General features: G+C 40.2%; 36 protein-coding genes (1 of these 36 running past the window's edge). 22 read left to right on the top strand and 14 right to left on the bottom strand.

Going from position 1 to position 57,671, the window contains the following annotated elements; translation table 11 throughout:
- From KO525_RS10375 to KO525_RS10360, 4 genes are all read right to left on the bottom strand, one after another.
- A protein-coding gene (locus KO525_RS10375; RefSeq protein WP_215963734.1) for a spondin domain-containing protein crosses the window boundary here: on the bottom strand, nucleotides 1-539 show its 5' portion. It extends 178 nt beyond the left edge of the window; only the first 539 of its 717 coding nucleotides appear in the window; its start codon is at nucleotides 537-539; the stop codon falls past the left edge of the window.
- Nucleotides 540-549: 10 nt separating this feature from the next.
- Complete coding sequence (locus KO525_RS10370; RefSeq protein ID WP_215963733.1) at nucleotides 550-1,251, bottom strand: spondin domain-containing protein; 702 nt, start codon at nucleotides 1,249-1,251, stop codon at nucleotides 550-552.
- A gap of 258 nt (nucleotides 1,252-1,509) precedes the next feature.
- The gene (locus KO525_RS10365) at nucleotides 1,510-2,187 is read right to left on the bottom strand and encodes a response regulator transcription factor (RefSeq protein ID WP_215963732.1); all 678 of its coding nucleotides are present in this window, start codon (nucleotides 2,185-2,187) and stop codon (nucleotides 1,510-1,512) included.
- Between the two features lie 188 nt (nucleotides 2,188-2,375).
- Nucleotides 2,376-6,914, bottom strand: coding sequence for an alpha-1,6-glucosidase domain-containing protein (locus KO525_RS10360; protein ID WP_215963731.1), 4,539 nt, complete (start codon nucleotides 6,912-6,914; stop codon nucleotides 2,376-2,378).
- A 346-nt stretch (nucleotides 6,915-7,260) separates the two neighbouring features.
- Here KO525_RS10360 and KO525_RS10355 point away from each other — a divergent pair, with 346 nt between their 5' ends.
- Together KO525_RS10355 and KO525_RS10350 are read left to right on the top strand one after the other, a co-directional pair.
- Nucleotides 7,261-10,503 carry a TonB-dependent receptor gene (locus tag KO525_RS10355; RefSeq protein WP_215963730.1) on the top strand — a complete coding sequence of 1,081 codons (3,243 nt, stop codon included), beginning with the start codon at nucleotides 7,261-7,263 and terminating at the stop codon, nucleotides 10,501-10,503.
- 330 nt (nucleotides 10,504-10,833) lie between these two features.
- Nucleotides 10,834-12,159: a sugar MFS transporter gene (locus tag KO525_RS10350; RefSeq protein ID WP_215963729.1), complete on the top strand. Its 1,326-nt coding sequence runs from the start codon at nucleotides 10,834-10,836 to the stop codon at nucleotides 12,157-12,159.
- 557 nt (nucleotides 12,160-12,716) lie between these two features.
- On the opposite strand, the gene KO525_RS10345 is transcribed toward KO525_RS10350, so the two are convergent.
- The gene (locus KO525_RS10345; RefSeq protein WP_215963728.1) at nucleotides 12,717-15,482 is read right to left on the bottom strand and encodes an alpha-amylase family glycosyl hydrolase; all 2,766 of its coding nucleotides are present in this window, start codon (nucleotides 15,480-15,482) and stop codon (nucleotides 12,717-12,719) included.
- 605 nt (nucleotides 15,483-16,087) lie between these two features.
- Here KO525_RS10345 and KO525_RS10340 point away from each other — a divergent pair.
- Nucleotides 16,088-16,354, top strand: a complete 267-nt coding sequence (locus KO525_RS10340) for a transposase (protein WP_215963727.1) — start codon at nucleotides 16,088-16,090, stop codon at nucleotides 16,352-16,354.
- A 64-nt stretch (nucleotides 16,355-16,418) separates the two neighbouring features.
- Here KO525_RS10340 and KO525_RS10335 read toward each other — a convergent pair whose 3' ends face one another.
- The 3 genes from KO525_RS10335 to KO525_RS10325 all read right to left on the bottom strand — a co-directional run bounded on the left by KO525_RS10335 (nucleotide 16,419) and on the right by KO525_RS10325 (nucleotide 21,952).
- Nucleotides 16,419-18,440: a glycoside hydrolase family 97 protein gene (locus KO525_RS10335; protein ID WP_215963726.1), complete on the bottom strand. Its 2,022-nt coding sequence runs from the start codon at nucleotides 18,438-18,440 to the stop codon at nucleotides 16,419-16,421.
- Between the two features lie 207 nt (nucleotides 18,441-18,647).
- Entirely contained in the window at nucleotides 18,648-20,546 is a 1,899-nt protein-coding gene (locus KO525_RS10330) for a glycoside hydrolase family 13 protein (RefSeq protein ID WP_215963725.1), read from the bottom strand.
- A gap of 92 nt (nucleotides 20,547-20,638) precedes the next feature.
- Nucleotides 20,639-21,952: a HAMP domain-containing sensor histidine kinase gene (locus KO525_RS10325; RefSeq protein WP_215963724.1), complete on the bottom strand. Its 1,314-nt coding sequence runs from the start codon at nucleotides 21,950-21,952 to the stop codon at nucleotides 20,639-20,641.
- A gap of 530 nt (nucleotides 21,953-22,482) precedes the next feature.
- Between KO525_RS10325 and KO525_RS10320 the strand changes: the two genes are divergently transcribed.
- Both KO525_RS10320 and KO525_RS10315 read left to right on the top strand, forming a co-directional pair.
- Nucleotides 22,483-23,043, top strand: a complete 561-nt coding sequence (locus KO525_RS10320) for a hypothetical protein (protein WP_215963723.1) — start codon at nucleotides 22,483-22,485, stop codon at nucleotides 23,041-23,043.
- Between the two features lie 344 nt (nucleotides 23,044-23,387).
- A complete protein-coding gene (locus KO525_RS10315) occupies nucleotides 23,388-24,809 on the top strand; it encodes an alpha-amylase family glycosyl hydrolase (RefSeq protein ID WP_215963722.1) in 1,422 nt (473 codons plus the stop codon).
- Between the two features lie 233 nt (nucleotides 24,810-25,042).
- Here KO525_RS10315 and KO525_RS10310 read toward each other — a convergent pair whose 3' ends face one another.
- Nucleotides 25,043-25,270, bottom strand: a complete 228-nt coding sequence (locus KO525_RS10310) for a helix-turn-helix transcriptional regulator (protein WP_215963721.1) — start codon at nucleotides 25,268-25,270, stop codon at nucleotides 25,043-25,045.
- Nucleotides 25,270-25,692 carry a hypothetical protein gene (locus KO525_RS10305; protein WP_215963720.1) on the bottom strand — a complete coding sequence of 141 codons (423 nt, stop codon included), beginning with the start codon at nucleotides 25,690-25,692 and terminating at the stop codon, nucleotides 25,270-25,272. The genes KO525_RS10310 and KO525_RS10305 overlap by 1 nt, the downstream gene beginning before the upstream one ends.
- A gap of 372 nt (nucleotides 25,693-26,064) precedes the next feature.
- Between KO525_RS10305 and KO525_RS10300 the strand changes: the two genes are divergently transcribed.
- The 3 genes from KO525_RS10300 to KO525_RS10290 are packed head-to-tail and all read left to right on the top strand — an operon-like array spanning nucleotide 26,065 to nucleotide 28,251.
- A complete protein-coding gene (locus tag KO525_RS10300) occupies nucleotides 26,065-26,544 on the top strand; it encodes a hypothetical protein (protein WP_215963719.1) in 480 nt (159 codons plus the stop codon).
- A gap of 47 nt (nucleotides 26,545-26,591) precedes the next feature.
- Nucleotides 26,592-27,380, top strand: coding sequence for a hypothetical protein (locus tag KO525_RS10295; protein WP_215963718.1), 789 nt, complete (start codon nucleotides 26,592-26,594; stop codon nucleotides 27,378-27,380).
- A gap of 7 nt (nucleotides 27,381-27,387) precedes the next feature.
- On the top strand, nucleotides 27,388-28,251 hold the full coding sequence (locus KO525_RS10290; protein ID WP_215963717.1) for a mechanosensitive ion channel family protein: 864 nt from the start codon (nucleotides 27,388-27,390) through the stop codon (nucleotides 28,249-28,251).
- 182 nt (nucleotides 28,252-28,433) lie between these two features.
- Here KO525_RS10290 and KO525_RS10285 read toward each other — a convergent pair whose 3' ends face one another.
- Nucleotides 28,434-29,303 (bottom strand): WYL domain-containing protein, encoded by an 870-nt coding sequence (locus KO525_RS10285; protein ID WP_215963716.1) that lies wholly within the window; start codon nucleotides 29,301-29,303, stop codon nucleotides 28,434-28,436.
- Nucleotides 29,304-30,142: 839 nt separating this feature from the next.
- On the opposite strand from KO525_RS10285, the gene sbcD reads away from it, so the two are divergent.
- Nucleotides 30,143-31,399 (top strand): exonuclease subunit SbcD, encoded by a 1,257-nt coding sequence (gene sbcD / locus KO525_RS10280; RefSeq protein WP_215963715.1) that lies wholly within the window; start codon nucleotides 30,143-30,145, stop codon nucleotides 31,397-31,399.
- Nucleotides 31,396-35,079: an AAA family ATPase gene (locus KO525_RS10275; protein WP_215963714.1), complete on the top strand. Its 3,684-nt coding sequence runs from the start codon at nucleotides 31,396-31,398 to the stop codon at nucleotides 35,077-35,079. Before sbcD ends, KO525_RS10275 begins: the two co-directional genes overlap by 4 nt.
- Nucleotides 35,080-35,230: 151 nt before the next feature.
- On the opposite strand, the gene KO525_RS10270 is transcribed toward KO525_RS10275, so the two are convergent.
- A complete protein-coding gene (locus tag KO525_RS10270; protein WP_215963713.1) occupies nucleotides 35,231-36,541 on the bottom strand; it encodes a sigma-54-dependent Fis family transcriptional regulator in 1,311 nt (436 codons plus the stop codon).
- A gap of 344 nt (nucleotides 36,542-36,885) precedes the next feature.
- On the opposite strand from KO525_RS10270, the gene KO525_RS10265 reads away from it, so the two are divergent.
- From KO525_RS10265 to cydC, 5 genes are read left to right on the top strand one after another with little or no spacing between them, the layout of a single operon-like run.
- A complete protein-coding gene (locus KO525_RS10265; protein WP_215963712.1) occupies nucleotides 36,886-38,472 on the top strand; it encodes a cytochrome ubiquinol oxidase subunit I in 1,587 nt (528 codons plus the stop codon).
- Between the two features lie 10 nt (nucleotides 38,473-38,482).
- Complete coding sequence (gene cydB, locus KO525_RS10260; RefSeq protein WP_215963711.1) at nucleotides 38,483-39,637, top strand: cytochrome d ubiquinol oxidase subunit II; 1,155 nt, start codon at nucleotides 38,483-38,485, stop codon at nucleotides 39,635-39,637.
- 41 nt (nucleotides 39,638-39,678) lie between these two features.
- Nucleotides 39,679-39,807: a cytochrome bd-I oxidase subunit CydX gene (gene cydX / locus KO525_RS10255; RefSeq protein ID WP_215963710.1), complete on the top strand. Its 129-nt coding sequence runs from the start codon at nucleotides 39,679-39,681 to the stop codon at nucleotides 39,805-39,807.
- A 58-nt stretch (nucleotides 39,808-39,865) separates the two neighbouring features.
- On the top strand, nucleotides 39,866-41,605 hold the full coding sequence (cydD, locus tag KO525_RS10250; protein WP_252736840.1) for a thiol reductant ABC exporter subunit CydD: 1,740 nt from the start codon (nucleotides 39,866-39,868) through the stop codon (nucleotides 41,603-41,605).
- The gene (gene cydC / locus KO525_RS10245) at nucleotides 41,605-43,383 is read left to right on the top strand and encodes a thiol reductant ABC exporter subunit CydC (RefSeq protein ID WP_215963709.1); all 1,779 of its coding nucleotides are present in this window, start codon (nucleotides 41,605-41,607) and stop codon (nucleotides 43,381-43,383) included. Before cydD ends, cydC begins: the two co-directional genes overlap by 1 nt.
- A gap of 134 nt (nucleotides 43,384-43,517) precedes the next feature.
- On the opposite strand, the gene KO525_RS10240 is transcribed toward cydC, so the two are convergent.
- Both KO525_RS10240 and KO525_RS10235 read right to left on the bottom strand, forming a co-directional pair.
- Complete coding sequence (locus KO525_RS10240; RefSeq protein WP_215963708.1) at nucleotides 43,518-46,901, bottom strand: GH116 family glycosyl-hydrolase; 3,384 nt, start codon at nucleotides 46,899-46,901, stop codon at nucleotides 43,518-43,520.
- A 51-nt stretch (nucleotides 46,902-46,952) separates the two neighbouring features.
- Nucleotides 46,953-47,945, bottom strand: a complete 993-nt coding sequence (locus tag KO525_RS10235) for an alpha/beta hydrolase (protein ID WP_215963707.1) — start codon at nucleotides 47,943-47,945, stop codon at nucleotides 46,953-46,955.
- Between the two features lie 325 nt (nucleotides 47,946-48,270).
- Between KO525_RS10235 and KO525_RS10230 the strand changes: the two genes are divergently transcribed.
- The 7 genes from KO525_RS10230 to tatA all read left to right on the top strand — a co-directional run bounded on the left by KO525_RS10230 (nucleotide 48,271) and on the right by tatA (nucleotide 57,477).
- Nucleotides 48,271-49,779 carry a sulfatase gene (locus tag KO525_RS10230; protein WP_215963706.1) on the top strand — a complete coding sequence of 503 codons (1,509 nt, stop codon included), beginning with the start codon at nucleotides 48,271-48,273 and terminating at the stop codon, nucleotides 49,777-49,779.
- 110 nt (nucleotides 49,780-49,889) lie between these two features.
- Nucleotides 49,890-50,354, top strand: coding sequence for an arsenate reductase ArsC (locus KO525_RS10225; protein ID WP_215963705.1), 465 nt, complete (start codon nucleotides 49,890-49,892; stop codon nucleotides 50,352-50,354).
- Between the two features lie 265 nt (nucleotides 50,355-50,619).
- Entirely contained in the window at nucleotides 50,620-52,239 is a 1,620-nt protein-coding gene (locus KO525_RS10220; RefSeq protein ID WP_252736839.1) for an arylsulfatase, read from the top strand.
- Between the two features lie 269 nt (nucleotides 52,240-52,508).
- Nucleotides 52,509-53,756, top strand: coding sequence for a DUF6786 family protein (locus KO525_RS10215; protein ID WP_215963704.1), 1,248 nt, complete (start codon nucleotides 52,509-52,511; stop codon nucleotides 53,754-53,756).
- A 154-nt stretch (nucleotides 53,757-53,910) separates the two neighbouring features.
- A complete protein-coding gene (locus KO525_RS10210) occupies nucleotides 53,911-55,446 on the top strand; it encodes a sulfatase (protein ID WP_252736838.1) in 1,536 nt (511 codons plus the stop codon).
- 198 nt (nucleotides 55,447-55,644) lie between these two features.
- Nucleotides 55,645-57,141, top strand: a complete 1,497-nt coding sequence (locus tag KO525_RS10205; RefSeq protein ID WP_215963703.1) for a sulfatase — start codon at nucleotides 55,645-55,647, stop codon at nucleotides 57,139-57,141.
- 171 nt (nucleotides 57,142-57,312) lie between these two features.
- The gene (gene tatA, locus KO525_RS10200; protein WP_215963702.1) at nucleotides 57,313-57,477 is read left to right on the top strand and encodes a twin-arginine translocase TatA/TatE family subunit; all 165 of its coding nucleotides are present in this window, start codon (nucleotides 57,313-57,315) and stop codon (nucleotides 57,475-57,477) included.
- Nucleotides 57,478-57,671 lie beyond the last annotated feature (194 nt).

Below are 57,671 nucleotides of genomic sequence, written 5' to 3'. Positions count from 1 at the left end.
GTGCCTGCACTTTCGCTATTGGCTTCTGTCCCGGCATCATAGGCCCCAACCATTTTGGACCAACTGTCACCAACACCGAGATCTGCCAGCGGTATACTATTAAGACCGGTAAACGCGTCATTTGTATTCACAAGCATTGTTGCAAGTGACAAAAGAGACGTTGTGTTGTCCTCAATGGTGATCGAAACTGTTTCCGATTGACCGGGCATTAAGATACCTGCACCCGCCATAGAAGCCGTTACGACACTTTGGGTAAATAGCTCTGAGTTATCACCAGACTCAGCAAGTTTTTCTAAAGCAACCGATGCACTTTCACCAATCTGCCATAGTTGCCCATCGTCATGTAATACAATCGAGATAGGTGAAAAAGGCTGACTATAAGTTAGGTTGGTAACTGTAATTGAATACGAAACGTCAACAGGAACTGGCATTTCGACAACCATCATATCGTCGTCATCGTCACTGCTACAGGCAGATATCAGCAAGGCGCTTGATACGACTGCCGCCATGCTTATTGATTTTAATAAATTAGGTTTCATGAGGTACTCCTTATTTAACCGTAATTGTCACTTTAGCTACCGGGTTTAACCAACGATGAACTTTGTTATTCACATCTGACATGCCACCAGCAGCGTCGTCATCACCTAAATTTCCTCGGTGTATATGGACGACTTGAGTCTCTTCCATATCTGTCACGCCCGTGCCACCTGTGCCATTGTTTCCAGAAGGATCTGCGGGAATACCTAAAACACCCGGCATGCCGCCGCCATTGATAATTTCATTATTGGCTTCGGTGCCAGCGTCATAGCCATTTAGATAAACTGTATATGTGCCAGCCGTCGTTGGAATTTCCCAACTATCGAGCCCAACAAAACCATCGTTTGTTGGCAATAACATAGTAACCAAAGATAAATGGGTGTTAGTGGCGGCTGTAGATAACATGGTCATAGTTGAGGTGCCTGGCGCTAATAGACCCGCCGCTGGATTTTCAACAACATCAGCATTGATGCCCATTAACATTGAAGACAAACCTGAAATGTCGCCGCCTTCAGCCATTTTTTGCAGATCTTCACTTGCCGCCATACCTGTTTTATATAAGTACGCATCGGCACCATGTGCTGTAACAAGCAACGGGGTAAAGTGTAAACCGTGAGTTAGATTAGTGACTTTAATGTCGAGTTCGGCCGACAGTGCGTTTTGTGAAAATAAGACGGCGAGTGAAGGAAGTAAAATTCGTTGTAGTTTTTTCATGTTCTTTTCTCTTGTTAGTTTTGACCCTAACAATCATGAATCGAATTTATCCCAAAAGTATCACGACAAAATCACAATTTGATAAAGAAGATGGTGTTTTTTGGTCACAACTCAATATTTATGTCTTTACAGAACAAATATTAAGGGAATTGGAGGTTGGAGGAACTAACAATAAATACAAATAGAAGATAAACCGGCGTGCGATGGCAGGCTAAAATCTAACACTACGATAGGTTTAGCCTAATGTATTTATCGTTATTATGCTGGCCTTAACTCAAAACCAAAACCGGTAATGATGTGTAAAATAGGAGATTCAAATGGCTTGTCTAAATTTTTTCGTAATCCGTGAATATGGACTTTTAAGCTGTTGCTGTCCGGGAGTTCATCACCCCAAATCGCAAATTCGATATCGGATTTTTTAACGGGTTTTGGATATGCTCGGGCGAGTGTTTCTAAAATTATCCAACACGACGGCGGCAAGTTTAATTTTATATTGTCGCGAAATGCAATGTGGTTATCTAAATTAAGCTCTAGACCTAACTCTTTAATTTTTAATAGCTTCATGTTGCCGCTTCGGCGTTTGGCTAGAGAAAAAATACGGGCAAGAAGCTCTTTCATTTCAAAGGGTTTGGTCAGGTAATCATCGGCACCACTGTCAAATCCTGTTAACTTATCGTCAATTTCAGTCAATGCAGTTAACATCATTAGTGGAACATCGTATCCCTGTTCTCTCACTTTTGAACAAAACGTATATCCATCCATTTCAGGCATGTTTACATCACTTATGATGACATCGTATTTGTTGGTTTTCAGTAGGTTTAACGCTAGATTCCCGTCGCTACAATAATCACAAACAATGGAATTTAATTCCAAATAATGAACAATTGAGATAGCGAGATTTTTATCGTCTTCAACAAATAGGACACGTAAATTCATAAAGTAAACTCTTTGAAGTGAAATGCGATATTCACTTATTTAGCGGGTGTTGACCCTATTTTACTACAATAACGAAATATAACCGCAGTTAATGAGAGTTAACTAACATCTTTTATATTGTTAAAACCAAAAGGGCATCAACTTTTTAGTTGATGCCCTAATATAATCAGCTTGTTAACTGCATAACTTTATTCATTCACTGCTAGGGCTTGAACAGCAATTTCCCCGAGATTATTTACATCATCAATGGCGTGATAAATAATTCGTAATTGTGTCTCTTCATCTAACGCTAATGTAATGGCGTCATCCACGGTTTGCGTCGCAACAAATCCACCGTTTAAGGTAACTTGTGCGCCGCCTGAATTAGGATTGCTCCAAGATTCAGCGGCAATCTTAAAGAACTTGTCAAATGTTAAGTCTTCATTTTGAACAGCAAGTATGTCCAGTGCGTAATATCCAGCGCCATAGTATGTCATAGGTCGACTTGTATCCCATATCGAATCAAAACCTCGGACGTATAAGATTTCACCCGCATAGGTCGGCACTTCTTTACTTATCGTTACGATAGGAGCGGCAGGGTTATTTGCATTTATCACAAAGAAGTACAGGCCAATATCGTCAATTTGCAACGTTGGTGCAGGGTCGTACGAATCGGTAAGAATCGACATATTTATAGACTCATTTAACGTCGTTTGAAACTCGTTACCAATTCTGAAGTCCCATGCGGCATTAGCAAACTTGTAATAAAAGTTGCCTGTTGCTGTGATATCGACCGTACCTACATAGGTATTGTTGCCGACATAAATCATTGGATTGTCTTCAGACCAGCCATTAAAATCACCGCGAATTAACAACTCTGTTTCTCCGTAACTCGGTTGCGTCGAACCACCAGTCACAGTAAGTGTCGGCATTTTGGGGTCTAATGCATTTAAACTAAAGGTATAGCGGCCGGCCGCGGTAATATTAATAGTATTGGTTATTGCTGACTGGCCAATCACAATTCCCGTATCGAGTTCGATTATGATATCACCACCAACGTTAAATTCAGATAGATCATAATCGCCAATAGTAAAGTTGTGAGCACCTACATTAAGCGTAACTGTCAGCTCATATATACCATCACCCATGTACTCGAAAACCGGTAAATCATTACTCTCATTTGCGTCGTTATGCAGATAGATAGTGTGATTGTTGTAAGGGGTTACCGAAGGAAGTCCGACACTAGCAAAAGCGCTGTAGCCGGTACCTTGCTCAACAACCTGTGGTTTAATAAATACGGCTGTTGTTAACGCTGGAACGACCAATTGGCCACCAAAGCTAGTCGTTTGGTAAAACGCCTTTTGGGTTGCCGCGTCATGTGAACTTTGCTGAATTGAATGCAGCTCAAATTCACCCACAATGTCTAAACTTAATGTTTGTTGATTTAATCCGCCATTAATAACAACAAAAATGGCATCAACGCTAGGGTCTAAGTCAACTCGTTGCTCGTCATCATCACATAAACCTTCATAATTAAGTTTACTGACGACACAACCTTTTCCATCATCAATACTCATTGCAATTAAATTATGCAACGCGTTTTGGCCAGTATTGTGGAAGCCAACTCGGTCAATGATGTCATCGGCTGTTGTTAAGCGAAATAGTGGACTTGATTTACGGATCTGTAAAAACTCTTTAACAAGTTCCGCACTGCTATTTATATTGTCAGAATAAACCTGAATATTGCTATCCATTAACAGGGATTTGGCTTTAACTTCATCGCTTAACATAATTGGTAAAGCGACATTCCAGTTGTTGGATTGTTGTGTAAAGTCCACGCGGTTTATCCAGTCACCGCCAGTGTTACTTAGAGTTGACATTGATTTTGAGCGCAATAAATCGCTGCCCATTTGCAATGACGGTATACCTTGGCTTAACAAAGGGATTGCCATAGAGATTTGGTGGGCACGAATACGTTCGTCAGGTAAAAAATCACCCGCCAAGTTATACTGTAGCGCATCAAATAACGTTTCTGAATTAACCGTTGCAATGGTATTGACGATCTCGGCAGGGTCTTGAACTAGACTATTCGTATAAAGGTCTTTTGCCTGATTTATATTGCCCATTTTATTTTCCAATCTGTAGTTTGCAATATTACCCACCATAGAAATGCGCAATTTATCTATTTCATCGATAAACTGCGATTGATTAAATAGAACTGCACTTGTCACCGCATCCTGCATATTGGCATTAACCAATCCGACTTCTGTATTTGTAAGGGTTGTTGCATTGGCTGCAGTAAAAGTCGAAAGCGCTATATTGTTGGCAGAGCCATAAATATAGGTATTATCGTTTACGGCTTTAACTGCATTCCGAATGGCTAGCAAGCTGTCACTTGGAATCAAGTCAATAGCAGTTAAGTGGAAAGCGTCAATATTAAAATGTTTGCTATAAGTGACCAATGTATCGGCAATGAGCTTAGTCATCATGGCGTGTTCAGATGCGGTATCTTCGGCACTTGTTACATCTAAAATACGTCCTGTTTGCGGGTCGCGTCGATGATAATACCCTGGAACGACTTGGTCTAATATCGAGTCGTCCAATAAGCCTGAATCGTTGGTATGGCTAAAGTCAAAATCAAGAGAGACTTTCAACCCCATGTCATGTAAAGCCTGAACCATTTCACGTAATTCGATTATCCGAGACGAGTCAGCAGAGTTTGTGGCATAAATACCTTCTGGTGCTGTAAATAGATTGGAGTTGTAACCAAAGTCGTACGAGTCGATGTTTACTAATTCTGATAACAAGTCACGAGATTTGTCTGATGTCGAATCTAGGCCGGCTAAAATGTCGCCTAAGGTCTCTGTGCTGTTTTCGCCAATATCTAAGCATACCTCAGCGCCTGGTTTTTTACCGCATAACTTACTTACCGTATTGCCTAAGTTCACCGAAGATTCTGCTCGGTCGTCAATGTTCGCAATATTGTTAATCGGCATCAGTTGCACGTGCGTAATACCTGCATCGGCCAATGATTGAAGATGTTGCACAGGAGAGCTTGTGCTATCAGTAAAGGCTAAAAATTTACCTCGATGTGCTGGCGTTGTTGACTCATCTAAGATACTGAAGTCACGCACATGGCCCGTATAAAATACGTAGTCCTCGGGATTAACCATGTTTACAGCTGTATTTTGCGTCCAGCCGCTTGGCAATAAGTTCGCATCATCTAAGTTTACGTATTTTGAATATTCCGTATTGGTTGTCAGATTCACTGAATATGGGTCGACTACATCAAGGGATTCGAATTTACCAGTCTCTGAATGAAAAACACTAACTTCGTATTGGAATAACTTTTGGTCTACGTCGGCTGCTGAAGCTTCAAATGACCAGATCCCGGTAAGGATATCAAACGTCATTTCTTGAGATTTAAATAGCTCATAATCCCCGTCGACAAATACATCGTTATAAATATTTATAATCACACTTTGTGCCGTTGGCGCCCAAAGAGCGTTTTTAACTTTGCCGTCTTCATAAATCACGCCAAGAGTTGCTTCATTTGCGTCGTTGTTGCCTTGCGTATAAAGCGCGTCGATAATTTTTGCGGTTTGCACACCTGTTGCTGCAATCATTTCTTGGTCGGCGTTTTCAGCTACTACAGTGATTGTGCCTTGCAAAATAGTTTTGGCTAATTCAGGTGTAATGTCAGTGTCGGTGGTAAATACTGAAAAATTACTTGCTGCGGCGAGAGATGATGCAGCTTGTTCTGGTGTTAATAATGAACTGTCACCTTGTCGAGTAAATTCAATAAAATCAACTCCTCGGTAACCGTCGCCTGGGAAGAAACGAATATCGCCTGGACCGTAAAATAGTTTCACACTTTGGGTCATAGGACCAAACGAGTTTTCTAATCCACTGTCACCTAACAAAATGGTGCTTGTATCTATCCAGTGTGCATACCACTTAGGATCTACGCGGCGAACGCTTGTGGCTAATTCCCCAGGTGGCACGTAATAAGGGTTAATACTAGAGCCGGTAATTGGTGTAGAGAGCTCATTATGAATGTAATTCATATTGTCAGGATTATATAAGCTAGCGGTTGGATTATTGCCAACGTCGCCTCTTAAGTCATCAATATGGCCACGTATATCGTTGTTTATGTCGTGCACAATGTAATGAACACAGTCGGTACGACGCGGAACACCTTCTTCATTTACGTCATCAAGTGGCAGTAATTTAAATTTCCAAAATAAACCGTAATTTTCATCAAAGCCGTCAGGAAGTAGTCCGCCGGTCCATGAAGTTGTCCAATATATTTTTTCAACTTCTTGGTAATTGTTGCTGTTTCCTGGTTGTTGATAATCAGGGTCCCATGCATTACAAACGTCGTTGTTCCATGCATGAATTACCCATTTATTTTCGTTGTCAGGCGGCGAAAGTAAGGTCTGTGGGTCGACATTGGCAAATTCATCGCGCCAGTAAAATACGGTTGCCCAGTTGCCGTCTTCTGGTATCGCTTCAGCCACTTCAAGTGGTGCGAGTGGATGACGAGCCAATGGAAGGCATGAATGTGAGTCATGGTCATAAAGTGCATTTTCGCAGGCTAACTCTACCCGTTCACAACTGGTGTTAGCGTTCTCATCTAAAATTGGCTCACCAAAACTATCTGCAGCGATAGTATCTGGGAAGCGGCATGTCAGTGGGGTTTGTAAAGTGGCTTGAAATTCGCTTTTCAATCCTTCTTCATTTGACACGTCACAGCCAAATAATGATAAGAGGGTACTACTAATTACACACGTGGCGAATATTCTACTTTGTATTCGTAAATTCATGTTCATTGTTATCTCACACTCAGCGGTTTATCAGGGTAGAAATTTAAGATCCCCGACAATTTATTAGTAATAGGGTTAAGGTGTGGTTAAGACAAAAATTATTATTTGACGAGTTAATAAATGTCGCCAATTCACCTTAACCTTTCCTTAACCACTTGCTGTTTATGCTCGATTTAAATGCTTACATACCACTTTATTGGGTTCTTTTAATATCGTGGATGAATACAACAAATCAATGCAAGATAAGCGAAGTTTAGGAATTATTCACATGCACAATTTTAAGCTTAATCAACTTACGATGTCGTTAATACTCACGGGTATGAGTTTTCAAACTATATCAGTTGAAGTCGATGATAAAAGTAAAATTTCAACTATTAGTCAAACAGAAGTCGCGAGTAAAGTTGAGAGTGAAGTAAAGAGTGATGAAAACAGCGATATCGAAGTTATCCAGGTGACCGGATCGTTTCGACGCAGTATGGTTGAATCAATTAACATCAAGCGATTTTCAGATACGATAGTCGATGTCGTAACAGCAGATGACTTAGGTGCATTGCCTGACTTATCCATTGCTGATGCATTAACTCGTTTACCGGGAGTAACAGCAGTTAGAACGGGTGGTCAATCAAGTGAATTGAATATTCGTGGTTTATCTGGCAATTATGTATTCACTACTATGAACGGGCGTGAGCAGGTATCGTCAGACGGTGGCCGGTCGGTAGAGTTTTCACAGTTTCCTTCTGAATTAATAAGCAGCGCGATGGTGTACAAGTCTCAAAAAGCCTCACTAATAGAAGGCGGTGTGGCCGGTACGGTTGATTTAGGTACGTCAAATCCTTTGGATATGGAAGATGACAGCCAGTTTCATGTTAATGCTCAGTTAACTGGAAATTCACTTTCAGGTGAACATCCTGACGCTGCGTCGGTTGGGCATAGATTAAGCTTTTCATATAAAGGTAAATTTTTAGACGATACTTTAGGTGTTGCGATTGGTGGGGCTAGTTTGTTTGCACCATCAGTGTCAAACCAGTTCCTAAGTGGTGCGTATTCCTATCAAAATGTTCGTTTAGATGGCATCCCTGGTTTGACGGATTGTCTCGCGGAAGGAGAAGACATACAACCGAGCTATGAAAACGTTAATTGTATTTCGTATACCGATGGTTTTGAATTAATGACCCGTGGTGGTGAAGATACACGTAACGGGATCATGGCAGCAATCGCATGGCAACCAACCGATAACTTTACGTTAAAAGCAGATGTTTTCTATTCGAAATTTGATTCAAAATTGTGGGAACGCGGCATTTTTATTAGTGGTCTAGGGTCTATCGTATCAAATGACATTAACAATTCCGTTGATTTAATTGACCCTGTTGTTGTGGGAAATGACACTGATGGTTATTCGATAATTGGTGGTGAATATCACAGTGGTTATTACACACCGTTTGCTACATATGAGCCTGGTACGTGTGACCAGTTAACGGCTGGTACGGTGTCGGTTCCTTGTCAAAATAGTCAACGTATTGGCGGCTCTAATCCACTTAATATCAGAACATCGTCAGATAATAGCAGCCGTTACAGCGATACGATTACGGTTGGCTTAAACGCAGAGTGGTTATTTGACGACTTAACGATTGCCATAGACTTCTCTCATTCGAAAGCGTCACAAGATTTTGTCGACGCTGAAATGAATCTGATGATGTTTGACGACGCAAATGCGGTTACGCCTAAAGTTGATACGGATTTAGTTGTTAATTATCAAACAAATGGTTTAAAAATCCCTGAAGTTTCTATAACAAATGAAGCAGGTCAGTTAGTGGATTTCACCGACATCAATAAAATGATGGTGGTCAATAACGCTAAATTCCCACATTTTGAAGAAAATCAGGCAGACGCTTTTAAGCTCGACCTAGTGTACGAACTTGATTTTAGTATCATTAGCACTGTTGAAGCTGGGTTCCGAGTCTCGAACCGTCAACATAATTCATTAAGAAGCATGTGGTCTTACGGTGGCCCTGGTCATTATGAAAATGGTGTCCATAGAAACCTTATCCATCAAGACGTAATGCGTGCTGGTAATTATATTAGCTATCAAAATGGTCAAGAAGTGGCTCGTTTTCAGCCTTATAAGCTATCAGCTAATGAAGTAACGGCAGTACAGTTAAGCGGCGAATTTTCTACGCTACCAGCCTTTTTAGCATTTGACCCTGATGAAATCAGTAACAAATGGGCAGTTGATGCAAATGGCAATCCGCTATCGACAGACGGTGTTGATGTATGGGGGGTTGCTGCTTCTTGGTCTATAGGAGCTGATAGATTTATTGAAGAAGACATTCAAGCGGGCTATTTACTTGCTAATTTAGATACCGAAATTGTCGGGCATGCATTAACTGGTAATATTGGTTTGCGTGTTATTAAAACAACACAAGAAGCAACTGGTGTTGTTGAGGCGCCAAATTCTCAAACAGTTGCCTACGATGACAACGGCGACCCAATTAGAGATAACAACGGTCAAACCGTATTGGAAGTTGTTGGCACTGGAGATTTGATTGTTGACGATGTAGGTGGTGAAAGCTCTGATTACTTGTACCGTACGCTTGAGCATTCGTATACCAACATCTTACCGTCAATAAATTTAACCTTTGGCATTACTGATAATCAGTACTTTAAGTTTGCAGCGGCAAAAGTTATGGCTCGTCCACAACTGACAGAAATGGCGGTAAGTGGTGGTTATTCATATGAATATGACCGAGCTCGCGATGGTAAAAATGTCGTTAATATGGCAATGGGTACCAATCCATTTATTGAACCCTTTTTAGCAACTCAATATGACTTTACCTACGAATATTATTTTGTAGAAACAGATGGTAATGCATTTGTTGCTTTGTTTAATAAAGACATCGAGTCATTTACCGAAACTCGTACGCTACAAAACTATGACTTTGCCGGCAATGGCATTGATGTTCCAGTGTATTCAGACATTGGTCGTGCAGTTGAACCTGGTGACATGATCATGACGGTAAACAACGACCAAGGAGGTTACATTCGTGGAGTTGAACTTGGTTATACGCAGGTTTATTCAATGTTACCAGGTGCGTGGTCTGGTTTTGGTTTTTCTGGAAGCTTTTCGTATACCGAAAGTGAGATCACTCGTAATCTAGATGTGGGCACAGGTCGTGAAGATGTGGGCGTACCACTAGAAGGATTATCTCCTAGAGTTTATTCAGCGACCTTGTTTTATGACTATGAGGGTTTTGATACTCGCATTAGTACCCGCTACCGCTCTGAATATTTGGGCAGAGTGAGCGGTACATCGGGCAATATCGCTTATGTTACTGAAGAAACCATTATTGATTGGCAGGCGTCTTACGATATTACCGACAAGTTTAATGTACTCGTATCGGTGAATAACTTAACGGATGAAGCTAACCGCTCTTATTATGGAGACAGGTCTAAGACCGGTAATATTCAATACTTTGGCCGTAACTACTTTATGGGCATTGATTACACTTTTTAATTTGTTAAAGGCAGCATTACAGCTGCCTTTTTATTGTCTTTTATTTAGAGGGGTTATGGCCGTAAACTATAATTTAATGATTAAAATCAAAAACCTCTACTTCGGTAACCGCTTATTAACTTCAGGTCCCATATAGTGATTTCAGACTAATCCCCCCTTGTTGGCAACAAATTTATGCATGTAGTTTGTGAATAAAACGACCAATAAGGATTCATTTAGTCATTTCAATTTAAGATTAGGCAATGGCGTTTAGCGCCGTAAATAAAGGGGTCGAAGCCTTTGTTTTACACTTGGTCTTAAACAATACTAATCACTAAGAAGGAACAATTTATGGCAGTACCAGAACAGGCAATATTGAATGAATCAGCAGGTAAAGGGCAGTTAATAGAAGGGCAAACTTTTAGTTTGGGAAACGCTCAAAATTCAGCCAATTCACTGGAGGATAAAAACTACAAATTTGCGCTAAGGTCATTGATCGCGTTGTTTTTTATGTGGGGTTTTATTACTTGCCTCAACGATATCTTAATTCCCTATCTAAAGGGGTTATTCGCCTTAAATTATACACAAGTCATGTTGGTTCAATTTTGCTTTTTTGGGGCCTATTTTATTTCATCGATACCTGCGGGCAAGCTTGTTAGTAAAATTGGCTTTCAAAAGGGCATCGTCACAGGATTACTAATAGCCTGTTTAGGATGTTTACTATTTTATCCGGCAGCCAGTTATTCGTCTTATAACTTCTTTTTGGGGGCGCTTTTTGTTCTCGCGACGGGAGTTACACTATTGCAAGTTTCCGCTAATCCATTTGTTAGTGTGTTAGGTGCAGAAAAAACGGCCTCGTCTCGACTAACACTTTCGCAGGCGTTTAATTCATTGGGTACCACGCTTGCACCATTTTTTGGCAGTTGGCTAATTTTGTCGTCGATAACAGAAAATGACATATTGGCTATACAAATACCTTATTTGCTTTTGGCCGGCGTTCTGTTTTGTTTAGCCGTTATATTTTCCTTCATTAATTTACCTAAATTAGGCGCAAACAACGTTGATGGCGACCAAAAACAAAGTGAAGGTTCGGCGTGGCAGTTCCCCAAGCTCACCTTAGGAGCAGTCGGAATATTTGTTTATGTCGGTGCTGAGGTTGGGATCGGCAGTTTTCTCATTAGTTTCTTGTCGATGGATTCTATTGCGGGTTTAGAAGAGTCCCAAGCTGCTAATTATATAGCCTATTATTTTGGCGGCGCGATGGTCGGCCGATTTATCGGTGCTGCAGTAATGCAGAAAATATCAGCTGCAAAATTATTGTCATTTAACGCAATGTGCGCAGTGCTTTTGTTGTTGTGCGTTATGTTCTCTACGGGGTATTTAGCCATGTGGGCAATATTATTGGTTGGTTTATGCAACTCAATAATGTTCCCCACCATCTTCAGCTTGGCAATTACTGGATTAAAAAAGCACACCAGTCAAGGGTCTGGCATTTTGTGCTTAGCCATCGTTGGCGGCGCGATTTTACCGTTGATTCAGGGGAGTATCGCCGATGCGATTGGTTTACAATATGCGTTTGTCGTACCTGTTCTTTGTTTTGTTTATATTGCATTTTACGGTATTTATTGCGCAACACCATCGGATAAATTGGCAGCCAATGCCGTTATTCCTAAGTAATAATTAGATTTGTGGAGACGAGTTAACCTAAATCGTCTCCTTGTTAAGAATGCCGTCCATTTATCTATCGAACGCGGTTATTAGACCTGCTGAACTGTTATTACATCATTTATCAGACGTTTTAACTGCTTTTTACTTCCCCAAACACCTGTTTCAATGTTATTTAAGGCGAGGAAAAGCCGCTTTGTTTACCTCTCCAAATCTACATCAGTCACTACGTCAACCGATTTCCACGAGTTATCTAGTTTTAAATGTGTACATGAATAAACGAGCTGTAATGCCAGTCAACTTCATATGTGTGCTTGTCTCCGATGTGCTGAACATTGGAAAATATGCAGTGATGCCTACTTGGCTGAATTGTGTCCTGAATTCAGTTATGATCTGGTTTTTAAAGGGGGATAGCAGTGATTAATAATGTGGTAAAACTGTTTTATGTGCTACTGGTTAGATTAATAATCATCCAAATTATTAGACATTAAAAACCTCAAATATGGGGGTTTGAGGTTTTTAACATTAACTTCTAATGTAGTGTTTTATTTATCTTACTTTCTAAAACGCTAATCCGAAGGGGGAAGTGGTAAAGATAATACCGTAACTTCACCTTCGTTTGTGGTGTCGTCAATTGCATGATAAATAATACGCAATTTAGTCTGCTCAGTTAAACCTAAGCTCATTGCATCGTCAACTTCTTGTACTACCACAAAGTCGCCGTTTAATACAATTTGTGCGCCGCCTGCATTGGGATTGCTCCAGGCTTCTGAGGCTATTTTAAAGTACTTGCTGAAACTCAAGTCGGCATTTTGATTTGCGATAATATCAAAAGCGTAATAACCAGCCCCAAAGTAAGTCATGGGTCTAGATGTGTCCCAAATATCATCAAAGCCACGGATGTAAAGTGGAACACCAGCGTAAGTTGTAATATCTTTGCTTATGGTTAATACCGGTGCGTTTGGATCTTGGGTATTTAACGTAAAGACATAAAGTCCTATGTCGTCAATTTGCAGTGTTTGCGCTGGGTCATAATCATCCGTAAGAATTGACAAAACTAAAGGTTGGTCAAGTGGTGCTATGCCTTCGGCGCCAATTCGGAAGTTCCATTCAGCATTAGCAAATTTGAAATAGAAACTGCCAGTAGCACTGATATTTGCGGCACCTATGTAGGTTTTATTCCCAACATAAATCATAGGATCATAAGCTGACCAACCATTAAAATCGCTGCGAATATACAATTGAGTATCTCCGTAGGCTGGACCCGCTTCAGCATAATCTTGAGTAAGTAATACATACTCAAACGCACTTAAGACAAAATTGGTATCTAAAACCACAGTTTGACCAGTTAACGCATTGACATAATCTCCCTGTAAACCTTCTGGAATAATGAAGGTGTTTTCTGTTTTTAGGACATTGGTTAACATTACCAGCCGTTTGTCGCCATGTGTTTTTTGCACAGCGACAACTGTGTCATCTGGATAGGACTTTTCAATCCCTAACTTGGTAATTGTTGAATCAGAATAATAAGAAAGTAACTGTTGATACTCGGCTAATACGCCTGCGTTTTTGGTCCAATCAATGATGTCATCGCCATAGAAACTGATGTTTTTTTCTTCACCAACTTCTTGGCCACTGTAAATTAATGGCACGTCACCGTAAAATAAATGCAATGCAAATTGTGCAAGTGCACCTTGTTGTGCAAGTTCGGTAAATGCTGTGCAATCTTCTTCTATTTGAACGCAAGCGATTTGAATTGGATTTTCTTCCCACGCAGATAGGTCATGATTTGTTGAGTATCGTAGTAAATGTGTACCCGCTTGCATGTTGTAGGTTGAGTTTTGTAATTCTTGACGAGCGGTTACTAGCGTCGCATCTGCAGTTTCAATGGCGTCTTTAACACTGGTGTTCGATTCCCACGAATAGGTTAAATCAAACCCTAAGTTTAAATGGTTAACAGTGCCTTCAGCCAACATAATGGCGTTGGGGTTAACGTCTCTGATTTGGCTGATGGCGGCTTGCCAGAAATCATCTGGAACCCCCTCAGCGTAATCACATCGGAATCCATCTACGCCAATGTTAATCCAGTAAATCATACTGTCGATCATTGCAGCACGCATTTGCGAGTTGTCAAAATTCAGATCTGCAACGTCATACCATGCAAATTCTTGAGGTTGTACAACGACATTGTCTATTTGGGTATACCAGTCTTTGTTTAATAACCAAGGATGATTCCACGATGTATGATTTGCCACCCAATCTAAAATAACGGACACGCCACGTTTGTGTGCTTCATTTATCAATAACCGTAAATCGTTAATATCGCCAAGATTTTCTTCAATAGTAAGGTAGTCAGAAATCCCATAAGGGCTTAGGCTGTATTCTCTATCAGGTAATAAATAGTTTACGTTAAAAGTCGTTTCGGTTGTGCCACCACGAGGATGAAGAGGCATTAACCATAGGGTATCAACGTTTAAAGAGGTTATGTGATCAAGTTGCGCTGTGACCTTTTGCAACGCGTTGTCGCGGCCAAGTACGCTGAAATTCATTTCATAGAAAATCCGGTCCTGGGTTGCTTTAGATTGTTCCGCCGTCAACGGTGTTACTTCACATTCAAAGTTGCTTTCAAGTGTTGGTTTACCATCTTCACATGACACGGTTGGCCCTGTGGCGACAAATTCCAACCAGTTTAAGTCAACGCCCGCTTCGTCGATAAAGACCTTCAGCGTGTGCTCACCGGCTGAAATTAGAGTTTTAGTCACGCGGCGCGTACTCCAACTTTTATCATCACCAATAACATGATTAATTGTGTCTAAGCCTATTGGTTGGTCATTGAGATAAATACTGTATTGACCTGCACCTGTTGAGGAGGCAACACGGCTGTTTAATTGATAATAGCCCTCTGGTAAAGTGACTTTATAACTTAGCCATTCAGCAATTTGGGTGTCTCTAATTGCATATCCGGCGTCTGTATCACCCGCAGTAAAAATATCCACGTTGTCATTGCGGTATTGAGCTCCGGCATTCCCATCGGTTAAATCAAGGTATTCAATATAATCTTCTGCTTGAATGCGGATTGACGTTAAACAACCCTGGGCATCAACTTCTGCATTGCTTATGGTTTCGCTGCACATATCTAACTTGTCTGCGATACCATCTAGATCAGTATCAATAAATCGGTCGTCGTCATTTGCCACAATGGGAGGTGTGATTGGTAATGGCGTACTTGCTGTTGTTTCTTGTTGATTGGTGGCGTCATCACTTGAGTCAGAGTCGCTAGAGCAACCGCAGAGCAGCGAGAAAACACTAAGCCCAATTATTATTTTTATATTCATGAACAAACCCTTAATTATTATTTTTTTCAAATTTTGTTTTTAATTTGAGTTACCGCTTATAAAGAGAAATGAACAGATACAGACTAGTGATTGTTATCCAAGAGGATAGTTCCATGAATAATAATTGTCCGTATAACATCAAGCACAATTCATAAAAGATGGTGCAATAATATGTTGGGCGGGGTTAATTTTTGGTTAAGAACTCCTGTAAATAATTTATCTCATTCGTGTTTAAATATAATCTATTAATATTAATTCGTTAGGGTGTGACTGGTCTCATTATAGCGTTTGTTGTCCTTTGATATTCTTTTAAATAGTAATATCTATTTATTATAAACTTAAACTTAAACTTAAACTTAACCTTATTCTAACCTTGCATAGTTTAAGATTAATAAACACGGCTATACGGATTACATTGTGTTTCGGTAACTTAGAATGCCGTTCAGTGGAATGATTGCATTAAGGCATTTTTAAAGATGTGTTTAGAAATAACGTAATTTAGCTGAATACAATTTTCAACACCCCTTAAAAAGGACAATTCGTAAAAGAGATTGCCCTTAATAAGTTATCGGTAATAGATACAAAGCGTAGACAGAGTTGCAGTTATGCCCAAAAATTATAGTGACGAATTTAAACTCCAATGTGTAAAAACGATTATCGAAAATCAGATGACCATCCAAGCCGCATCAGAAAAATTTAAGGCGGGAAAAAGAAACTTGGTAAAATGGCTTCATTTGTATGAACAGGGTATGTTGTTGCCAGATAAGGCAAGATTAGATGCGCAAAAACTAAAACAATTGGAAAGAGAGAACAAACGTCTAATCCGCGAAAACAGCAAACTTAATGAAAAGTTAAAGCTACTTTCAGCATAAGACTATCGAGGAACGATAAGCCTTACAAGATTAACTTAACTTGTAAGGCTTGAAACTGCATTGATTATTTAGCTGAAATTCGAATTGCTTGACCACCACCGGGTGCCAATATTAAAGGTAATTCATCGGTACTGGTCACTTCTATTTTCTCTATCTTGTAAGACTCTGGATTTGTTTCGAAGTGGGTGTCTGTATCGTCACGATAAATTTCCGCAATAAACGTTTGGCTTTTTGGCAAAAAATCCAATGTTAATCGTAATGTGCGGGCGGTGTTATTGGTGCCGCTGCCGATAAACCATTCGTTACCTGTTTGACGCACAACCGTAATGTATTCACCTATTTTTGCATCAACAACAAACGAGCTCTCAAAGTCCATTTTTAAGTCTCGAATAAATGTAAATGCCGGATGATCTTCGTAGTTTTCAACGGCATCGGACGCCATTTGTAACGGGCTGTATAATATCACCATGTCGGCTAATTGCCTGGCAAGTGTGGTATGTACACGATAGTCACCCGTTTGCGGTTCGCCTGCCCAATTGTATCGTTTACCTTCAAAATGACTGTAATCGATATCAAAAATACCAGGGGTATAATCCATAGGCCCTGCTAATAAACGAGTAAAAGGCAGTGTTAATAAATACTCTGCAGAATTCCCTTCACTCCATGCATTCCATTCACCGCCTTTGGCACCTTCACGTGTCATCATATTTGGCCATGTGCGTCGAATACCTGTGTCTTTGATTGGCTCGTGGGCATTTATCATAATCTTATATTGTGCAGCGAGCTTCACAATTTTACGGTAGTGATTAACGCCATATTGGCCTTGATGATGCTCGCCGTTAATAAAGCCTTTTTCTGCAACATAGCCGGTTTTTACGGTGTTAATACCAAGATCGGTATAGATCTTAAAAATTTCTTCAACGTGGGATTCATAGGCTTCAATTCGGCCTTCCGTTTCGTTGTGGCCAATTATTTTAACGCCTTTCTCACGAGCATAATCAGCCACTTTTTGGAGGTCAAAATCATCGGCTGGTACCACATAAGCCTCACGTTTTCCCCACTGTCCCCAACCTTTGTTCCAACCTTCAAATAACACACCGCCAACATTATTTTCAACGGCAAAATCAATGTACTTTATGGCGCGTTCTGTAGTTGCTGCATGGCGTTCACCCATATTCCAAGTTCCAACGCCTAAATGGATCTCCCACCAAATGCCCATGTAAGTCATTGGCTTAATCCAGCTGGTATCCGCTAACTGATTTGGTTCGTTCAAATTTAAAATTAAGTCTGAATTAGCAAGGCCTGCGGCATTATCGCTAATTTGTATGGTGCGCCAAGGCGTATTAAAAGGAACGGTTTTGACCACTTTTTCGCCATTCGCCCAGGGCACAAGTTCGGCTTCTAATGTATTTTTAGTTTTAGAAATCAGAGTCATACTAGAGTAGTCAGTTAAAGCCGCTTCATGAATACTAATATGTAACCCATTTGGTGCTACCATAGTCAGAGGGGTATTTGCATGTTTAACTTGTGAAAGAGGCGTATGTTGATAAGGTTTTTCGTAAGAGTCATAATTGGCTTCTATCCACCATGCTTGCTGCTCCGTAGGTAATATAAATTGAGTTTTTTCGTCCATGATTACGACGTCATTCATGGAGTCTTGCTGAGGAAATTCGTAGCGGAAACCGACACCATCATTAAATGCACGAACTCTGACATTTAGTAACCGGCCACCGTCTTTCTCTTTAAACTTGACCAACAATTCGTTATGACTATCTTGGTGTTGCTTATTTTGCCCCCAAGGTGAAGTCCACTCAGTCAAAACTGAGTTTTGTTTAGTTGTTAGTACCTCAAATCGGTCGAGCGTGGGCATGTTTTTAAAAGCAAACCCAAGTGCAGACGTATCAATCACCATTCCTTTAGTTTGATGCAAAACTTGGTATCCTATTTCTCCCTTTTTGTTGACAACAAATTCTAACGTTAATGTTTTATCTGGCGAGGCAACTGAAAGCTGGCCTGACTTTGAAGGGGCGTTTTGTGAACAAGCGGCGATGACAAACACACTTAAGACGGCAAAAATATTTTTCATACTTTTCTCTGTTTAAACTTAATCCGTTTCCAAAAACAAACGGATATTATTTGGATTTACACTTAATCTATATAGTGCAGGGTTTATTAGGGAAGGAGTTTATAAAATAAAGAGTTAAGAATAGGTTAACAACATGCTCCGATAATGAGAACAGCACTTAATTTTTTTTCGCATTAAGTGCTGTTTAATAACTAGCTGGAAAGCATTTTATTTTACTTTAAAAACAGCACCAGATTTAGGTTGTACCGCAATTGTCATGTAGCCGTTGTTGGCAATCACATTATCGAGAGTAGTTAGATTACGGGCTTTACTAAACGATAAAGACGAAATGTTAACCGTTTGAGCTTCCCCTGAGTTGTTAATTATCACCCAGATAGTTTCGTCTTCAAATTGACGCTGAAACGCCAAAATACCATTTTTATCGTCCGTGACTAAAGTTTGGTAGTCGCCGACACTTAATGCCGGATGAGAGTTTCTTAGTGTTATCATTTTTTTATAATGTTCCCGTAACTCTAAATTAGCACTGACTTTATCGGGTGCTCTGTGACTTCCATCGGGGTTGGTTATTTCGTCCTGATAGTTAATGTCAGACCAAATCATTGGTTTTCTGCTATCTGGATCATTACCGCCCCACATACCAACTTCGTCTCCATAATAAATCATTGGAGCACCGACATAGGTCATTTGCAGGGTGACAAATAACTTTTGTAAATTAATTTCTTGTTCGTTAGGTTTTCGAACATTGTAGTCTCGGTTATTGCCAGCTTGAGAGAGGTTGAAATATTGAGCCCAATCTCTAAAGTTACCAATACCGCGATTAACAATATGTGAACCGATCCGATTTGAATCGTGGCTACCAAATAAATTTTGGACTGTGTAGGCAACACCTGCTGGATACAAGGTACGAAGTTCAGCCAGTTTTTGGTCAAATTCAGTCGCAGTTATTGCTATGTTTTCGGGATTAAAAAAGAATTCAGATGCGGCAAAGGCAAAGTTATAATTCATTTCGCCATCAAACTCATCACCTTGCATATAAGGTTTGACATTGTCGGGTGTATCAACAATCTCTGCGGTCAAATATGCATCTGGATTGAGGGATTTCACATGTACGCGCCAATCTTTCCAAAACTGATGTGCAATACAAAATGCAACATCGAGTCGCCAGCCGTCGATGCCATATTCGGCGCCTTTCCCCTTTGGATTCATCCAGCGTTCGGTGGCTGCGAATACGTAATCTTTAGGACCTTGTACTAGGCCGTTTTCATCTTCTTTAAATTCAGGAAGGGATTTAACGCCAAACCAACCTTCGTAATCAAATGTGGTTCCGGCTTCTTTATCGTCAAAACTATGCACAATAAACCAGTCTTTAAACGGTGATTTTTCCTGGTGTTGCATTAAATTTTTAAAAGCAAAACTGTTAACTCCCATGTGGTTAAAAACACCATCAAATATGATCTTAATGCCCATTTTATGTGCATCTGCAATAAGCTTAAGGGCTAATTCATCGGCTGATGTCCAAACCCAAGAGTCTGGGTCAAGTGGGTTTTCTTGGTCTATTAACTTTCTATCACCGATCGGATCGGGACCAAAATTGGGTGAGACATGATGGTATGAAACCGCATCGTATTTATGCAACGATGGTGAGTCAAATATTGGATTTAAATAGATGGCGTTTATACCTAAATCCTGTAGATAAGGCAATTGGTCAATGACGCCTTGTAAGTCACCGCCATAACGACGGCGCAAAAGATGTTTCCAAAGTTCTGGTTCACCATTGGTTGTTTCATACTCTTGCAGTTTGTACCAGTCACTTCCCCAGGGGTGAAGTTCCCAAGTTTTGGCCGGTTCCGCAGGATCCGCACCTTTAGCATCGATAAGTTGTGGATCGTTTGTTACGTCGCCATTTCTAAACCGTTCGGGGAAAATTTGATACCAAATGGCACTTTTCGCCCATTGAGGGACAAACTCCTTTGAAAAACGGTCGTCTTGTTGGGACGCACTGATATTCGAATTTTCGGTAGTGACTGACTTAGGCAAAAATATTGAATTACAGCCTGGAATAACAATTACTAAAAGCGGAATTATTGCAAAAGTAAATTTATTCATTGTGTTCCTTAACTAATTTAGACAGTAAAGAAATATAAATAAATTGAGGTTAAATAACGGTTAAGCTTTTGCATTTATTTTAGGGTTATCAACTATTTTTCACTGACATCGATGATTACGTTTGCCAATGACAACTCGACTGAGCGGCCCTTATCAAAGTTTTCGACGTTATAAACGAGGTCTATCTTTTCAACAATACGCTGTACAAGAACCAAACCTATACCAAAACCATCTAAATTTTTACTATTCCCAGGCGAACCCATGTTGGTATTTACAATAGAAAAACTACTACGAGCAACGGCGATATGGACAAGCCCCTCGTTGGTATTTTGAAATGCGTTTCGGATCAAGTTGTTCAAGGCTATTTGCAATAATGTTTCCTGACTAAAAATGGTCAAGTCGCCGCCAGACATAATGATCTTCACATCTTTGTTTTCGATAATATGGTTATTTAATTCAATTGCTTTGTTTAAAATTTCAACAATATTACAGTCACTAAACTCTAGCTCGTTTTCTGTTGCTTTACCTAGCCATAATAGAGCTTCGGTTTGGTACTTCATATCTTCAATCGCAATTAACATTCGGTTAAGAACTTTGCGTTCCTCCGAGGACAAGTCCTTCATTATGACTTCGAGTATTTCCATATTAACGGAGAGCACCGCAACCTGAGTGCGCAGCTCATGGCTGCTAAAGCGGGCAAACGTATGTTCTTTCTCTAAAATGTCGCTAAAAGTATTAAGACTATTACTCATGGTATGGGCAAGGAAATTAATGCCGCCAGAAGCCAATTTTGGTGGCGGTTGAAACTTCTTAGTTGTGGACAAAGTATCGGCCCAGTTAGCCAGTTGATTTACCATTTTTCCGACGTTATTTATTTGCATAAGTTGCACGATTAACAGTATAGATATTAGGGCAATAGCAAGAAATATTGCTGGTTGTAGGCCTTCACTTAGGTGTGTATTTAATCGAGCGTCATTAATGGCGTTACTGGTATAGGCATAGGCATAAAACTGAATACCATCAACGTCAACCGGATAAACTAGGGTGACATCGGATACCGAAAAAAAACCTTTAAATTTGAGAAAAATGACATTTATTTGTTCATACACCAAATCATCTTTACCAACGTCAGCCGGCAGTATTTTAGATAACTCATTAAAGTCATCAACGAGCTTCATTCGTTGCGTTCCTATTATCTCTTTATTTTCGCCGATAAAGCGGTGAGGGTTGGCGTTTATTCTAGAAATTGAACGATTGGTAAACTCGTTGAGATCTTCACTTTGATCATGAACGTATTGTTGTTGAAAATGCCAACTAGAATAAGCAAGATACAAAAATATAAACAAAATAGCCGATATCGTAACGACAAAGGTTATTTTAAATTGCCCTAACTTAAAATTGATCATTTTAAGACTGCCTATGGTGGTTAGCGTAAAACATGCCAGTGTGACAAGTTTGGTTTCTAGTAGATATATTATTTCCCTGACAAAATTTCTTAACGTCAGCAAAATCAATTAAGTAACGATTTGATAAAAAGGTGAATCGGTACCGTAAATCAATGGTATCTTTCAGCCGGATGTCCTTAATAACCCCTTCGTTTTTGTTCAACGATTGGTCAAAGATCACATGCGCTCTTAAGCTTGTGACAATAGCATATATTGTTTGAACACATTTATTGTTGGTCACACGTTGCCTTGTTTTAATCGTCTAATGACTATGTTTAGTCAATCAAAACGTTGTTTATTAATTTACTGTCTGTGTTAGTACTTAACATTTTGTATACAGCTAATCATGCCCTAACACCACTTAACGTTATAATTAATGAAACATTCGTATGCATGCTATATTCCTTAAAAAACAATTTCGCTATGATGAATTATCATTTGTACAATTTGATTTCTTAGCTGCACTTAACGTTAATTTATAAAGGTTTGATATGTCCACTTTACGATTTAACATAAAATCTTGGTTGTTGTATTTACCTTGTTGTTTTGGGCTGCTATTAGGTTGTGATAACAATTACTTAGTTGAAAAAGCGTCTGCACCACTAACAGAAGACAGTTTTTACAAACAAAGTGGTTATAAACTTGACTTCGATTTATACTTGCCCAACTCATATACCGGTTGGAATCCAACAATCTACAACAAATTTACCTATGACGCCGATAAACAATTATACGTCCTAAATAATCTCGATATTTCAAAAGCACCCATCGATAATTACGGCCAACGATTTAAAATTACTAGCAAAGATTGGCAACATGAATTTGGCTTTACCAATACCAACTCGTTTATCGAAGAGTCAAAATTTGGACTGGTCAACAATCGTCCGTCAATATTTAAAGTTAAATATTATTCAGTATTAGCGGATTCAAAAGATCTCTACTTTGAATTACCGCATAATGCCAACCCATCGGTATTAAATATCAAACTTAAAGTCACGTCAGAAGCCACTCCCCAGCAAGCATGGCTGATGGTGAGTTATGTTGAAAAGTAGATTCTTTTTAATCTATTAATTTTGTTTGTTAATGACATTGTTTAAGTCGTTAATACCACAGTAATGCAGTTGTGGTTAATTTCGGGTTAAGTTAACCCTAATTTCTACAACAAAATTTGTCGAATATTGTTACGCCTATTGCCTTTATTGCGGCAGCTTATAAATCAACACACCTACGTAATCGTATTGTCTAAGTATTCACTGACATCCTTCTTTTTTAAAATCTTAACCCTGCTTTAACCCTCATCAAATCATTCTACGAATGCTGACGCTACGACGTTTATATATAAACAAACCGATCATGCGCTGTTGGCATGAAATTTATTTTAATGAGGAATGCACGAATGAGTAAATCAACACATCTAGGCTTACGCCTGTTCGCTCCTAAAAACATTGGCAACTTGCTGAGTTCACGAGTTCGCTTTAAACGTGTATTTCTATCGATAATGGGGGTTTGGGGTTTCATTTTTAACAGTTTTGCACTGGAATATTCACAATACGCTGTTCCTTTTAATAAAGTACCGGCACCACAGGATACGGTAATTTATCAAGTGAATATGCGAGCATTTAGCCCAAGTGGTCATTTTCAGCATGTTACTAATCGACTCGACAACATTAAAGCGCTTGGTATTAATGTTATTTATTTGATGCCGATTTACCCTAATGGCAAGCTTAAGTCGGTTAATTCACCGTACAGTATTATCGATTATAAAGGCATTGCAGCAGAGTACGGGACGTTAAAAGACTTACGTAACTTAGTTGATGGTGCTCATGCTCGTGGAATGGCCGTTATTTTAGATTTTGTCCCAAATCACACTGCCTGGGACCACCCTTGGGTTCGCAGCCACAAAGACTTCCATTCACGAAATAGCAAAGGAATGCTAACAATCCCAAATGGGTGGGCCGATGTTGTGCAGCTTAATTTTGAAAATAATAATATGAAACAAGAACTGATTGATGCTATGCGTTATTGGGTTTTTAACGCCAATATTGACGGGTTTCGATTTGATTATTCTGACAGCCCAACTTTGGCTTTTTGGGAAGATGCTATTAAGAGCCTGCGCTCGATTAAATCACACAATCTATTGTTATTAGCAGAAGGCGCGCGAAGTGAAAACTACGCATTGGGATTCGATTTCAATTTTGGTTTTCATTTTTTTGACCGACTCAAAGACGTATTTAACGGCGGTGATGCACGCAAATTAGATAATGAACATGCGGACGATTACAAAGATTCAAGAGCGGATCAGCGGATTGTAAGATACACAACCAATCATGATGTTAATGGCGCAGAGGGAACACCTCAAGTTGTATTTGGTGGAGAAGCTGCTTCAATGTCTGCTTTTGTTATCGCAGCCTACATGCAGGCAACCCCAATGGTTTATAACGGTCAGGAAATTGGTTTGCCCTACGCACTAACATTTCCATTTACCAGTCAAGATATTGATTGGAAACGTAAATCTTCGTTAACGGCGGAATACACTAAAATTCTTAAAATGTTTAATGAAAGTGAAGCTTTGCGCCGAGGGTCGTTAGAAGCTTTTAGTTCAAAAGATGTTGTCGCATTCACACGTTCAACCAATTTAAAACAGGTGCTGGTTTTGGCGAATACAAAAAAACAGAGTGTTAGCTTTGACATACCTAAAACGGTATCGGGTAAAATGTGGCAAGATGGTTTTACGGGGGAAAAAACTGACTTGACTGGTAAGGTTATTTTACCTGCTTTTGCTTATCGAGTTTTTACGCGGTCAGTTACAACACGCTAAAAAGGAAAGGTCACGTTCACAATTGTGTTTATACCAATCCAAATTGCCTTAAACCACTTTAATGTGATTTAAGGCAATTGACTTAACATGAAGTCTAGTTCGCGATTTTGTAAGTTGTATTGTATGAATGTTCACACTAGTTATGTTTCAATTGATGTGGTCAATATTAACAGCTAACTGCTAGTAAATTAAAATAACAAATGAGTTAAACATGATGGCAGTTACTTCAAAATTTATTCAAAGGTTTCGTCCCATTCAAAGACTTGTTCGATGCCAACATTAAATACACGAGCGATCCTAAATGCCGTTTCCAAACTTGGGGCATACCGTCGCTGTTCTATCGCGGCAACGGTTTGTCGAGTGACTCCAACGGCTTCGCCAAGTTCTGTCTGAGTCATCTCGCTGTTAGATTCTCGTAATTCCTTAACATTGTTTGCCACTGGCAATTGCTTTGCTGCCATTAATAAAGTGCCTTTCGGTAGAATACAATTTTCATAATTTCTTCAGTGAGTTGACTCACAATTAAACTGCCAAGCACCATATAAAATAGCAAGTTGCCACTCGTTGAAAAGATAAACAAAAAGAGTGAAATAAAGATACCTATTGCCAGCACATTTGAGGCAATGCTTTTTGCCTTTGCAAAAAACTGTTGCTCACGTTCATCAACCGTGTCGATTGCTTCGGAGGGCTTTAGCGCGGCAATTATAATATGACCAACTGTTGCTAAAACGGTTAAAACAATAGTGAAAACAATCAGTACAGGAAGGTTTGGTGCGGCTAAATCTTCCGTTCCAGACATTGACACCATGATAAAAAAATAAAGTGCTGAACTTACTAATAAAGATAACGCCATTATCCAAGAGGATTTTTCGTGAAAAGACATTTGAGTTTCCTTTATGTTAAATATATTTGACATGAAAGGTAAGGTATTCTCTTTTTGATGTCAAACATTTTTAACATTAAATGTTAATAATATTTAACACAACCTCATAACTGTTTTGTCATTTTAATAATGAGTTAGGGTTAAACTGAACTGGTATTCCTAGGTTTTTAATATAATAAATACGGCGACTTATCGAAGATTGAGGCAAAAAAGTGGGCTTTAATTAAATGAATAATAACTTTTATTTACCGAATGTTTGTCTGTTCTACCGTTGTGAATAAAAGTAGGGTATAAGACATAAGTTCGCTCATACGCTATGGTTAAAACACCGTTTGCATAGTTTTAAACATTAAATTAAAGAATCTTATTACCTTGAATGATCCAAAAGTTTTATACAACGAAGACATTGCCAATATTAAAAATAGACAACCCATTATGACTTGGGCATTAGCGGTAATATTAGTCGGTATCGGGATTTATCTAACAAAAATAAATTTTGTCGATATCGAGTGGGTAACTCGCAGTGGTTGCTTGGTAACCCTGCTGGGCGTTTGGTCAAGCATCGGTGGCGTAATTCAAGAACGATTACTTGTCAGCCGATTGAATATCCAACATCGATTGGCGTTGTCTAAAGCAAAATTAAAATTGAGAAAATACAACGCGCCGAAAGAATACATAGATAAAGAGATCTTAAGTATCGAAGATGAATTTGAAGATAAACTGGATTATTTAAAAGACCATGTTCGTTTTCAACTCGGTATTTTAGAGGTCTCGTTATTAATGGCCGGAACTTTTATTTGGGGTTTTGGTGATTTACTTTTCAGGTTTTTGTTGCTGCCTTATATATTTTAAACCGCTAGCGGCAATTTAATTTACTATTTACAGATTAAGAGTGACAAATGAGTCGAGAACAATGGTGGGGTGATTTTTCATTTAATGAACTTGAGCTAAGAAGCTGGAGTATTGGCGAACGATCGTTTGTGATCCAACGCTTGGTAGACGAGTGGAAAATTTGGAATATTGAAACCCAAACCGAGCTAGATAGTGAAATTGTACTGTCTGACGGCCAACATATCGATTTGGATGGCGATAAAGTCGCCGGCAGATATTTAGAAAAACAAACTGCAACTACTTTGAGGGTAGCCCCTCGGCTTGCAGATAAGTCTGTTGTGACAAGGCCTGCATCACCTGTCACCATCCTTGCTGGTGAAAAGGTTAAACTTTTTGTTACAACACCTATTTGGTTTAGCGTTACCGCGCTACTACAGAAAGAATGTTTAATTGACGTGCCATTTTGGCGTCCATCAGATACTTGGTTTGGTGCGTCGACAATAGACGGTGATATTTGCTACGCAAAATACACATCGGCAAGAACTCGGTTAGAGGATTTAGTCATGCGTTCTCATCGAGCGACGACACCAATTACGGTGAAAAATAACCACAATAAAGCATTTACAATTAATCGACTTAACGTGCCAGTGAATTTCTTAAGTTTATACAGCGACATGGAACATAATCTATGGACGTCAGGTATTTCGATTGAAAGAAATCATGACTCTGCTCATGTGGAAGTGCACATCGAGAGTAGTGATTTGAACGAATCGAGCGAGCATATACAAATTAGCGACCCGCGAAAAGCCTCAGATCAAGGCAAGCTAATTCGTCGTATCAGTAACCTTTTTGGATAACAATTTTATGGATGTTTTTATTGAGTTTGTTGAACAGCTAAAGTCTTCTTATTTCTATACGTTGGTTCAAGCTTTATTGTTGTTGATCGTCGGCTATTTTATTTCCCGAGCGATCAGTTCTGCGGTTACAACTTTTGTGGAAGCTAGGATCACCAAACACGCACTTTTTCTGTTAAAGCGAGTTGTTTTTTATACGCTTTTGGCGCTGTTTGCTGTTTCGGCATTAAAACATATAGGCATAGATTTAAGTTTATTGATTGGCGCAGCTGGTATCTTGACCGTTGCGATTGGTTTTGCGTCACAGACCTCGGCATCCAACCTTATCAGCGGATTATTCCTGATGATTGAGCGTTCATTCTCAATAGCGGATATTATTAGGGTAGGCGATGTAACCGGGGAAGTCATTTCAATTGATTTACTGTCAGTGAAAATTCGAACCTTTGACAATCTATTTGTCCGAATTCCAAATGAAAATATGATTAAAAGCCCAGTTACGACCCTGACTAAATTTCCAATTAGGCGCGCGGATTTAAAGATTGGTATCGCTTATAAGGAAGACATTGAAACGGTTCGTGACGTATTATTTGGGCTTGCTGAAAAAAATGTCATTTGCTTAGAAGAGCCAGCACCGCTGTTTATATTAACGGGATTTGGCAGTTCTTCAGTTGATATTCAGTTTTCAGTTTGGGCAAAAAGGGAAAACTTTTTAGCCCTTAAAAACACAATGTATCAAGAGATTAAGAAGACCTTTGACGAGCAAGGAATTGAAATTCCATTCCCTCACTTAAGTCTATACGCCGGAAGTGAAACCAAGCCGTTTGATGTTGAAGTTAAATCAACACATCCAAGCTCTTCTCAAGAGAATAAATAAGGGGCATACGTTAAATCAATCTCTATATTTATCGCCTGAGTTATTTATAAGGATTGATATAAACTAATCGTTTTAACGTTTGAATGTTTCTGGGCGAAAATGAGATTAAAAAACCTGACGCAGGGAAAACCTGGCGCAGGTTAAAAATAGCGCCAAATTTCCATTAACGTTATGTTCAGTGATTAAACAAACACCCTATTTTTAATTTTATCAAAGTTTTCAACGACGATTTGCTGTGCTTTTGGATCGGCATGAACAGTGTGTGCCTCAATTCGTAGGGCTTTTAACAAATATGCAAGTAAACTAGCACGTACCGTAAGAGTTAACTTACCTTCCTCCATGCCGTAATCGTGCTCAATTACCTGTTTTTGATTTGGAGTAAGTCTTGGGTCCGGAACTAGGCTTACGTCTAACTTTGTGTTCCAGTCGATGTCAAATGCTTCGGTGTGTTCACTTGTTCCGCTTTCAAATTCTGGCGTGTTAAAAAATCGAGTTAATACAAAATCTCGATATCCTTGGTTTTTTTCACAAAACGCTCGAACGTGCCAGCGATTCGCGGCATAAATAATGGAATGGGGCGCGATAACACGGCCATCCGGTTGCGGATCATTTATCGAGCGATAATCAACTTCAATCCTTAAGTTTTGCTGACATGCTTTAACAATTGGCCTTAGGATTTCCGGGCTAATTGCTCGATTTGGCATAGGCAGTTGATGGATGTGCCCAAAGCCTAATTCGAGGCGTTCAAATCTTAAGTTAAGGTCGGAGTTTCTCTCTAATAAATGCAAGTACTCGTCTGCGCTACCTGTTGTTAATACTGCTGTAAATGACGCGCTTGGGGTGTACGCTTTTGCCGATTTGTCGTAGGTTAAATTGTTAGGAGCAATGTCTTCACGATATTTTTTTATGTCGTTTGACGCTTGTTGGCGCTTAATGCCGAAATATTTTATCAGATGATTGGTGTTAACTCGCCCCTCCCACATAGCGACAACTTCGATAAGTCTGAGTCGTAATAATAGGTCGTAGCGGTATGGCCAATTAGAGTCTTGCATATTAATCCGTTAATTTGTTTTCCGTTATTTCGTAACTCCATATTAATAATAAATGGAGGAGGAAGTACATCCCTGAAATTAATTAGTTGCGTACATGTACAAATTTAATACAGATTTTTACACTCTTCGTCCTTAACACCTTATTTTTACTTCATTAACGCCACATAGTTTTAGTGCCGTTAAGGCGTTTGTTCTGCGTTCTGCATGTGTTGCTTTAGGTCGTAATCAATATGATTGATTTTTGTACGTGTATATATTCCCAGTTATTGCTTGTCGCCATCGGCGACATGTACAGTCTATATCGTCAAAAGACAACAGGGACGATGGCATAGGGAAAATGCATCAAAAGGCTTTTAGTTAAGTACATGGAGAAGCATATGGAGAAGACACGGACATAGGAAAGGATGTTGAATTATTGCAAGGATTCAAAACGGATATGACACGGACTAAAAATGGACATGGAAATCTAATGAAAAGGATAATATGGAAATGATGAAAGTCTTGGATGACTGGGACAGGGATGTTCACTTTTTTAATATATAAACTGTGTCTACTAATAACCGTGCCTTCTAAAACAGTGCCTAGTAATAACGGTTTCCATTGGAAGCGAAGCTCGTTATCATCATGCAAACCAAGCTGGGTTTTCTAAATTTGTGGGTTAAAAATAGCACGATATCAAGGCTATAACGTCGCTGAGAAAACCAAAGAAAACCAAAGATACACAGCTGAATGCACGTTAAAGACAGCTAAAGCAAAGTTAAATCAACGTTTCCAATAAAGCCGAAAGCAATCAATAAACCGAAAGCAATAAAACCACAATCGACAAAAGGGCAACCAATATGAAAATCATTCATACTTCTGACTGGCATTTAGGCCAAGGGTTTATCGGCAAAAGTAGAGAAGCTGAGCATAAAGCATTTTTAAATTGGTTGCTAAATCAAGTCACTGAAAAGCAAATAGACGCAGTGATTGTCGCGGGGGACATCTTTGATACTGGCACTCCGCCGAGTTATGCCAGAACACTTTATAACGAGTTTATCGTGAGCATGCACAAAATAGGTTGCCAGTTGGTTGTGCTGGGCGGAAACCATGACTCAGTTGCAACGTTAAACGAAACTGAATCGTTATTAAGTTGCCTTGGCACTTATGTCATTGGTGGCGTAAAAGCCGATCTTAATGATCAGGTGATCCTACTAAACGATCATACAAAACAGCCGGGGGCCATTTTATGTGGGATCCCTTTTATCAGGCCAAAAGATGTTTTGGATTCAGTTGCTGGGCAAACGGGCAGCGAAAAGCAAAAAGCGCTTATTCAAGCGATGGCGGGTCATTTTATGGCGATTTTCGATATTGCCGAGCAACAACGAAAACAACTCGGTGGTGAGCTACCCATTATTAGCACGGGTCATTTAACAACCTTGGCCAGTTCTCGGACTGAGTCGGTAAGAGAAATTTACGTAGGCACATTAGAGTCGTTCCCATCCGATAAGTTACCCCCTGCGGATTATATTGCGCTAGGCCATATTCATAAGCCAATGTCGGTAAGTGGCAAAGAACATATCCGTTATTGTGGTTCACCAATACCGCTAAGTTTCGACGAACTCAACCATAAAAAACAAGTTATTATGGTTGAGTTTGAGGGCGCAAATGTAAAAGACATAGAACCGCTTTATATCCCGAGAAGCCAAGCCATGTATCGAATCGAAGGCTCGCTGACCTCAATAGAACATCAGTTACAGAACATTGCTGTAGAGTTGTCATCAACCGACAACACAGCCTGGGTTGAAGTTGAAGTAAGCACGGACGATTACCTTTCTGATCTACAACAAAAAATACTGGATATGTGCAGCGACGCACCAATTGAAATCATCAAAGTAAAACGTAAAAAGGCCACGACTCCGCAACTTAAAAGTGAAAAGCCCAAACAATCGTTAAGTGAGTTAACACCAAAAGACGTATTCCAAAAGCGTTTAGAGCAAGAACAACTAGAACCGGCTGACATTGCGTCACTGACCAGCACATTTGATTCCGTTGTGGCAGAAGTTCTAGCCGGTGAAAAAACCGATGTGGGTAATTCAAATGGAGTGGCGAAATGAAAATTCTATCGATCCGACTACAAAATATAAATTCCCTTAAAGGCCAATGGTTTATCGATTTAACCACACCACAATTTGTGAACAATGGGTTGTTTGCCATTACGGGGTCGACAGGTGCCGGAAAATCAACAATTTACGACGCAATCTGTTTGGCGTTATATCATGAAACCCCGCGTATAAAACCGTCACAAAGTGACAATGACTTGATGACTCGAGGTACAGCGGAATGTTTTGCCGAAGTTGAGTTTTATGTGAATAACAATCGTTATCGTGCTAATTGGTCACAACGACGCGCAAAACATAGCCCAGGTGGCAACTTACAAGGGCCAAAGGCTGAACTAGCTCTTATCGATGATAAGGGCGAAAAGGTCGTAGAGACGCATTTATCTAAGGTTAGAAAGAGTATTGAAGATATCACACGCCTCGATTTTGCCCGTTTTACTCGTTCCATGATGCTTGCTCAAGGCGGATTTGACGCCTTTTTATCGGCGAAGGAAAATGAACGTGCAACATTATTAGAGCAGTTAACGGGAACGGAGGTTTATCAACAGATCTCGCAAACTGTTTATGAACATCAAAAAGAGCACAAGGCAGCGGTTAAGTCGTTAACTGACAAACTTGAGGTGATTGATTTTATCGAGGAAGAAGAAAAACAGCGTTTAGTCGATGCGTTAAAAACGCAAAACGAACAGGTTCAGCGATTAAAGACGCAACTAAAAAACCATAATGAAGAGCAACAGTGGTTAACTCAAATATCAGATTGTCAGGTTGAAATCAAAACCGCAGTGGCAAGGCAGACTGAGTTTGAAGTCGAAAAAAACCAGGCGTTGCCTGAGTTAGAACAACTGGCAAAAGCAGCACCTGCGCAAAAGATAACCCCGCTTTATGAAAGTTGTCGTAAAGCGCAGTTAGAGCTTGATGAACAAAATACACAACTCGCCAACTTGAGTGTTAAAAAACAACAACTAGTTGAACAGTTAGAGGTGGCTGAAAATCATAACGTTACGGCGAAAAAAGATTATGAAACTCAATTCAACCAGCATAAACAACTCGAAGAACTCATTGACCAAAAGGTCATTCCGCTCGATAAAAAGATAGCGGAGAAACAAACCAATATCACCAATGAGCAAAATCAATTAGCGGATATAGAGGCGTCAATTACGATAATTGAAAAAGACATTGAAGCCACCGAACAGGATATTGAACTTGCGAACAGAAAAGTTAAAGAATTAAGCGAGTTTTTACAAGAAAATGCCCAGGATAGAGCGCTGTCGTCGGTCATTCCAGATTTAAAAACCCAGTTTTTAAATTACGGCCAAATACTCGAAAGCGCAAAATCCACTGATACAAAAGTTGCTGATTTACAATTCCAGCAAGAGCAATTACAACAACAATTAAGCCATGCCAAACAGGCTCAAAAAATTGAGTTGGATGAAATTGCCAAACAAGAGCGTCAAATTAGTGATACTAGTGCTAAATTAGATACCGCCTTAAACGGGCAGTCTGAGCAGCAATGGGCACTTGTTTATGAAAAAGTAAATGAGCAGGCCACTTTGGCGGTTTCCATAGAAAATGATGCGCAGCAGCACGATAACTTGAGCCAAAAACGTGAAACTTTAGAATTGCAAAGTAAGCAATTGCAGGAGTCTATCGCTGGGTTAAACGAGTTAAAAGCACAGTGTTTAACCAAACAAGAAAATCAAAAACTCATATTGTCGCAACTCAATAAACGGCAATTACTGGTGGCTGATATTGAAAGCTTAGATGAGATTCGTACTCGATTAATTGAAGGCGAGCCTTGCCCACTTTGCGGCGCTGAAGAACACCCGTTTGCAACACAAAACATCGACACCAAAAGCAGTCAGCTTGAAATAGAAATCCACGGCGCTGAAATTGTACTTGAGGATTATCGCAAAGACGAAGCGGTTTTAACGAGCAAAATCGTTGCCGATACGACCATTATTGAACAAAATACTAAAACCGTTACGGCAATTAATACTGAGCTTTTGGTGATTGAAAGGAGTTGGGCTGAGAGCAATAAACATATTGCTCAGGATTTATCGATTACCGATAAAAGCCATGTTGATCAATGGTTAGCCTCTATTAAAGCAGAAAAGCAAAATCTTAAATTAAAGTCAGAGAATATTGCCGAAATTAAAAGGCAATTGATGGTCGAGAAAGAAGCGCTTTTAACAAGCAATAAAGCAATAGAATTAAACAATCAACAGGTTGCCAAACTTAATCAAGATATTGCTCATATTGAGTTACGGATCAATGAAGGTCACCAACTTCTTGAGACTATCTCTGCAAACCGACAAAAAGCTGAACTAGCGTTAACGACGCAGTTAACAAGTATCGGTCGACATATGCCAGCAACAACGGCGTATACGACCTTTATGGCTGAGTTGGAAAAGGCAAATGAGCGGTTTATGGCATTTGACCGCGAGCTTGGCCAATTGGCTCAAAACGTTGAACTAAAAACGGAAAAACTACTGAGCGACAAAAACCAAATTGCCAAACACCACAGTTCAAAATCGCAATTAGAAAAGCGGATTAAACAAAGACTTGATGAACTACAAACTGAACTGGATAAACGCGCTGAGTTATTTGCCGACAAACAAGTTAATCTTGAGCGTCAACAATCAAATACGACCCTGTTTGAGTTGTTAGAAATTCAACGAAACACTGAGCAGTTTTTATCAAAAATAAAAGAGCAAGTGTCTGGAATTTCTGGTGAAATTGAATCAAAAACCAGTACGATTAAATATACTGAAAGTGAGCTTAATGACGCAAATGTGTTATTAAACCAAGCTATCGAACAAAGCCCATATTCAACCATTGATGACTATCTCGTTTGCCGAGTGACCACAGATGAATTTGAACAGTTAGTTGCCTTAAAGGAACGTTTAACAACTCAGCAAACGCAAATCACTGAAGCACTTAGCAATGCCAAAAATAAACTGAGTAACTTAACCGCTCTTGATAAAACACAATTGACGGTTAGTGAATTAGACGTATTGATTACCACGTTATCGACTGAACTTGAAGAAAAACAAAGAGCAACCGGCTCTATAGAACAAAAGTTAGAAACTGATAAAAAACAACGTGAACGTCACCAACTCGTGATTGAAGAAATTGAAATAAAGGCCAAAGAACTAAGTCATTGGGATCAACTCAACAGTTTAATTGGATCGTCTGATGGTGCCAAATTTAAAAAGTTTGCGCAGGGTTTAACGTTAGGGCATTTAGTGCATTTGGCAAATCACCATCTGTCGTCACTCGACGGACGGTACTTGCTCAAGCGTCACGAAAAAGACAACTTAGGTTTGACAATTGTCGACTCTTGGCAAGCGGACGAAGAGCGAGATATCAGAACACTGTCAGGTGGCGAGAGCTTCTTGGTCAGTCTCGCTTTGGCCCTTGGCTTATCAGACTTAGTCAGTGACAAAACCAGCATTGAATCTCTGTTCTTGGACGAAGGTTTTGGCACACTCGACCCAGATACATTAGATGTTGCCCTAAATGCGCTTGATAACCTACAAGCTGGTGGCCGCATGGTAGGTGTTATATCCCACGTCGCTGCGCTTAAAGAGCGCATACCAACCCAAATCAAAGTCATCAAAGCGGCTGGCATCGGTTACAGCAAACTCGAGAGCGAATATGCGGTGGAGGGAGCATAAAGCAATGGCGATGTAAGAATAAAATAAAGGCAAAGCATTGTCTGCATTACAATAGCGGCTGCTCTGTTATTTGGTTAGACACTGCAGTTTACCGGTATTCAAGGTTTGAAATGTAAACTGTTGAGGCTTTGTTGGCGCGTCTTCGTGTTGCTTATTCGTATTTACCCACCCTAAATTCTTGGATATTGATTTGGTGTTTATGTAGCTTTCGATACAAAGTTCTGACACTGACCTCCAAGTTATCAGCAATGGTTTTTGGGTCGTTTCCATATTGATTGAGTAGATTGATTATGTGAGTTTTTTCATTTTCTTTCAGGTTGTTAGGTTGTTTTTTAACGTTTAGCAGTGCGCTGATCTTTTGGGGCAAATGTTCGATACCGATAAGTTCATCATCACTTAATAGAGCACTTCTATGCACAATGTTTTTCAACTCTCGGACATTACCAGGGTAGTGATAACAAGAAAGTGCATTTAATGCTTCGGCTGTAAATGTTTTTGATGAAAATTCACTTTTTAATAACAGGTGTTCTGCTAATAGCCCAATATCAGACTTCCTTTCTTTTAAAGTGGGTAAGCGAATAGGGAAAGCATCAATTCGATAGTATAGATCTTCCCTAAACTCGCCTTTTTCGACCATTTTTTCTATATTTTTATGGCTTGCACAAATCAATCTAAAATTTGCTTTTTGTTTTTCAACACTGCCGACTCGTCGGTAGTAACCTGTTTCAAGTAAACGTAATAATTTCACTTGAAGATTATGTGGAATATCGCCAATTTCATCTAAAAATAAGGTACCTCCATTAGCCATGCATACCAACCCTTTTTTGCCGCTAATCGCGCCTGTAAATGCGCCTTTTTCATGGCCAAATAATTCGGATTCAAATAGTGCTTCGCTCAGTCCAGTGCATTCGACTTCAATAAACGGTCTATTTGCTCGGGTACTGGCTTGATGTATTGATAGTGCCGCGAGCTCTTTACCGGTTCCTGTTTCACCTTGTAGCAATACACTTATATCGCTATGAGCACTGCGGGAGATCATTTTTAGAAGTCGTTGAAATGGTTCACTTTTACCTATTAATTTACGGTCACTACTGTAACTGCTAGCAAAATCTATTTTTTCAAGTATTTCTAAAAATCCAATAATTACCTCATCGTTATCCTTTACTGGCTTCATCAGAATATTGCAATAAGCATCACCGGAATCTGTTTTATGAATGTGAAGTGCAGAATTGTTTTTATTGGTTTCTTTACATGCAGATAAAGGGCACGACTCGCCATTTTGATCACAAGGTTTAGGTGAATTGTGTGAGACCTCATGACATTTACTTTTCCCTAACAAAACGGGACGTGAATAAGTGTCTCGATAAGCTTGGTTTACCGCTTCAATTGCATAATTCGGAGTGATGAAAATTGCAGGCTTTTCAATCGATTCGATAATAGCTTGGATTGTTTGATGAACCATTTACACGTCGCTTATTAGTTTATGTCAAAAATGACATTGATGCATGACATTAAATGACATTTATGTCACAAGTGAAAGTGTTTTTTGATATTTTTATTATTTTATTGTTTTAATTTAGACACTTAAGTTTTTTTTCTGTGTTGGCATTGTCATTGCTATATTTACAACAAAGAACATTGTAACTACGTAACTGTTTAACTACTTTTAAAGTATGAAAGGCTTTTTAATGAATTGATAAAAAGTAAAGTGGCCAACAGAACTTACCTGACTAGTCGTTAAATTTGGAACAATCTAGTTCACCGCAAATACTTATCACTTACAAAGTAATCACGAGAGCAATTAACATGATAAATGAAACTTTAGTAGAACTATCTCGGTGGCAGTTTGCTGTTACTGCGTTATTCCATTTTTTGTTTGTTCCTTTGACACTCGGCTTAACGTGGATTTTATTTATCATGGAGTCCGTTTATGTCATGACGGGCCGTGAAATTTACCGCGATATGACCAAGTTTTGGGGCAAATTATTTGGAATAAACTTTGCCATTGGTGTCGCAACCGGCCTTACCATGGAGTTCGAATTTGGCACTAACTGGTCTTATTATTCGCATTACGTGGGGGATGTTTTTGGTGCGCCGTTAGCTATCGAAGGGTTGATGGCATTTTTCCTAGAATCAACCTTTGTCGGTATGTTCTTTTTAGGGTGGGATCGATTGAGCAAACGACAACATTTGATGGGCACATTCTTAATGGCATTAGGAACGAACCTTTCAGCTTTGTGGATACTTATTGCCAACGGCTGGATGCAAAATCCAGTAGGAAGTGAATTTAATTACATGACAATGAGAATGGAGTTAGTCAGTTTTAGCGAGATTATTTTTAACCCGGTTGCACAGGTTAAGTTCATCCATACCGTCGCAGCCGGTTATGTAGCTGGTTCCATGTTTGTATTGAGTATCAGTAGTTATTACCTGCTTAAAGGAAGAGATATTGCTTTTGCTAAGCGCTCATTTTCTGTAGGGGCTGGTTTTGGTTTAGCTGCCATTTTTTCTGTCATTCTTCTTGGTGACGAATCGGGCTATGAAACTGGTGAGGTTCAAAAAGTCAAACTTGCTGCAATTGAAGCTGAGTATCACACCGAGCCTGCGCCTGCCGCGTTCACTTTAATAGGATTGCCAGATGATGAAGCCATGGAAACCCATTATGCGGTAAAAATCCCATACGCGCTGGGAATAATCGCAACTCGATCTTTAGATGAAGAGGTAATTGGTTTACGTGATTTACAAAAGGCGCATGAACCAAGAATTCGTAACGGTATGATCGCCTATGAATATCTAACCAAATTAAGAAATGGTGAAGAAACTCCTGAAAACCTTGCTCGGTTTAATGAAACTAAACACGACCTTGGCTATGGCTTGTTACTTAAGCGCTATACCGACAATGTTGTTGATGCGACAGAGGCACAAATTAAATTGGCTGTTAAAGATTCGACTCCCCCAGTTGCGCCCGTTTTCTGGGCTTTCAGAATTATGGTTGGTGCCGGAGTTGTCATGTTAATTCTATTTATATTGGCCTTTTACTTTAACGCTCGTCGTGAAATTGAAAGTAAGCGATGGTTATTAAAATCATTGTTTGTCGCTTTGCCATTACCATGGATTGCGATAGAAACCGGTTGGTTTGTTGCTGAATTTGGTCGTCAACCTTGGGCCATCAGTGAAGTGTTACCGACCTTTTTATCAACGTCTAATTTAGCAGTTGGAGATGTGCTGTTTTCTCTCATTGCGTTTATCGTTGTTTATACCATTTTGTTTATTATTGAGATGTACTTAATGATTAAGTTTGCTCGACTTGGTCCAAGCTCACTTCATACCGGACGTTATCATTTTGAACAAACACCAGAGTTAGCTTCTGGTCTTCGCAGCCAGAATTATTAAGGGGCAAAATATGTTTGATTATGAAGCATTAAAATTTATTTGGTGGGGTCTAATTGGTTTCCTTTTTATCGGTTTTGCAGTTACCGATGGTATGGACATGGGAGTCGGCGGTTTGCTTCCTTTTGTCGCTAAAAAGGATGTTGAAAGTCGCGTTGTTATCAATACGGTAGGTGCGCATTGGGATGGTAACCAGGTTTGGCTGATCACCGCTGGCGCGTCTCTTTTTGCAGCATGGCCCTTGGTATACGCCACGGCATTTAGTGGCTTTTACTTTGCAATGATGTTGACTTTATTTAGTTTGTTTTTAAGGCCTTTAGCATTTGATTATCGAAGTAAAATCGAGTCTGAAAAATGGCGAACTAACTGGGACAAAGCACTATTTGTTGGCTCTATGGTCCCACCGTTAGTGTTTGGCGTCGCATTTGGTAATTTACTACAAGGCGTACCTTTTGGTTTCGATTCGTTAATGCGTGTTACATACACAGGTTCATTTTTTGCTTTATTCACCCCTTTTACATTGCTAACGGGTGTGGTCAGCGTATGTATGATGTTGATGCACGGCTCAACATGGCTTGTATTAAGAACAGATGCCGATGTTGCGCAGCGTTCGGCAAATATTGGCCGAGTAGTGGCAGTGGTTTTAGCGATCACTTTTGCACTTGCTGGTGTGATGGTTTGGCAAAGTATTGATGGTTATTCTGTTATTAGTAATATCGATAAGATGGGTCAAGCGCAACCTACTATTAAAGAAGTTAGCACTGGTTCAGGTGTTTGGTTAGCAAACTTTATACAAACCCCATTATTATGGTTAGTGCCATTGCTAGGTATTTTCATGCCGTTAGTTGTCGCAATGTTGTTGGGGATCAAAAACAAAAGTGGCTCTGTAAAAACCGCGTCTTTACTCGCGAGTGCGTTGTCAATTGCGAGCATTATTTTAACCGCGGGTATTTCAATGTTTCCATTTGTAATGCCATCGAGTAGCCAGCCGAATCACAGCTTGCTTATGTGGGATACCGTTTCAAGTGAAGGCACATTGGGATTAATGCTAATGGTCGTGGCGGTCTTTACGCCAATTATTATCGGTTATACATTTTGGTGTTACAAAAAAATGTGGCGTACGGTAACTATTGAAGAAATTGAGCAGAATAGCCACTCAGCATATTAGCTGTATCGATATACTTTTACGCAAAATTAGAGGAATAAATCATGTGGTATTTTAGTTGGATTCTGGGCGTTTTACTTGCCGTTTCTTTAGGCATAATTAATGTTATGTGGTACGAAATGGAGCAACATATAGACAATGTTGCCGATGATCAAAACAACAACCCCAAATAATACAATTTGCTTTTAGTGATGAGATATATGAGCCAGAGTTCGGTTTTAATGAAATAAAATGAGTGATATGAAACAAAAAATTGAACTACAAAAGAACGACGTTAATAGCTGGCTCAAATCTCAAAAAGTACACGACGGAGGGAGAATAAGCCGAGCCGTTGCCTTAGGGGCATTAAACGGTTTGTTAATGATCGTGCAAACCGCAATATTGGCTTATTTAATTGATATCTCAATATTTTCAATTGAAGGAGATGAGACATTTACCTTGCCTCAGATCTGTGGTGCGCTCATTTTTATTATAATTATTCGTGCTGCATTGGGCTACTTTAGTGAATGTTATAGTCGCCAAGGTGCGATGTCTATTAAAGCAAATATTCGGGCTCGATTGTTACAGCGTCTTTTTCAACTTGGACCGACTTATACACAAACCAAAGGTAGTGCAAAACTAGCGACATTACTAAATAGAGGGATTGATTCACTAGAAGATTATTTTGCCGGTTATTTACCTGTTATTGCCTACTGTGCTGTCATTCCACTAGCGATCCTTGTTGCTGTATTTCCTATTGATTGGCAATCAGGTTTAATCTTGTTACTGACCGCACCTATGGTACCGTTTTTTATGATCCTTATCGGTCATAAAGCGCAGCGTTTAAATCAGCAATATTGGGCAAAATTGCAACGCATGAGTAGCCATTTTCTTGATATTATTCAGGGGTTAACGCAACTAAAGATATTCAATGCTTCTCGCAGGGAAATTGACGCGGTAAAAAAAATTAGTGATGACTATGGCGATGAAACCATGGGCATACTCAAAATCGCATTTCTCTCTTCATTTGTCTTGGAATTCCTTGCGTCAATTTCGATAGCGCTTGTCGCAGTTGTCTTAGGATTTCGATTGTATTACGGCGACGTTGATTATGTGCTTGCCTTATGGGTGTTATTGCTTGCCCCAGAATTTTATCTACCTTTTAGACAGCTCGGCACGCAGTATCATTCGAAAATGGCCGGCGTAACCGCAGCTGAAGATCTTGTAGAGTTACTTAACGAACCAGCAGTTGAAAAAAGTGACTCAGTGTTGTTTTGTCCGCCTTTTGACATTCAGATAATCGATGCCAATTTTGCTTACACAAAGCGGAATAACGCATTAACAAACATTAATACGGTTTTTGCTTCTCAAGGTTTGTATGCGGTGATTGGCGATAGTGGCTCAGGAAAATCAACGTTAATAGACATGATTTTAGGCTTTATTCAACCAAGTTCAGGGCAGATAATTATTAATAATATTCCCCTGTCATTGGCAAACCGCGATAGTTGGTTACAGCACTGTGGTTGGATTTCGCAACAGGCAGATGTGTTTCATGGTTCATTAGCCTTTAATGTCGCATTGTCTGAGGTTTATCAAGTAGAACAGATCCATAACGCACTTGGAAAAGCAGGGTTCGGGGCATTTTTGACGACTTTGGAAAATGGCATCGATACACAATTCGGTGAAGCGGGGGCAGGGTTGTCTGGTGGACAAATTCAACGGTTAGCTTTGGCGCGTGTTTTTTATCACCAGCCGGAAGTGTTAATACTGGATGAGCCAACCAGTAACCTTGATCAACAAACTGAACAAATAATTACCGAATCAATACATGACTATGCTCAAGAGCACCTTGTCATTGTTATTGCCCATCGTCTGCATACCATCATTCGTGCTAAGAATATTATTGTTCTTGACCAAGGCAAGGTTATTGAAACTGGTACGCATCAACAGTTAGTCGAGCTTAATAGTTATTACGCAAGGCAGATAAGATAATGAAAGTCTTTTTCCGCTTAATAACCCTGCTCAAACCTCAACTTCCTTTAATGTTGGTAGGGGCGTTCTTATCTGTTATTACAGTATTGGCAAACATTAGTCTGCTCGCTATCTCGGGTTGGTTTATTACCTTAATGGCCATAGCGGGAATAACCGGAGGGAGTGTGAACTACTTCACTCCAGCGGCAGTTATTCGATTTTTGGCAATTGTAAGGACCGCTGGCCGTTACGCGGAACGAATGTTAACGCACCGTGCAACTTTTAACGCATTGGCCCATATGCGCCATTATTTTTATCAGCAACTTGAACCATTATTACCTTATTACCAAATTGATTTGCGTTCTGGCGATCTATTGGCTCGTTTACAACAGGATATCGACAATCTAGATAACTTCTATCTTCGAGTATTATTGCCTATATTTGTCGCATTAATTTCAGTACCAATTGTCTATTTTGCGTTGTTGCAATTTTCAACGCAAATTGCCTGGCTTATGTTGACGGCATTGTTAGTTGTCGCAATTGTTTTGCCGCTCTTGAGCTATTTTGCGTCGGTGACCTTATCTCTACAAAAAACACTATTGGAAGGCAAACTTACTGAAAGCCTAGTGAATGGTGTTGGGGCAATTAGAACATTATTAGTTTACCAAGTTGACAAAAGTTACCAGGAGACAATTGTAAGTCTTACCGAGCAGTATTATGGGATCAGACTTAAGTTAATAAAAATTAACGCGGGCTTAAATTCACTTACTTTTCTATTAATCCACCTATCAGCGTTGTTTTGCTTGCTTATTTTAATACCAAAGTTGGCAACCGGTGAAATCGACAGCAAATCGCTGGTAGCAATTATTTTGCTTGCCTTGGTTAGTTTTGAAACCGTAAGTAATTTGCCACTTGCATTACAAACACTGCCCCAAAGTTTGGCTAGCGCTGATAGGCTTTTTTCAATCGTAGATAAAGAAAAACCAATTATGGTGGGTGAAAAGAATGTGCAAAGAGGGGATATTCAATTTGATGCCCTAACTTTCTCTTATCCTGAACAGGTCAAGCCGTGCTTAAGGGATATTAATTTGTCTATTAAACAAGGGGAAAAAGTCGCTATTGTTGGCGCTAGTGGTTCAGGAAAGTCGACGTTAGTCAGTTTGTTGATGGGATTTTGGCCAATAGGGAGAGTAGAGAATGTTATCTCGAGTGCTTCGTCTACAGGTTTAATTTCGGCAGAAACTAACGGTTCGATTTCAATAGCGGGTGTTGCGTTAAGTGAAATTAAGCTTGAGTCATTGCGACAACATGTTGCTTTAATGAAGCAACACGGACATATTTTTGATGCAAGTATTTCTGACAATTTACGGTTAGCTAAACCAAATGCAACCGAAGATGAAATGCGCAGAGTGTGTCAGGATGTCAATTTACTTGAGTTTTTCGATAGTCTTCCTGATGGGCTTAATACTTGGTTAGGTTCTACAGGGACAGGTTTATCGGGGGGACAAGCGCAACGACTGCAACTGGCGCAACTACAATTGAGGGCCGCCGAGGTATTAGTATTAGATGAACCAACCAAAGGGCTAGACCGCAGCAACGAAGAGCTTGTTATGAATAACTTATTGACTCACGTAGAGCAGTGTCAACAAAGCTTGATTTTGGTCACTCATAAGCCCTTTGCGTTAAAAAGAATGGATAAAATTGTTGTCATGGAGCATGGCAATATTATCGCAGAAGGCAACCATAATGAGCTAATCAGCAGCAATAAATATTACCAAACTTTACTCACTTACTTTTAAACCAAGTGGTATAAAGTCTATGCGCTTTATTTCTAATTTCTTGTGGAAATAATGTTAGTGAGTGGGTGGCTGTGTATTTGTACACAATTATTTAAAAAGGGGCTGGCTTAATGATTTAAACCAGCCGAGTTGGGTTACGCCATCGATGCGTTAATTGTTATTTCATCTTTTTCTTGAAGTGTTATTTCTTTAGCTAAGTTAATAATCAGTTCGTCGTTTTTATAAACATACGACGCTGCTATTTGTTTTGAATTTAGCTGAACTTCAACACGCTTAATTGCGTTTTTACTCCCAAGGTTAATTTCTTTAACGTTCATTTCTCCCTCTTGCAATGAAATGGCGCAATTGATGGTATTGCTTGAGATTGTTTGCTTAAACAAGCCATATCCAAGTGCAGCGGTAAAGAAACTGACATGAGCTTCTGGTGTAAATACAGGATTAAATCCAATGACAGCGGCAGGACCGTCGTATTTGAAACCCTGTAAAGCCGTTAGTGCGGACCAAACACTCAATGATCGTCCATAGTATTTTCCGCACTCATCGTCACCATATGGATTACCAGAATAACCCCATGGGCCATTTTTAACGTCAGATACCCCTTCGGTCCTTAAACGCCCGTCATATCGGTCGGCAACGACTTTGAGTAACATTAGGCCATCAATAAGCATGTCATTTTGGATCATGGAGACCGCCGCACCGTACTCAAATCCGGTCATAACTTCATCACCGTATTTCATGCCTGGGATCGGTTGAGGGCCATTTGGCCAAGTGATCATTTTCATTCCACCGTCGTCGATTTCGCAATATTGACGAGGTTTTAATGACTGGCCATAAAAGTCGGCTCTAAAGTTGTATTTTAACAACGACTGCATTGCTTTTTTCGAACGACTTTTAGGGTAGTTGCGGTCGATGTTAATTTGATCGGCCCACCACTCACCTAAAATTTGATCAATGTGGCAGCCGTCTAGATAGTTTTGAATGGGTTTGTTTTCTGACTCTTGAATATAATATTCGCCGTTCCATAGTCGGTCATTTTGAAGTTGTTTACCCATTGTTCGAATACGACGATATTCAACAGCAAGTGCAGTTTCACCGACAATTTCTGCCATACGGGCACTGGCTTCAAGCGACGTAAGGTATAGGCTACCAATCCACGACGAACATCCATCTAATTGACCATCTAATGTATTGTGTTGTTCATTTTTCGTGTAGCCAATTCGCTCAGGATCCCACTCTTTGATCCCCCATTCAATGGCTTTTTTAACGCGTGGCCATTGTTCCTCCAACCATTTGTTGTCCTTGCTACATAGGTGCTCGCGATAGGTATTTAGAATTGTCCCAAAATGACCATCTGCCGCTGGCTTGGTATTATTGTGGCGATAGGGCAGCAATCCATCTTCAAACTGCATATCGTAGTCTTGTTCACGCATAATGCGACCAAGCTCTGGTAACAATCTCGCATGTGATTGGGCATAATGCCAAACATGGGTACAGTTTGCCTGGCAACAACCACTATTTGGGTTACAGCCTTCCCACGCACCAAAATACCCATCTTTTGACCACCAACATGTTTGGCTGCGTAACACCGCAAGTTGTGAAGAACATCGGTCGATAAGCCATACCGGCAGAGTTGAGGCATAAAGACTATCGTGAAATTGACGGGTGCGACGCGTTAGATCGGCAAAGTTGGTTTGTACATAAGCCGCCACGTCCAAAGCATCTGACCACCAGTTGTTGTACATCTGGCCTGTTCTGCTCCAAGGTTTTCCTTTAGGGGCTGTAAAAATCGTGCCATGTAAGGTTTCGCTAAAGCTCCACGTGAGCACAAAACTAACCGTTTGAGTTTCACCAGGTGCAAGTTTTAACGGCGCAATTATCGCACCATTAACGGAATTACCTTCTGATGACGTACCGGAAGTGATTGGGCCCGTAATTGCCCCTTTTTCTGTAAACTCTCGTTTTAAAGCTTCATTAGACTTCCATTGCGCCGTGCCAGTCGCGCCATCGGAAAGTGTCATCAATACCATGTCGGCTTTATTATTATTGGCACGTGTCATATGCAACATGGTTGCACCATTTTTAGTTACCAATTTGTTTTGGTTAGTGCCATATTTTCCGTTTTTATCATTGGCGTAACCTAATGCATTTTTTTGCGATGAAAGTATATCAACCGTTACTGAGTGGGCGTTGTTATTTGTCACTGTTACTTGGTAGATAGCACATGGGATTGACGAGTTTTTTAAATCCATTGGTGTAAATGGATTAAATACGTTTAGTGATACATCGACAGGTAATTCTTTGTCTTCAAAATTGTATTTGGCAAACGGGTATTCGCCTTCAAATTTTAATGCCTGCATGGGTTTAAATGCACCAGCCGCTTCTGTTTGTAACGCCTTTGTTATTGGCACTGCGCCAGGAGATTGAGCTCTTATCGCTAAAAAAGTATCTTCCACCTCGATTTCAGGGAAGTTACACGCAATTTGCCAAATTTTTGGTCTAGCCTTGCCGTCAAACTGAATCGCACCAGAACCAATGCCGCCTACCGTAAAGTTAATGGCCTCTAAGTATTCATTCTCATAAACTTGGGTGGTGCCAGGTGCAGTAAGGACGGAGTCGTGCCTAATTTTTTCGGTTTTTTGTTGACGAACTTGGTCACGTTTCGCTTTGACTGCGGCAACCAAAGCCCCGGTTTCGGCAAGTTTAGTATCCCATCCGGCGGCAAGTAAATGTCTTTGGAAGTCGCTTGGTGTCAGACCTTCCTCGTAAGTTGCCACTTCATCTAGGCTGATATCGGCTGAACTCCAGCCACTCGCCGTTGTTGAACCAAACGTCATGACCGATGTCTTTGGCCCTCTGCGGGTAAATTCATAGGCACCACCAAATAAGCTACATTCAAAACCGTCAACGTAAGCTCGAAGGTCGACGTCAAAACTTGTCACGGCAAGGTGGTACCAACGTCCAACCTCTATTCCTTTGCCCGTGGGTAAATCAATTCGGGTGACAACCTTGCCATTTACATTACGGTACAGCAGGGCAGATAAATCGTTTTCGACTCCAATTATGTAACGCACGTTCTCGCCATTTGCCTGGGCAATAATAACTGGGTTATCGTCCCCGCGAGGTTGTGAATTCACTTTGAAAAACAATTCGATCGTCGCAAATCTACCGTATAAATGTTTCGTATTATCAACTTCGAGGCTATTTCCAGGTGAGAGCTGGATCCCAGAACCAGTAACCGCGCCGTTTTCAAATGAGTTAACTTGTTTCGTTTTTGCCGGTAAGCCACTAAGTTCATCAATAACGTTGTCGTCGAAACGCCAGTAGGCTCTTAGGGAGTCATGGGCCTTTATCGCTTCATGGTAGTCTTTTCCGTAGGAAAGGTTGCTAAACACCGAAGACGTACACCCCGCCATTGCAAAAGGGGTTGCGCCTGCGACAAAAAGGAAGTTGCGACGTGATAGATTTGGTGCGTCGCATTGACACGATTTGTTTGACTGTGGTTCTGATGTTTTTTGCATAAAATTAGTTCTCTAAATGTAGTTACCCTGTTAGGTCTAAAGTTTGTAAAGTTAATTATTGATATTTGGTCGCGTCGGTCTAACTGCCGGTGACGGTGCAGCTGCGATTCCTGTTTTAAACAAAAAGTCATGAGCTTTAAGTAAGGTGTCGACAAAAAGTAATTCTGAACGAGTGCGGGTGAAAAACCCGTGCGCTTTATCTGGATAAATGTGGTTTACGGCGTAAGAACCCACAGACACTATGTTGTCTCTATATTTGTTCGCGGTTGCAACGCTGAGTACGCGATCGTTTGAGCCTAAAAGGGTTAGCGTTGGAGGATGTCCTTGAGCGACATTATGAATTGGCGAGATAGCCCGCCAAAACTCTTTAACTCTGTTATATCCGTGTCCTTGTGAGCTCGTATCGACAACTGGATTAAATAGAACAAGTGCGACTGGTTGAATGGGCAATGGCCTTTCTCCTATCGCATTAAAGCCTTTTATCGTTGCCAATGAAGCCGCTAAATGGCCACCGGCTGAAACGCCACCGGCAGCTATTTTGGCAGGGTCTATATTTAGCGTTTTGGCGTTTGTTAACACCCAACGATAGGCCGATTTTGCGTCCATTAACGACACATTAGGCGGTGTTTGGTCTTTTTTCCAAGTGCGGTATTCCACCGATATTGTGGTTATCCCTATTTTAGAGAAATAGTCCGCCTGGTCATATAAACTCGTAGGGTTACCAGAATTCCAGCCACCACCATGAAACATAATTAATGCAGGTTTGTGTTCATTATCATTGCTCGAAACGCCGTGAAAAATATGTAATTTCAGTTCACGAGCGCCGATTATTTTGTAATTAATAATTTCACTTGGTTTCGCTTTTGTGTTGACCCAAACATTCCCTACCTTAATTGAGTCTTTAGCGACAGTTGCTATAGCTATGGGACTTGCAACCAACGAGAGCAGCACAAGCGTTGCAAAAAAACATTTTTGTATAAAAAAAGCGGCTTCATTGACGGTTGCCCACAACTTGTTTTTGTTGGTTGTAAACTTAAGTACCATAATTACATCTATCTCCAGTGAGCCTTCAATTGAATTTTCGTTTTTGGATCAACACCAAGAATTTACGAACGTTTTAACTACGTTACTAAAAACAGTTTTACGAGCAGAAATACGTATTTTTAATTAAAAAATGACATGCTTTGTGTGTTTTTATATATATTGTACTCGCCACTTTAGTGCAAGGTTTGATTGGGTTTAATCTTATTTTTGCGGTTTTATCTGTATTGGCTTGTTTATATTTTATATTAGTATTGTTGTTGCTTTGTGGTTTTATATTTAAAAGTATATTTGCCGGGCCGAAAAGTGTTATTGCGGAGGAGAGGGCGTGAGGAATAAATTGAGCAGGTCATTAATTGTAAGCTTTGTATTATTAAGTGCAGGGTGCGAGTTAATAAATCAACCTGACCGTTCGGCAAATGCTAAATCGGTAATTGAGCAGCAACAAAAGCCAAATATAGTGGTGATCTTTGCAGATGACTTAGGGTATGGCGACATCGAGTCGTTTGGTGCAGAAGGGATCAGAACGCCAAATATTGACAAAATTGGTGAAGAAGGGTTTGTAAGTCGCGATTTTTTCATTCCAGCAAATGTTTGTAGTCCTTCTCGTGCCTCGTTATTAACAGGCCGCTATCCGATGAGAAATGGCATACCTGTCGCTAAAAATCCGATGAGTCATAAACACATAGACAGTCATTTTGGGTTGCATCCTGACGAAATCACTATCCCTGAAATGTTAAAGCCAGCAGGTTACAAAAGCTTAATGGTTGGTAAATGGCATTTAGGCTTAAAAGAGAAAGGTTCTCACCCTTTAGATGCCGGGTTTGACGAATATGTCGGACTAGAAGGTAATTTTTATAAGGCCCCAAAAAATAGCGTCAAATACCCTTACTTAAAAGAAAATGATGATTTGTACCGTGGGCGAACAATTTCAGAAGTCGATATCGATTTAGAGAAAGTCACAGAAATTTATACGAACGAAGTTGTTTCTTTCATTGAACGAGAAAAGGACGGTCCATTTTTTGTTTATTTTGCTCACAATATAGTGCATTCGCCTCATCGCCCTAGCAAACAGTTTAAAGGCACCTCCGAAAAAGGCCGATATGGTGATTTTATTCACGAAATGGATTACAGCACAGGTCGCGTTCTTAAAGCGTTAAAAGATCACGGGTTAGAAGACAATACGCTAGTGATATTTACGTCTGACAACGGCGCGAATTTTGCGGGGAGTAATGGTGAACTAAACGGCCGAAAGTACACCACAATGGAAGGCGGGCATATTGTTCCGGCCTTATTTAAGTGGCCAGGTGTCATTCCGGCAGGCCAGGATTCTAGCATTACTATGACATCCATGGATATATTCCCGATTTTAGCTGAAATTGCTGGGGCAGAGTTGCCAAGTGATAGAAAGTTAGATGGCGTCAACACGTTAAATATTCTGCGTGGTAAGAGCCTAAATAGTCCTCATGATGTGCTTTATTACTACAACGGCACCAATCTTCAAGCTATCCGTAAAGGTCGTTGGAAACTGCATCTTCCGCGCACAATTGCCGACCAACCATTTTGGCATGAAAACTCATCCGGCGGCCGTGTACACACAGAAGTTGCTCAAAACATGTTGTTTGATCTGAAAACCGATCGAGGTGAAAAAGTCGATGTGGCCAATTTGCACCCAGACATAGTGGCGTCTTTTGATGCAGATATTCAATACGCAAGAGAGGAACTTGGGGATGTTCATCAAATAGGTCGAGATCAGCGGGTGCCACCAATGGAAAATCCACAAAAAATTGATCGCTGGTGGGTTAAGAAAAAGAAAAAGTATTTTGACAATATTTGAGCAGAGAACAAAGGGCGCTTTAGAGGTGCTCTTTATATATAGCTTAACCATTTAATCATTAGCGCTATATCAATGATTAAATAGGCTAAGCACCAAACTGAGAACACATTATGAATATTTTATATATCTGTACCCACAATAGGTGTCGGAGCATTTTGAGCGAAGCGATCACCAATCAGCTAGCTCAAGGTAAGTACCGAGCATTTAGTGCAGGAAGTCAGCCCGTTGGTGAAGTACATCCACTGTCGATTAAGTACTTAGCAGAAAAGGGCATAGCAACTGACAAATTGAAAAGTCAGTCTTGGGATGACTTCGAAGATATTAAACCCGATATCGTCGTGACTGTATGTGACAGTGCCGCGGCGGAAGTTTGTCCTCATTGGTTTGACGATACTTTAAAAGTGCATTGGGGATTAACGGACCCATCAAAACTTGATGGTACAGAAAGTGAATTTAAACATGCTTTTTATCAAGTTATGGAAAGCATTGAGCGGCGAGTGCATAAATTAATGTCCTTGGATTTCTCGACACTTTCTAAACCTGAGCAACTCAAAGCGCTGCAGTCGGTCGTATAAGACGTCGCTCAGGAAATTTAATGACAGTTATAAAGTCAGTTGGCGGTAATGACATTTTTATGACTAAGTCAGTATTTTGTTTTTGTGTTTTTATTTATATACAAAACCCTGTATCTAACTTTTTAAGGCTTTGAAATCTAAAAACACTGTGCTTTAATAAATAAAAATACACCACGTCTTGTGTAAGAAAGTGCTGTGTAAGAAAGTGTTGTGTAAGAAAGTGCTGTTTAACAAGGTGCTGTGTAACAAATTATTTGGAGAAAACATGACGTACATGAGGTTAGCAGGTTTAGTTGCAACTGTCGCTTTGACATTAACGGCTTGTGAAGCGGTAAATAAGACTGAACTATTGAGTTCTCAACAAGCCCAAAATCAAGGCGGTAAGCAACCAAACGTGGTTTTTATTTTTGCTGATGATTTAGGATATGGGGACTTAAGTTCTTACGGTGCAACAAAGTTGGAAACGCCAAATATTGATAAACTTGCAAAACAAGGTGTTAAGTTCACTGACGCCCATTCCGCTTCTGCTGTTTGTACCGCTTCTCGATACGGGTTAATGACTGGTGAGTACCCATTGAGGGCAAATAATGGCAAAGGAATATGGGGACCCGCACCGATAGAATCACCGTTGCTTATCGATCCTGATACCACGACCATCGCGGATATATTTAAAAACAAAGGTTACGATACCGCAGTATTAGGTAAATGGCATTTAGGTTTTGGTGAGGGGAAAAACGACTGGCAACAACCGCTGCGCCCTGGTCCACTCGAACTCGGTTTTGATTATTATTTTGGCGTTCCCGTTGTCAACAGCGCACCGCCTTATGTTTATGTTGAAAATGATCAGATTATTGGATGGGATCCCGAAGATCCGTTAGTTTATCTCGGCCGACCGCCCAAACATAAAGTTCATAAAGACGCGACTCCTATTACACCCATTCCAGCGGAAGCAGCCCAACGTACGGCAAATATGTTTAAAGGTGGCGTAGAAGCACATTCTCTATACAACGATTATAGCGTTGGCACCACAATTACAGAAAAAGCAACCGACTGGATTAAAGCCCGAGATGGTAATCCATTTTTTATGTATTTAGCCACAACCCATGTCCATCACCCTTTTACCCCAGCTAAACGTTTTCAAGGCAAAAGCGAAAGTGGTCTGTATGGCGACTTTGTCGAAGAGTTAGATTGGATAGTCGGCCAAGTCATGGCGAGTTTAGAAGAAGCCGGTGTTGCAGATAATACCTTAGTGATCTTCACCAGCGACAATGGTGGGATGTTTAATTTAGGCGGACGTAATGCCGCTGCTAAAGGCCATCAAATCAATGGTGATCTTTTAGGATCTAAGTTTGGTATTTGGGAAGGTGGGCATCGAGTGCCATTTATTGCTTGGTGGCCTGGCAAAATAAAAGCCGGAAGTGTTTCAAACCAAATGCTCAACAATGTGGATATGTTTGCGACATTTGCTGCATTAACGGGACAACCATTAAGCGCAGATAACAGTAATGACAGTATTAATATGCTACCAGCAATTTTAGGTGAAGCGACAACGCCTCTGCGCACAGAAATGATAGTAACTCCTAGAAAAGCAACTCATGTTGGTTTACGCAAAGGTAAATGGATGTACATCGGCGCACAGAATGACGGTGGCTTTAAAGGCTCAAAGCCACATCAACATGCCTGGGGTGGACCGGCTGTCACAACGTTAGTAAATACACCTAATAGTGACATTGTAAATGGCAAGATTAAAGCGGATGCACCACCTGCACAATTGTATGATCTCGATGCTGACGTGAATCAAACGACAAATCTATACAACCAATACCCAGAAGTTGTGGCTGAGATGGAGCAATTGTTAAAACGTTATAGATCAAACCGTTTATAACATTATGAATTTGCCATTTTGAAAATGGTTCTATGACCTAAACCTCGTGTTTGCTGCTTGCTTTGTGCTATTGCAGTTAGCGGCACGTTAACGTGCATCTAATAGATGAGCCGGTTAATTTAGTAAGGTCACCTTTGGAAAGCTGAAATATTTCAGCAATGAATATTGACGAAAAGTTGGATCGGAAACTTGCAACAGCGCTGGCCAATAGGTTAGCGCGATGAAGAGTTACTTTGCTTGCTCGATTCGCCTTAACAATGGAAAAAAATATGAATTTATCTGTTTTGACAAAATCTGTGTGTCTCGGTTTGATCAGTTGTGCGATTGCAACCGGATGCACAGAGCAAAAAGGCCCGTTTGCCGATGATGTAGCATTTATGAAAGAACACACAAACATTGTTATGTTGTCTAATGGCGACGCCGCCGTTGCGGTTGCGCCTGAGTATCAAGGTCGAGTCATGACCTCATCTTTCGATCAACATTCTGGTCCAAGTTTTGGTTGGATCAACCGTCCGGTTATCGCCAATGGATTTTTAACTGCCGAAGAGCAGAAGGGCAAACTAGAAGATCATATTTACATTTTTGGTGGTGAAGAGCGTTTTTGGTTTGGTCCTGAAGGCGGACAGTTTGGCCTGTTCTTTAAACCCGGTGACAAATTTGAATTTTCAGATTGGAAGACACCTGCGGTAATCGATACCGAAGCATTTAGTATCGTTACTAAAAATGAACAGTCAGTTAAGTTTGCTCACGAAGCGACTTTGGTTAACTACAGTGGCACTGAATTTGATGTTGGAATTGAACGTACCGTTGAATTGCTGAGTAAAGGTAAGGTAAGCGAATCACTTGGCATTAACCTAGATGACAGTTTAAAAGTGGTTGCCTATAAGACGGATAATCGCGTGACAAATCGTGGTCAAAATACCTGGACTGCAGAAACCGGTCTTGTGTCTATTTGGATCTTAGGCATGTATAACCCATCACCTGAGACAACGGTTGTGATCCCGTTTGAATCTGGCCCAGAATCAAAATATGGCGCAAAAGTGAATGACGCTTACTTTGGTAAAGTGCCAGCGGATTACCTTAAAGTCACCGACAGTGAATTGTTCTTTAAAGGCGATGGTACAAAACGCGGAAAAATTGGTATTAGCGATAAACGGTCTAAAGGCATCGCAGGTAGTTATGACGCAGCGGGGCAAGTACTTAATATTGTTACATATAATCAACAAGCCGCACCAAATGGCTATGTAAATTCGATGTGGGAACTGCAAGATCAGCCTTATGCAGGTGACGTCATTAATTCATACAATGATGGTTCCCCTGAGCCTGGCGTTGCGCCATTAGGGCCGTTTTATGAGCTGGAAACCTCATCGCCTGCCGCGGCGCTAAAACCCGGTCAATCGGTTAGACACATCCAAACGACTTACCATATTCAAGGGCCGGAAGCGCAATTGGATGTTATTTCCAAATCATTATTCGGGGTTAACTTAAATAGCGTTAAAACGGCATTTAAAGAATAAAAGGTTTTTTTCTTTAGATATTTATCGAGGTTTGGTGACCGTTTCGTTACCAAACCCTCAAATGATTTAGCAATTAATTATCAATCACAATGTGAGTTTCAGCCTCTATTAACGCAAACCTAAAACCAATGTGTGATGGGTTTAGTCTGAAGCCTTGGAGGATAGCGTTATTAATACTGTATTTAAATTCGTTTTAGGTGGCCTTTTTGTATCTGGATTAGCCGGTTGCCTTTCGCAACCGACAACAGAAATAGAAACAAAAAAGAAACCCAATGTTTTGTTAATTTTGGTTGATGACTTAGGCTGGGCTGACGTCGCGGCTTATAATCCAGATACACTATATTCAACACCAAGTATGGATAAGCTCGCCAGTGAAGGTCTGTTATTTACCGATGGTTATGCCGCAAGTCCGGTTTGTAGCCCCACAAGAGCTGCATTGATCACCGGCAAACATCCAACGGCAATTGGTACGACAGACTTCTTCCGTAACAAAAGCCGTCGACATAAATATCGCGAAGGCAAATTTAAACCCGCTTCCTTTGTAGAACAATTACCGGAGCAAGGTTCCACTATCGCCAGCGTTTTAAAAGGTGAGGGTTATCAAACTGCGTTTATTGGTAAATGGCATTTAGGGCAAACAGAGCAAATGTGGCCAGAGTTTTATGGTTTTGACGTTAATATTGCCGGCCATGCGGCGGGGTCGCCAAGTGGGGGTTATTTTGCGCCTTATAAAAATCCACGTTTAACCAGTGGTCCAGATGGTGAATACCTTACGGATCGCTTAACCAACGAAGCCATCAATTTGGTCGATGGGTATGCAAAAAGTGACGCGCCATTTTTCCTAATGATGTCTTACTATTCTGTTCATACGCCATTGCAAGGGCCAAAGAAGCTTGTTAATAAGTATCGTGAACGTTTTTCTCAACTAGATAAAACACCAGAGTTTGCTCAAGTTGAACAAATTTGGCCAACCGATAAACCACAATTAAATCGTGTTGTGCAAACGAACCCAACATATGCTGCGATGGTCGAAAAGGTTGATGAAAACATCGGCCGACTTGTGGATTCACTAAAAGCCAAAAACCTAAGAGACGACACCATAGTAATTTTGTTATCAGACAATGGTGGTTTATCTATAGGTGAAGCGCATTCAACATCAAGTTTACCGCTTAGAGGCGGTAAAGGCTGGTTATATGAAGGCGGTATTCGTGTACCTTTCATTATTAGTGTTCCAGGTTCCGAATCAAATGGTAAGTCAACCTCGGTTCCAGCCATTAGCATGGACATCTCAGCGACGCTTTACGACTTAATAGGTATTGACGCCAAACGTGTTGGCCCAATTGACGGTGAGAGCTTATTACCTGTCATAAATGGCGAAACAAATTCAGCAGAACGTCCGTTGTTTTTCCATTATCCACATTATTCAAATCAAGGCGGTTTCCCTGGGGCAGTGGTTCGATTGGGCGATTGGAAACTCATAGAACGGTTTGAAGATGGCAAACTTCAGCTGTTTAACATTACTAAAGATAAGGCTGAGACGACTGATTTAGCGGCTGAATATCCAGCAAAAGTTGCGGAAATGAAAAAGACATTGCATCAATGGTATCAGCAAAATGACGCTAAATTTTTAAGAGAAAACCCTAAGGCACCAAAATATGGCGCCCCTTGGAAACCGGCTTTAAGCGAATAACAAGGCAGCTTTAGTCTTTAAACAGCTGGGTTTAAACTCACAGAGGTACGACAATGTCTCTGTGAGTTTTCTTTTATCGTGCTAATTAAAACGATAAAGCAGAGGTTTAAACGTAGGTTAGAACCTTAATATGGCACAACCTCTGATGAATATTTTGAAACGTTTCAGAGTCGATATTACGTATATGGGAAAGTGGTAATGAAAATATTTTCTAGTCTGATAGTTGTTTTTATCGCGGGCTATTTTGCGATGAACTTAAGTCACGCAGAAGCTAAACCTAACATTATATTTATTATGGCCGACGACCTCGGTTGGGGTGACGTAGGTTACAACGGTTCTAAATGGGTTGAAACGCCAAACATCGACGCATTAGCTAATTCAGGACAAGTTTTTGACAATGCATATTCCTATCCTACCTGCTCCCCAGCAAGGGCGGCATTGTTAACCGGAAAACAGTCTTTTAAAACTCAAGTTTATGGTGTCCCAGTTTTAGAAAAAGGAAATAGCCAGACCAGTATTTTCTCCCGTGGCACGGTGCAACTTGAGCATACTGTATATTCTGAACCCCTTAAAAAAGCCGGTTATAAATTAGCGCATTTAGGAAAGTGGCATATCGTGGGCCCTGATCCGTCAGTAGAAGTTAACTACCCATTTGATGATAATTTAAGTCAGCCCAAAAATGGCGATTTGAGTTGGTTGAACGACCATAAAAATAAATATTCTATTTATTATCCGCAGGCGAGGGGGTTTGACCTCAATGTTGGCGGGTCGTGGTGGGGGGATCCTGCGCGTGGTTATACTGAGGGATATAAGTCAAAAAGCGGCGGGTACATAGCACCATTTAAAAATCCCTTTATCAACGAAAAACCCGACGACCAATGGCTAACTGACCGTCTAACAGACGAAGCTATTGCATTTATGGAGAAAAACGCTGACAGCCCATTTTTTATAAATCTGCATTTTTACGCCCCGCATAGGCCAAGTATTCCTAGAAGTGAAGAGTTACTAAAAAAATACCAAAACAAAGAGAAAGAACAATTAACTGGAAGAGACTCAAAGGCAAAACGCGAACTTGCGGCATATGGCACGTTAGTGGAGTCTTTAGATCAGAATGTTGGCCGACTCGTCGACTTTTTAGAATCGAGTGGTTTACGTGAAAATACATTAATTATATTTACGTCGGATAATGGCTTTAATTCTATACAATCAACAGACATACGCTTAAGGGGCGCTAAAGGCTCGATTTATGAAGGAGGCGTTAAAGTCCCAATGGTTGCCAACTGGCCGAGCAAAATTTCCGCGACACGGCATGAAAATCTGGTGTCGGTTTTAGACTATTTCCCTAGCTTTTTAGATCTTGCCGGTGTGCAAGATTACGCGGGTGAACTCGACGGGAGTAGCTTTACGCCATTAATGTTTGGTCAACCGTATCAACAAAAACCAATTTTTTGGCATATAAACACCGCATATAAACATGGACCTGTTTCCGCCGTTCGAGAAGGCCAGTATAAACTTATTCAATTTTTGTTAAGTGGCAAAGTGGAATTATTTGATCTCGAAAACGATCCGTCAGAGCGAGTGGATATTTCCAAAAGTCATTTAAAAATAAAACAGAAGTTATTAACAAAATTAGTGGATTGGCGCGCAAAAAATTCAGTTCCGTTACCGCCGGCATCACCACTAAATGGTAAATAATCTTCACTGAGCACCTAGGTTTTTTCCGAGGTGATTGATAGAGAAAATTTACAAGCAAATTGTCACTGGCATAAGTCAGGTGGTAATGCGTTATCTGCTCGGCATACCTGTTTGAGCGTTTAACATCGCTTTTGTCAGCGATAAGTCGTAATTTAATTAGAGGAAGTTTTTATGGGTTTTTCAGGTATAAGTGTGTGGCAACTCGTGATAGTTGCCATTATTGTTGTCTTATTGTTTGGTACAAAACGTTTGAAATCAGTTGGTAGCGACTTAGGTGCGGCGTTAAAAGGGTTTAAAAAAGAAGTATCAGATAATACAGTGGTTAAAAACGATTAGTCGTTTGGGTCAACTTAGCGCCTAAAAGTCACTATATTTTCTCAATGTTCAGCAAACGTCCTTTAGCTTTATGCAAGGGGGCGCTTAGTTTTGAGCCTGTAACTAATTTTGTGGAAACGCAGGATATTGCGAATGTAGTGCGACTAGAGCATTCATCAGAGCATTCATCAGAGCATCCATCAGAACATCCATCA

The organism is Psychrosphaera sp. B3R10 (assembly GCF_018861025.1).
In the GTDB taxonomy this organism is placed as follows: Bacteria; Pseudomonadota; Gammaproteobacteria; order Enterobacterales; family Alteromonadaceae; genus Psychrosphaera; species Psychrosphaera algicola.
Note: the sequence above shows the minus strand (reverse complement) of the source record. Positions and strands in the feature narration are given on the sequence as shown.

Coding starts and splice junctions, on each gene's coding strand:
- KO525_RS10370 (WP_215963733.1), bottom strand. CDS start 1,251: ATGAAAAAACTACAACGAATTTTACTTCCTTCACTCGCCGTCTTATTT.
- KO525_RS10365 (WP_215963732.1), bottom strand. CDS start 2,187: ATGAATTTACGTGTCCTATTTGTTGAAGACGATAAAAATCTCGCTATC.
- KO525_RS10355 (WP_215963730.1), top strand. CDS start 7,261: ATGCACAATTTTAAGCTTAATCAACTTACGATGTCGTTAATACTCACG.
- KO525_RS10350 (WP_215963729.1), top strand. CDS start 10,834: ATGGCAGTACCAGAACAGGCAATATTGAATGAATCAGCAGGTAAAGGG.
- KO525_RS10345 (WP_215963728.1), bottom strand. CDS start 15,482: ATGAATATAAAAATAATAATTGGGCTTAGTGTTTTCTCGCTGCTCTGC.
- KO525_RS10340 (WP_215963727.1), top strand. CDS start 16,088: ATGCCCAAAAATTATAGTGACGAATTTAAACTCCAATGTGTAAAAACG.
- KO525_RS10335 (WP_215963726.1), bottom strand. CDS start 18,440: ATGAAAAATATTTTTGCCGTCTTAAGTGTGTTTGTCATCGCCGCTTGT.
- KO525_RS10330 (WP_215963725.1), bottom strand. CDS start 20,546: ATGAATAAATTTACTTTTGCAATAATTCCGCTTTTAGTAATTGTTATT.
- KO525_RS10325 (WP_215963724.1), bottom strand. CDS start 21,952: ATGATCAATTTTAAGTTAGGGCAATTTAAAATAACCTTTGTCGTTACG.
- KO525_RS10320 (WP_215963723.1), top strand. CDS start 22,483: ATGTCCACTTTACGATTTAACATAAAATCTTGGTTGTTGTATTTACCT.
- KO525_RS10315 (WP_215963722.1), top strand. CDS start 23,388: ATGAGTAAATCAACACATCTAGGCTTACGCCTGTTCGCTCCTAAAAAC.
- KO525_RS10310 (WP_215963721.1), bottom strand. CDS start 25,270: ATGGCAGCAAAGCAATTGCCAGTGGCAAACAATGTTAAGGAATTACGA.
- KO525_RS10305 (WP_215963720.1), bottom strand. CDS start 25,692: ATGTCTTTTCACGAAAAATCCTCTTGGATAATGGCGTTATCTTTATTA.
- KO525_RS10295 (WP_215963718.1), top strand. CDS start 26,592: ATGAGTCGAGAACAATGGTGGGGTGATTTTTCATTTAATGAACTTGAG.
- KO525_RS10290 (WP_215963717.1), top strand. CDS start 27,388: ATGGATGTTTTTATTGAGTTTGTTGAACAGCTAAAGTCTTCTTATTTC.
- KO525_RS10285 (WP_215963716.1), bottom strand. CDS start 29,303: ATGCAAGACTCTAATTGGCCATACCGCTACGACCTATTATTACGACTC.
- sbcD (WP_215963715.1), top strand. CDS start 30,143: ATGAAAATCATTCATACTTCTGACTGGCATTTAGGCCAAGGGTTTATC.
- KO525_RS10275 (WP_215963714.1), top strand. CDS start 31,396: ATGAAAATTCTATCGATCCGACTACAAAATATAAATTCCCTTAAAGGC.
- KO525_RS10270 (WP_215963713.1), bottom strand. CDS start 36,541: ATGGTTCATCAAACAATCCAAGCTATTATCGAATCGATTGAAAAGCCT.
- KO525_RS10265 (WP_215963712.1), top strand. CDS start 36,886: ATGATAAATGAAACTTTAGTAGAACTATCTCGGTGGCAGTTTGCTGTT.
- cydB (WP_215963711.1), top strand. CDS start 38,483: ATGTTTGATTATGAAGCATTAAAATTTATTTGGTGGGGTCTAATTGGT.
- cydX (WP_215963710.1), top strand. CDS start 39,679: ATGTGGTATTTTAGTTGGATTCTGGGCGTTTTACTTGCCGTTTCTTTA.
- cydD (WP_252736840.1), top strand. CDS start 39,866: ATGAGTGATATGAAACAAAAAATTGAACTACAAAAGAACGACGTTAAT.
- cydC (WP_215963709.1), top strand. CDS start 41,605: ATGAAAGTCTTTTTCCGCTTAATAACCCTGCTCAAACCTCAACTTCCT.
- KO525_RS10240 (WP_215963708.1), bottom strand. CDS start 46,901: ATGCAAAAAACATCAGAACCACAGTCAAACAAATCGTGTCAATGCGAC.
- KO525_RS10235 (WP_215963707.1), bottom strand. CDS start 47,945: ATGGTACTTAAGTTTACAACCAACAAAAACAAGTTGTGGGCAACCGTC.
- KO525_RS10225 (WP_215963705.1), top strand. CDS start 49,890: ATGAATATTTTATATATCTGTACCCACAATAGGTGTCGGAGCATTTTG.
- KO525_RS10220 (WP_252736839.1), top strand. CDS start 50,620: ATGACGTACATGAGGTTAGCAGGTTTAGTTGCAACTGTCGCTTTGACA.
- KO525_RS10215 (WP_215963704.1), top strand. CDS start 52,509: ATGAATTTATCTGTTTTGACAAAATCTGTGTGTCTCGGTTTGATCAGT.
- KO525_RS10205 (WP_215963703.1), top strand. CDS start 55,645: ATGAAAATATTTTCTAGTCTGATAGTTGTTTTTATCGCGGGCTATTTT.
- tatA (WP_215963702.1), top strand. CDS start 57,313: ATGGGTTTTTCAGGTATAAGTGTGTGGCAACTCGTGATAGTTGCCATT.